This window comes from Microbispora sp. CL1-1 (genome assembly GCF_012034195.1).
Classification (GTDB): domain Bacteria; phylum Actinomycetota; class Actinomycetes; order Streptosporangiales; family Streptosporangiaceae; genus Microbispora.
Genome location: NZ_JAATEK010000009.1, coordinates 173,015 through 228,488 on the forward strand (window position 1 = coordinate 173,015; position 55,474 = coordinate 228,488).

The window sequence follows — 55,474 nt, forward strand, 5'->3', positions numbered from 1 at the left end:
CGGATGCCGGGGCTCGGTCACCAGGTCGACCAGGTCGCCCGACTCGACCACCTTGCCCGCGTACATGACGTACAGCCGCGAGCAGGTCTGGCTGACCACGGCCAGGTCGTGGCTGACCAGCAGCAGGCTGACGTTCTCCTCCTGCTTGAGCTGCCGCAGGACGCCGAGCACCTGGGCCTGGATCGTCACGTCCAGGGCCGTGGTCGGCTCGTCGGCGAGGATGAGCCGGGGCTTGGTCGACAGCGCGATCGCGATGCAGACACGCTGGCGCATCCCGCCGGACAGCTGGTGCGGATACAGCTCGTAGCGACGCTCGGGATCGGCTATCCCGACCTCTCTCATGAGGTCGACGGCGATCGCCCTGGCCTCGCCGCGCGACTTGCCGAGCCTGCGCAGGGGCGCCTCGGCGATCTGGTCGCCCACGCGCATGACCGGGTTCAGCGCCGTCAGCGAGTCCTGGAAGATCATGCTCATCGTGTCGGACAGCCGGCTCCGCAGTTGCTTGGCAGGCAGCCCGGTGACGTCCTCGCCGTCGATGAGGATGGTTCCCGAGACGATCCGCGCCGGGCGGGGCAGCAGCCCGAGCAGCGCGCGCAGGGTGAGGCTCTTGCCCGAGCCCGACTCGCCGACCAGCCCCACCGACTCGGCCGCGCCCACCGTGAGGGACACGCCGCGGACCGCGTGCAGCCGCGCGTGCGGCATGGGGATGTCGACGTGCAGGTCGTGCACTTCGAGCAGCGGAGGGGTCATTGGTTCGCCTTCTCCACGATGCCGTCCGCGATCAGCGCCAGTGCGAGTCCCGTGACGACGACGGCCAGGCCCGGGATCGTGGACATGTACCACTTGGTCAAGAGGAACTGCTGACCTTCCTGGATCATGGTTCCCCAGTCGGGGGTCGGCGGCGGCACGCCGAGGCCGAGGAAGCCGAGGGTCACGATCGCCAGCAGGGTGAGCACGATGTCGCTCATCGAGAAGATGATCGCCTGCAGGACGACGTTCGGCAGCAGGTGCCGGAGCAGAATCCGCCATGTCGGCAGGCCGCTGGCCCGCGCCGCCATGGCGTACTCCTGCTCCTTGGCGACGAGGACCTGACCGCGGACGATGCGGCAGTACGCCACCCATCCGACCAGGGTCACCGCGACGTAGATGCTGGTCGTCCCCGGCCCCATCGCGAACACCAGCGCGATGACCAGGACCAGGAACGGGAACGCGATCACCATGTCCACGATCCGGCCGATGACGGCGTCCACCCATCCGCCGAACCATCCCGCGATCAGCCCGATCAGGCTGCCGATGATCAGCGGCGAGATGACCGCCACCACGCCGACCCGCAGGTCGACCCGGGCTCCGTAGAGCAGCCGGGCCAGCACGTCGCGCCCGAGCGCGTCGGTGCCGAGCAGGTGGCCCGGCGCGCCGGGGTCGAGGAATGCGGCCTGGAGGTTCTGCTTGATCGGGTCCTGGCTCGTCAGCAGGGGCGCGCAGAGCGCGAGGGCGACGATCAGGCCGAACAGGATCAGCCCGGCGACGAGCGGCGCGTTCCACCACCCACGCCGCCGGCGGCGGCCGGAACCCGCCGGCGCGGCGGGGGCCGCGGAAGTGATCGCGCTCATGCGAGCTGAACCCGGGGATCGAGGGCGGAGTGGGCCACGTCGGTCAACAGGTTCACGACCACGACCATGATCGCGAAGACCAGAGTGATTCCCTGCACGGTGGGGAAGTCCCTTCCGAAGATGGAATTGATCATCTGCTGCCCGATGCCGGGGAGCGAGAAGACCCGTTCGACCACCAGCGTCGATCCCGTGAGATAGGCGATGTTGACGCCCAGGACGGTGACGGACGAGACGGCGGCGTTGCGCAGGGCGTGTCCGAGCACCACCCTCGCGGTGCTGATCCCCTTGCTGTGCGCCGTCACGATGTAGTCGCTGCTCAGCACCTCGATCATGCTGGCGCGCAGGCTGCGGATCACGATCGGCGCGAGCGTCAGGGCGACCGTGATGCCGGGCAGCACGATGCCGCGCACGTGTTCGGCCAGGCTCTGGCCGTATCCCCCGACCGGGAACCAGCCCAGCTTCAGCCCGAAGACCACGATGAGCGCGATGCCCAGCAGGAACGCCGGCAGCCCCAGGCCCACGACCGGCACCGCCCGGATGATGTTGTCGGCGATCCCGTTGCGCCGCGCCGCGGCCAGGACGGCCAGCGGCACGGCGATCAGCAGCGTGAAGAAGGTGCCCGAGACCAGCAGCCAGATCGTCACCGGCAGGCTGGTCGCGATCAGCCCCAGGACCGAGCTGTTGTACACGTAGGAGAATCCGAGGTTGCCCTGCAGCAGGTGGCCCAGGAACGTCAGATACTGGCTCAGCAGTGGCTTCTCGAGCCCCATCTGGTCGCGCAGTTCCTTGACCGCCTGCGGCGTGGCGTGCACCCCGAGCAGGGTCGCCGCCGGGTCTCCCGGGATCAGCCGGATCAGGAAGAAGACGATGAACGAGATCCCGAGCAGCACCGGGATCAGCGACACCACCCGTTTCAGGATGTAGACGACATATCTCATCGTTGCTCTCGCTCCAGGTTCTCAGTCCGCATCGGCCCGGCTCAGAGCGAGACGTCTTCCATGTGGTACGACCCGGTCGGCAGCACCTTGAAGCCCTGCACGCTGCTCGCCGTCGCGTACGGGAAGGGCGTGTAGAACAGGAACGCGAGGAACGCGGATTCGGCGGCCTTCTGCTGGAGCTCGCTGTACAGGGCCTGGCGCTTGGTCTTGTCGAACTCCTTCTGCGCCTTGTGGACCAGATCGATGAGCTCCGGGTCGTCGAAGCCGGTGTCGAAGGAGTGCCCGCCGGACGTGGGATCGAGTGCGAACTGCGCCAGCTCGTCGGGGTCGGCCAGGTCCATCGTCCAGTAGGAGTGCGCGATCTCGTAGTCCAGCTTGCCGGTCATGTCGTGCTGCGCGCTCGGGTCCACGTTCTGGATGTTCATCGTGATGCCCAGCTCCTTCAGCGACTCCTGCAGGACCTGCGCGATCGCCGCGTCCACCGCGTCGCCCGACATGGCGAGCCACGTCGTGGTGAAGCCGTTCGGCACGCTCGACTGGGCCATCTCCTCCTTGGCCTTGTTCATGTCGTACTGGATGCCGGGGCAGTTCTTGTCGTAGAACGGCGTGGACGGCATCAGGAACGAGTTCGCCGGGGTGCCGTTGCCGAACAGGATGGTCTTGATCAGCGCCTCCCGGTCGATGGCATACGAGATGGCGCGGCGCACATGAACGTCGTCGTACGGCTTCTTGTGCTGGTTCATCATGATGTAGTCCGTCCGGGTGGACGGGAACAGGTCGACCTTCACGTTGGGCGTGTTCTTGAGCTGGTCGAGGCTGGAGAACGGCGGGCTCTCGTTGATGTGCGCCTGCCCGCCCTGCAGCTGGATCGCGCGGGCGTTGCTGTCCGCGACCACCTTCCAGGTGACCGAGTCGAGGTACGGCTTGCCCGCCTGCCAGTAGGAGGGGTTCTTCTTCAGCGTGAGGGCACTGCCCTTCTGCCAGGTGCCCCACACGAACGGGCCGGTCCCGATCGGGCTGGCGTAGAACTCGTCCTTGCTCTTGCCCGCGTAGTCCTTGGGGATGATCCCGTTGTTCGGGCAGCTCAGGTCGGCGAGCAGCGGCGCCCACGGATACTTGGTGGTCACCACGACGGTGTAGTCGTCCGGCGTGGTCACCTCCTTGATCGCGGAGTTGATGAACTCCCAGCCGCCCTTGGTCTTGCTCGACTCGTCGATGGAGAACTTCACGTCCGCCGAGGTCATCGGCTGGCCGTTGTGGAACTTGACGTCCTTCCTGAGCTTCAGGGTGCACGACTTGTTGTCGGGCGACATCTCGTAGCTCTCCGCGAGCCAGGGCCTCACCCCCTGGCCGTCGTCCGTCATGGCCACCAGCGGCTCGTAGATCTGCGCGTAGGTCCAGATCGAGGCGTTGCTGAACACCATCGTCTTGTCCATGTTGACCGCGTCGTGGTCGCGGACGATGACCAGGTCGCCGCCCTTCTTGGCCGCGCCGGACGCGGCGCCGGACGAGGCGCCGGTGGAGGTGTCCGACGACGATCCGCAGGCTGCCAGCAACGGCGCGGACGCGAACGCCCCGAGGCCGAGCGCGCCGAGGTAGAGCATCCGGCGCCGGCTGATATCAGGTCCCCTGAGGCCGGCGAATATCTGCGAGGCCGATGGGATCGATGCGTCAGTGCTGTGGTCAGACATGCCTATCCTTCACGAGATGTCGCGGCGCTGCGCGGGGGTCGCTGTCGACCGAGAAGAGGCCTCAGCAACGGCCTTGGAGGATCCGATGGAGGATCAGATCGGTCTGCGACGAAGTATTGGAGCATGACGACGTTTCGTAAAGGTTACGGCGTCGATCAACTGTCATACGTAAGGTCGCCGTCCCGACTTCACCAGCAGATGAAGACTAGAGCATTCAAATCGGTTCAGGTAGTGTCCAACGGCAAAGCCCCCCAATCACTCCCAAACCAGGCGGCTTCTCATGCAACTGACGATCATCGGCGCGGGCGCGATCGGCGGCACGATCGGTGCGCACATGGTCCGCGCCGGCCACGACGTGCTCCTGTGCGACGCCGATCCCGCGCACGTCGAGGCGATCAATCGCGACGGCCTGACCATCGAGGGGCCCGTCGAGAACTTCACGGTGAAGGCGCGGGCGGTCACCCCCGATGGCCTGCCGGAACGCCTGCACCACGTCGCGATCGCGGTCAAAAGCCATCACACCGACCAGGCCGCGCAGCTCGTGCGCGATCGGCTCGATCCCGGCGGATGGCTGGTCAGCTTCCAGAACGGCCTGACCGCCGACCGGCTCTCCGCCGTCGTCGGCGCCCACCGGCTCATCGTGAGCTTCGTGAACTTCGGCGCGGACGTCCTCGGCCCGGGCCGGATCATGCAGGGCAACATCGGCACCTTCCGGGTCGGCGAGCCGGCCGGCGGCGAGATCACCCCGCGGGTCCGCGAGCTCGTCGAGGCCCTGCCGTACGCCGAGGCCACCGGCAACATCATGGGCTTCCTCTGGGGCAAGGAGGCCTACGGCGCGATGCTCTACGCGGGCGCCGTCTCCGACCTGTCCATCGCCGACTCCCTGGAGGCGCCCGAGTGGCGGCCCCTCATGCTCGGCATCGCCAGGGAGGTGCTCGCGCAGGCGCCGGTGAAGCCCGAGGGATTCGACGGCTTCGACCCCGACGACCTCGAAGGCTCGCTCGACCGGCTCGTCACGTTCAACCGCAACAGCGCGAAATCCCACAGCGGCATCTACCGCGACCTGATGGTCCGCAAGCGCAAGACCGAGGTCGACGACCTGCTGCACGACCTCTCCGGGCCGCTGACGACCTTCACCGGCGAGCTGATCAAGGCGATCGAGCGGGGCGAGCGCACCTGCGAGGTCGCGAACCTCCGCCTGCTCGCGGCGTACGAACGGGCCGAACGGCTCGGCCGGCCGCTCGACGCCGTGGTCACCCTGTTCCCCGCGCCTTCGCGCGCGCCCGAGGGGCCCCTGCACGGCGTGCCCGTCGCCGTCAAGGACATGATCGACATCGCCGGGCACCCGCGCGGCAACGGCAATCCCCACTCGATGCGCGCCGAGCCCGCCGCCGCCGACGCCCCCGTCGTCCAGGCGCTGCGCGCCGCAGGCGCGGACGTCTTCGCGGCGACCTCGCTGCTGGAGTACGCGGCCGGCGCGGTCCACCCGGAGGTGCCGGAGGCCATGAACCCCTACAACCCCGGGCGTACGGCAGGCGGGTCCAGCGGAGGATCGGCCGCCCTCGCCGGCGCCGGCGTGTGCCCGGTGGCACTGGGCACCGACACGGGCGGCTCCATCCGGATCCCGGCCCACTACTGCGCCGCAGTCGGATTCAAGCCCAGCTACGGCGCGCTGCCGGTCGACGGCGTCGAGCCGCTCGCCCCCACGCTCGACCACGTGGGGCTGCTCGCCGGCGACGTCGCGACCACGACCACGGTCTTCTCGGCTCTCACCGGCGACCGCCCCCTGACCCGGCCCGGTGCCGGCATCCGGGTCGGCGTGCTCCCCGGCCTGCTGGAGCGCGCCGAGGTCGAGCCCGACGTGGCCGCCGCGGTCGGGGCGGCGCTCGGCACCCTCCGCGACGCCGGCTACTCCGTCGTCGAGGTGGACGGCTCGGTCTTCGAGGAGCTCGACGCGACGTTCGCGCACATCCTGCTGTACGAGGCGTGGCAGGTGCACGGGGCGCGGGCGAGCGCGGATCCCGGCCACTACGGGCCGGAGACCCTGCGGCTGCTGCGCGCCGGCTCCGAGGTGAGCCAGGCCGACTACCGCAAGGCCCTCGCCGTACGGGAGCGGCTGCTGCCCGCCGCGACCGAGGTCTACGCGGCCGCCGACGTCCTGCTGACGCCCGCCGCGCCCTTCGTCGCGCCCGTCACGACACCTCCCGTGGACACGCCGGAAGGCGCCGCGGAGGGTCTGTTCACCGGCATCCACAACCTCACCGGAGCCCCGGCGCTGGTGCTGCCCTGCGGCTGGAGCGCCGACGGCCTCCCGATCGGGCTCCAGCTGTCGTCCGCGCCGGGCACCGACATGGAACTGCTGGCCGTGGCCGCCCACGTCGAGTCGACGCTCGCCGTGGACGTCCGCAGGCCCGCCTTCAACTGATCGAACGACACCACGAAGGAAATCCCCTTGCGCGCCGCCCTCTACATGTCCGCTGGCCACGTCGTCGTCGAGGACGTGCCCGACCCCGCGTTGTCCGAGCCGACCGATGCCGTCGTGCGTGTCCTGCGCGCCGCCGTCTGCGGCTCCGACCTGTGGTCCTACCGGGGCGTCATCACCCGTGCCGAGCGGTCCCGGCTGGGCCACGAGTTCATCGGCGTCGTGGAGGAGGTCGGCGGCGAGGTCCGCACCGTCCGCCCCGGCGACCTGGTCGTCGCGCCCTTCACCTGGTCCGACAACACCTGCCCCACCTGCCTGGACGGGATCCAGTCCTCGTGCGAGAGGGGCGGCACCTTCGCCTCGGCGGGCGCCGACGGCGGCCAGGGCCAGGCGGTGCGGGTGCCGTGGGCCGACGGAACGCTGGTGAAGGTGCCCGGCGGCCTGGCCGGTGTGGACGAGTCCGTGTATCCCGCGCTGCTGGCCGCCTCCGACGTGATGGCCACCGGCCTGCACGGAGCCGTCATGGCGGGTGTCACCGAAGGGTCCACGGTGGCCGTCATCGGCGACGGAGCCGTCGGGCTGTGCGCGGTGCTGGGGGCGAAGGCCGTCCTCGGAGCCGAGCGGATCATCCTGATGAGCCGCCACCCGGACCGCGCGGCCGTCGGCAAGGCCTTCGGAGCGACCGACGTCATCGCCGAGCGGGGTGATGAAGGCATCGCGGCCGTACGCGAGCGGACCGGCGGCCTCGGAGTGCGGCACGTGGTCGAGGCCGTCGGCACGCCGGAGTCATGGGCCATGGCGGTCGGCATGGCCCGGGACGGCGGTGCCATCGGCGCGGTGGGCGTGCCGCACACCACGCCGGCGCTGCCACTGTTCCAGCCGCTCGTCCACAATCTGAGCCTGAACCTCGGGATCGCCCCCGTGCGCCACTACCTGCCCGACCTGGTCTCACGCATCACGGCCGGGACCCTCGACCCCGGCCCGGTGTTCGACACCGTCCTGTCTTTGGAGAACGTGGCGCGGGGCTACGCCGCGATGGCCGCCCGGGAGGCGATCAAGATCATGCTCATCCCGGGCGACCCCGCGCCGGCGCTCTCATAACCGGCCTCCCGGCCGTAGCCGGCCGAGCGTGCGGCACGCGGCGGCCCACCCTCTCGACTTCTGCTTGCAGCCGCATCAAGTTCTGTTCATTCCTGGCGAAAGTCGTTAATCTCATGGCCATCGGTCCTACGGGTCCGAGCCGGATCTTCCCCGCCCAGGGGCCACACCTCGTGGAGAGCAGAAGTGACGATGGCGCGCTGGTTGGGCCGGTTGCTTCTGCTGATCGTCGCGGGCGTGCTGACGATGACCGCCCTGGCGGCGCCCGCTTCTGCCCACGGCCAGCTCGCGATGTCGACACCGGCCAAGGACGGCACGGTGCGCGAGCCGCTGGAGTCGCTCTCCCTCTACTTCACCGAGGCGCCCGCCCCGAACGCGTATTTCGCGGTCACCTCTCCCAGCGGCGCCCGGGTCGACCGGCCCTGGACGCACGGCCGGCCCAAACGCCTCGACAAGCCGGTCCAGGAGTACAACCTCGTCGACGGGTTCTGGGAACCGACCGTGTACAACACCGGATTCCCGGCCGAGGTCCCCGTCGCCTACTGGCCGGAGCGGGGCGAGTACGTCGTCCGGTATCTGTCGATCGCCTCCGACGGAGAGCCGGTGCGGGGTGAGCTGCGGTTCACCTACAAGGGCAAGACCTCGCAGCCGCCCAAGGGCTGGCAGGCCCCCGACAACGAGCCCGACCCCAGCCTGCTCGACTCGGACGGGCACGGGAGCGGCACCCAGGCCCCGGCGCCGTCGACAAACGGCAGCCCGGCGGCGTCCCAGACCGGCGGCAGCCCGGCGGCGATGGGCCCGGCGGCACCCCAGGCCGGCGGCAGCCCGGCCGCCGTTTCCGGAACCGGCGGCAGCCCGGCCGCGGTGCCCGCGACGGGCAGCGCTGCCGCGCGGGTGGCGCAGCCGGCCGACTCCGTGTTGTCGGTATGGCTGGTGCCCGCGGTCCTCGTCGCCGGAGCGGGCGCCCTGGTGGTGCAGGCGGCGCGGAGGCCCGCGCTCGCCACCCCGGCGCCAGGGCGGCCTTCCGGCCGCCCGCAGGCCAGGAAACCCGCACGCGCCCCGGCGTCACGTACTCCACAGCGCTCCAAGTCCACCAAGCGACGCTGACTCGTCCCACCCCCCTCAGGAGAAACCCCCCATGACGATCGCCCCTGCGCGCCTGCGCCCGCTGCTCGCCGTGCTCCCGCTCGGCGTGGCCCTGCTGATGGCCACCTCGGCCTGTGCCGGGTCGGATGCCGCCGCCCCCGCCCAGTCGGCCGCTTCGGTATCCGCCGAGTCCGCTGCCGCGGCTGCCGAGTCGGCTCCCGCCGCCCCCAGCGAGCCGGCCGCGGCCGCCCCCGCCGACCCGGCCGTGAAGGAGATCACCGTCACCATCGCCGGTCGGAAGGTCACCCCGCCGCCGGGCCGCATCGAGGTGGCCGAGGGCCAGACGGTGCGGATCACCGTCACCGGCGACGCCGCCGACGAGGCGCACCTGCACGGGTACGACAAGGAGGCCGAGCTGAAGCCCGGCGTTCCCGCGAGCATCGAGTTCGTCGCCGACCAGACCGGCCTGTTCGAGATGGAAACCCACGAGTCGGGGCTGCAGCTGTTCCAGCTCGTCGTGCGTTAGGCCGCCGGGATGCTGCTGGCTCACGGCGTCGGCGGCCGACAGGACCTGCCGATCCCGTTCTCGGCCGTGCTGACCGGTGCGGCCCTCGCGTTGCTCGTGTCGTTCGTGGCACTCGGCGCGCTGTGGAAACAACCGCGCCTGGACGCCGCCCTCACCGCCGCCCGCTCGGTGCCCGCCGCCCTGCAGACGGTCGTGACCGCGCCGGCCTGGCGGTGGATCTGGCGGGTCGCCGGGCTCGTCGCCGCGGCGTACTTCTGCATCGGGCTGGTCTTCGGTCCCGATCGGGCCGACAATCCCACGGCCGGGGCGTTCTACGTCCTGTTCTGGGTCGGCCTGGTGCCGCTGTCGCTGCTGTTCGGCCCGGTGTGGCGCGGCCTGAACCCGCTGCGGACGCTGCATCTGCTGGCCTGCAAGGGGCTCGGACGCGACCCCGAGCTCGGCCTGCGGCCGCTGCCGGCGGGCGTCGGATACTGGCCCGCCTGCGCCGGGCTGTTCGCCTTCGTCTGGCTCGAACTGGTCGCCCCCGAGCGGGCCACCCTGCCGGTCATCGGCGCCTGGCTCGCGGCCTACGCCGTGCTCATGCTCGCCGGGGCGGTGGTCTTCGGCTCCCGGTGGTTCGGCCACGCCGATCCGTTCGAGGTCTACAGCGACCTCGTGGGCAGGCTCGCCCCGGCGGCCAGACGCGGCGACGGCGTCGTGGTCTGGCGCAACTCCCTCGACGGCATGGCCGGGCTGCGACCGGCACCGGGACTGACGACGCTGGTGGTCGTGCTCCTGGGCTCCACCATGTACGACAGCCTGTCCAACGCCCCGGTGTGGGTGCGCTTCATGCAGGAGAGCGCGGTGCCCGCCCCGGTCACGGGCACCGCGGGCCTGCTCGCCGTCATCGCTGCGGTGCTCGCGGCGTACCGTGCCGCGACCGCGCTCGCCGGCCGATGGGGCGCGGCCCGGCCCGGCACGACGGCGGGACAGATCGCCCACTCGATCGTGCCGATCGCCGTCGGATACGTGGTGGCCCACTACTACACCTTGTTTCTCCTGGAAGGGCAGCGGACCATCGCCCTGCTGTCCGACCCGCTGGACACCGGCGCGAACTGGCTCGGCACCGCCGGGTGGACCATCCAGGCGCTCGGCACCACCCCGGCCGGAGTCGCCACCCTCCAGGTGACGGTCATCGTCATCGGCCACGTGCTGGGCACCGTCCTGGCTCATGACCGCGCACTGGCCCTGTTCCCCCGCCGGACCGCCGTGCTCGGGCAGATTCCCCTGCTCGTGCTGATGGTCGTCTACACCGTCGTGGGGCTGCTTCTCCTGTTCGCCGCCTGAGGCGCGAGGGGGGAAGCCCGTAACGAGCCACGAGCCGGAGATTCCTCATGTCCGGCTCCGGCCGCGCCATCTCTGGCAGGGCCGGCAGCGCAGCACGCCGGAGCGGCCATGGCTCCGAAGTCGAAACGATTCGACACGTGTCGAAGCCAACGTCGGTTCGCACGCGTCAACGAGAAGGGACTCCGGGACCTGCGTGCCGCGGGGTCGCATGACGGCCGAATGGCGCGGGCGTGTCACGGACGTTTCCGGCTCTTGACCCTCCCGTCACACGCGCTTATGGTCTTGTCGAATCGATTCGCCGAATCGATTCGACCCGGCCGTATCCCGACGGGAAAGGCGCATGGTCACACCCTTGTCTCGGCGGGCACGCAGGATCGTGCCGCACGCCGTTCTCGCCTCCACACTCGCGCCGACCACGATCCCGTGGCCGCGATGCGGGTCGGCCCGTCCGCGAAAGAAGGAAGAATGTCAGCTCATCCGAAACGCTTGGTCGCACTCAGACATCCCGGCGGCACGGCGGCGGCGCCCGGCCAGGGCCGCGGCCTGAAGGGCAGAAAGGGACTCTCGGTCCTCGGGACACTGGCCGCCACCGCCGCCCTCCTGGTCAGCGTCCAGCAGCCCGCCGCGGCGGACCCGAACGCCGGCTCCGCCGGCGTGAAACAGCTGAGCGTCGACCTGTCCGCGAAGACGAAGCCGTCCACAGGGGTGGGTCTCGGCATTCTCTACGGCATCACGCAGGACGGGTTACAACCGGCCGACGAATACCTCGAACCGCTGACACTCAATGCCTTCCGCAGCGGCGGCTGGTACGCGGGCGGCTGGATCAAGGACAAGTACACCTTCGGACCGGGCACCCAGGCCAACATCGACGCGGTCATCGCCGAGGCGAAGCGTTTGCAGCGCCCACCCCGGCACAAGTTCGAATACCAGGTCCTGCTCAGTGACGTGTTCGGTTCGACCGGCGGAGCTCCGGCGAACACGCTGTGGCCGTGCACCGACGGCGACTGCGGCAACTGGATCGAGTTCATCGACGCGACCGTGACCAGGCTCCAGGCTTCCGGCCAGAAGTTCACCTACGAGATCTGGAACGAGCCCGACCTCAGCATCTTCTGGAGGCCGGGCGTCAACACGGAGCAGTACTTCCAGATGTGGGACAGCGCCTACCGCGAGATCCGGCGCATCGCCCCGGCCGCGACGATCGCCGGCCCGTCCTTCGCCTACACCCCTGAGCGACGCCCCGACGAATGGCAGGCCTTCCTGGCCCACGCAAAGGCCGCCAACACCGTCCCGGACGAGATCACCAACCACGACGAGGGGACCGTCGACGACCCGGTCACCGTCGGCAGGTCCCTGTCGGACGCGCTCGACGCCAACGGGATCGCCCAACGGCCCCTGTCGGCCAACGAGTACCAGCCCGCGGATCGGCAGACCGCCGGAGACACCGCCTGGTACAACGCCCGGCTGGCGCAGTCGAACTACGCCAACGCCATGCGCGGAAACTGGAGCTGCTGCGTCATTCCGAACCTGACCGGGCTGCTCACCAAGCTCCCGAGCGGATGGGCGCCCAACGGTAACTGGTGGGTGATGCGCACGTACGCCGACATGACGGGAACACTGGTCTCCACCTCCGAACAGGTCGGATCGACCGCGATCTCCGCGTCGGCGGACCCGGCGAAGAAGCGCGCGGTGGCGCTGCTCGGTGACATCCAGGGCGCATACACCGGGCCGATGGCCGTGACGTTCACGGGGCTGTCCTCGACGCCGTGGCTGGTCCACGGCGGTCTCGCGCACGCCACCGTCTACAGGATCCCGGACCAGGCCCCCCTGTACACGCGCCAGGTCGTCTTCAGCCAGGACGTCAAGGTCGAGAACGGCGCCATCACGGTGCCGTTCGACTTCGCGTCGCAGCACGACGCCTACGCCGTCTATCTGTCCTGGACCGAACCGCAGGAGATCTCTCTCGGCGCCCCGGCCGCCGTACGGCCCGGGAGCACCTACACGGTCCCGGTGACGTTCACCAACGGCGGCGGGCAGATGGATCGCGACGTCCGGACGAGTCTCGCCGCCTACACCCCGGACGGCAAGCCGGCCCCGGGGATCACCATCACCTGCGCCGACGGTCCCGCGCCGGCGTGCCCGGGCGTGCCCAAGCTGGACGCCGGTCAGAGCACCGTCGTGCGGTACACGATGAGAACCTCTGCCGATCTCCCCAAGGACAACTACCGGTTCACGGCGGTCGCCACGGCGAAGTCCGAAGGGCAGGACATCTCCGTGAAGAACTCGGCCGACGCGTTGTTGCAATGTGAGGTGGGGGACGTCTGCGAGGCCGAGGACGGAACTCTGGCCGGCGGAGCATGCCTGGCCACGGACCATCCCGGGTACACGGGATCGGGCTTCGTCGCGTGCTTCACCTCACGGGGGCCGAGCGTGACCCAGCGGATCGTCGCCCCTGACGCGGGCACATACTCGCTGGACCTCCGCTATGCGGCCGGCCCCGACGGTCCGGCCGGCACCCGGAGCGCATCGGTGTCGGTCAACGGCGGAGCTCCCCGGCAAATCCTGCTTCCGCTCACCGGGAGCTGGAACACCTGGGCCGACGCGACCATTCCGGTGCAGCTCGCGGCGGGCGTGAACACGATCAGCGTCAGCTACGGTTCCGGTGACGCCGGGTGGTTCAACCTCGACCACCTGGTAGCCGGCAAGTAGCACATCGCATACTCGGGCGGCCCCATCCCGCAACCGGCTACGCCGGTGGCGGATGGGGCCGCTGCCTGCCGCGCCGGAACGGACGGCCCCGTCAAGGCGTGGCCGGCGATTCCGATACCCACGGTGGTGCGGGGAGCTCGCCTGAAAGGCTCGTCACTGTCTTCCCTCCGGAGTCAGCACCTGCCGGGTCCGCTCCCCGCTCCAGGCCGCTTCGAGGATCGCGGTCAGGCTGGCGGTGTCGGCCGGGCCCGGATGGTTCTGGATCAGGCGGGTGACGCCGCCGGCCATCTCGGCGAAGCGCGGGAGGTCGGCGCGTGCCACGCCGATGTCCGCCAAGGTGGGAGGGATGCCGATGTCGGCGAGGAGCCCGTCGAGCCAGGTGAGGAACATGTCCGCGGCCTCGGCGTCCGAGGCGCCGGTCACGTCGAGCCCGCACACTCCGGCGAGGACGGCCAGCCGGTCGGCGATGGCGTCCTTGGCCGCGTCCAGCGCGTACGGCAGCAGCAGCCCGACGCCCAGGCCGTGCGGCGTGTGGGTGGCCGCGCCTATGGGGTACTGGAGTGCGTGCGGAGCCGCGGTGCCCGCGTGGGCGAACGCGAGCCCCGCCAGCATGGACCCATAGGACATGTCCGCGCGGGCGTCCTTGTCGCCTCCGTCCTTGACGACGCGCGGCAGGCTGCGGGCGATCCGCTTCGCGGCCAGAAGCGCGTAGTGATCGGTGACCGCGTTGCGGCCGAGGAAGACCTGCTCCACCGGGTCGCGCGGCCCGTGGGGCCGGGGTCGCGCGGTGTAGCTCTCCACCGCGTGACAGAACGCGTCGATGCCGGAGTGGGCGCTGACGGTCGCGGGGCAACTGTAGGTGAGCTCGGGGTCGACGATGGCGAAGTCGGGCACGATGTGGACGCTGGAGACCCCCACCTTCAGCTCGCGGTCCGGGTCGGTCAGCACCGAGACGGGGGTGAGCTCGGAGCCGGTGCCGGACGTCGTCGGCACCGCGACGAGAGGGATCGTCGGACCCGGCACCTTCGACTCGCCGTAGTAGTCGCGCGGCGACCCGCCGTGACGCCGGATGACGCCGACGATCTTGGCGAGGTCGATCACCGTGCCACCCCCGATGGCGAGGATCACGTCGGCGTCCACCTCCGCGGCGGCCGAGACGGCCAGGGCGACGTCGGAGAGCGGCACGTCCGGAGTCGCGTCGGCGAACACCCCGGTGACCGCTGCCTTCTCCCGCACGGCGGCCACGATCCCGGCCACACCCGGCTGCTCCAGCAGAACCCGGTCGGTCACGATGAGGACGCGCGAGCCGCACTCGGCCACCACCCGTGGGATGTTCTCCGCGACCCCTTCGCCCACGATCAGCTGGCGTGGTCCGCGGACGGTCTCAAGCATGTAAAGGCCTCTCTGGAACGTCGGCGGTGATGTGCTGGGCGGACGTCCGGGTCTCCTGCGAGACCGGGACGGCGTCGCCGAGGGCGGTGGGAGTCAAGGTCGCGACCAGCGCCTCGGTCATGAGCCCGAGGGCGTGGCGTTCGGCAGGTCGATCGCCGCGTAGGTGACGTCGAGGTACTCGAGGATGCCCTCGTGCGACCCCTCCTTGCCGATCCCGGACTGCTTCACGCCGCCGAACGGAGCCGACGGGTCCGAGATCAGGCCGCGGTTGATGCCGATCATCCCCGTCTCCAGCCCCTCGGCGAACCTGAGCGCCCGCTGGAGGTCGCGGGTGAAGACGTATCCGACGAGGCCGTGCTCGGTGTCGTTGGCCTTCGCCATCACCTCGTCGTCGGACGTGAACGAGATGATCGGCGCCACCGGGCCGAAGATCTCCTCCCCCAGCATCCGCGCGTCCTCGGGCACGTCGGCGAGGACGGTGGGCGGGTAGAAGTGGCCAGGCCCGTCCGGACGCTCGCCGCCCACCAGGACACGGGCGCCGCGCTCGACCGCGTCGGCGACGAGCTCGTCGATCTTGGCGACCGAGGCCTCGTCGATCAGCGGCCCGACGTCCACGCCGTCGTCGAGACCATGGCCCACCGATAGCGCGCCCATCCGCTTGGCGAAGCGCGCGGTGAACTCCTCGCGCACCGGCTCCTCGACATAGATGCGGTTGGCCGCGATGCAGGACTCCCCGATGTTGCGCATCTTGGCCACCATGGCGCCGTCGACCGCGACGTCCAGGTCGGCGTCGGCGCACACGATCAGGGCCGCGTTGCCACCCAATTCCATGGAGGTGCGCAGCACGTTGTCCGCCGCCTGCCGCAGCAGCACGCGCCCGACCTCGGTCGATCCGGTGAACGAGAGCTTGCGGGTGCGGCGGTCGGCCAGCAGCGCCGAGACCACCGTGCCGGCACGCTTGGTCGTCACGACGTTGACGACACCCGGGGGAACGCCGACCTCCTCCATGATGCGGGCCAGCAGCAGCATGGTGAGAGGCGTCTGGGCGGCCGGCTTGGTGATCGTCGTGCAGCCCGCCGCGAGCGCAGGAGCGATCTTGCGGGCGCCCATGGCCAGCGGGAAGTTCCAGGGCGTCACGAAGACGCACGGCCCGACCGGCTTCGGCACGGTGAGGATGCGATATCCACCACCGGGGGCGGTGTTGTAGCGCCCCTCGATGCGCACCGCCTCCTCCGCGAACCAGCGGAAGAACTCGGCGCCGTAGGCCACCTCCGCCCGGGCCTCGGCGAGCGGCTTGCCCATCTCGAGGGTGATCAGGCGGGCGACCTCCTCGGACCGCTCGGTCAGCGCCCGGTATGTCGCGGTCAGCAGCTCCGACCGTTTCCGCGGCGGGGTCGCCGCCCACTCCGCCAGCGCCTTGGTCGCCGCGTCAAGCGCGGCGAGCCCGTCGTCGACGCCGGCGTCCGCCACCTCGGCGATGGTCGTGCCGGTGGCCGGGTCCTCGACGGCGAAGGTGGCTCCGCCGGCGGCGTCGCGCCAGGCGTCGCCGATCCGGAGCCGCCGGTGCTCGGGGGCCAGGACGTTGATGGGGTCACTCACTGCGTACGCCTCCTGTGATGTTCTTGGTGATGTCCGGCGTGACCTCGCCGCCCTGTGTGTTCATCTCCCGGCATCGGACAACGACAGCCCGGTGTCCGCGTCGAACAGGTGCGCCCGGTCCAGGTCGACCGTGACCTGCAGCCGCTCGCCCGGCACACCCGTGACTGTCGGTCGTGCCTTGACCTTGAGGATCTCCGTCCCCACGCGGACGTCGACCACCGTCCGGTCGCCGAGCGGCTCAAGCCCGTAGAGCTCCCCCGGCAGCGACGCGTCCCCGCGCTGCTCGATGGACACGTTCTCCGCGCGCAGGCCCAGCAGCAGCGGACGGCCGTCCTCGGCCATGGCCCAGCGAGGCCGCGGCAGCGTCCAGCTCTCACCGACCAGGCGGTCTCCCTCGGCGCGGCAGGCGAGCAGGCTGATATGCGGGCTCCCGACGAATCCCGCGACCCACTGGTTGGCCGGACGCTCGTACACCTCGGCCGGCGTTCCGACCTGTTGCACCTTCCCCTCTTTGAGGACCGCGACCTGGTCGGCCATCGACAGGGCCTCGACCTGGTCGTTGGTCACGTAGATGAAGGTCGCTCCGAGGCTCCGGTGGATGCGGGTGAGCTCGGTGCGCATCTCGACGCGGAGCTTGAGGTCGAGGTTCGTCAGCGGCTCGTCCATGAGGAACGCGCGCGGGCTGCGGACCAGCGCCCGCGCCAGGGCGACACGCTGCATCTCACCGCCCGACATCTGCGCGGGACGACGCTGCAGCAGCCGTTCGATGTGCAGCAGGCTCGACATCCGCTCGACGGCGGCCGCGATCTCGCTCGAAGAACAGCGGCGTGCCCGCAGCGGCGAGGCGATGTTCTCGTACGCCGTGAGTTTCGGGTAGAGGGCGTAGCTCTGGAACACCATGGCCAGGTCGCGGTCGGCCGGGGCGTCGCCGGTCGCGTCCCTCCCGTCCAGGTGCACCGAGCCGGCATCGAGCTTCTCGAGGCCGGCGATCGCCCGCAGGGTCGTCGTCTTGCCCGCCCCGGAGGGGCCGAGCACGACGAAGAACGAGCCGTCCGGCACGTCCAGCGTCACCTCGTCCAGTGCCTGGACCTTGCCGAAGGACTTGCGCAGCCCGTGCGCTGCCACGGTTCCCATCAGGCCACCAGCTCTTCCGTGCTCACGTCGTAGACCGGCGGGGGCCCGCCGGTGTGCCGCAGACCGACCGGTGCGTCGGCGGCGAAACGGACAGTCGGCGGCATCCGGACCCGCACCTCGTGCTCACCGCCGTGGTCGACCACGTAGATGATCTCGTCGCCCAGCCACTCGGCCGAGATCACGCGGGCCGGGGCCGAACCCTCCGCCCCCGGTTCCGTGACTTCCAGCGCCTCCGGCCGTACGCCTGCGACCAGGCGGCGGTCGCGCGGCAGGCCCGGCGGCGGCGTGAGGACCAGCCCGCCCTTACTGCGCAGCTTCCCGTCGGCGATCTCCACCTCGATCAGGTTCATCGGCGGTGAGCCGATGAACGCGGCGCAGAACAGGCTCGCCGGGCGGTCGTAGACCTCCAGCGGTGTGCCGATCTGCTCGACGCGGCCCTTGTTGAGGATGGCGATCCTGTGGCCGAGCGACATCGCCTCGACCTGGTCGTGGGTGACGTAGACCATCGTCGTCCCCAGCTCCCCCTGGAGGTGCTTGATCTCCGTGCGCATGTCCGCCCTCAGCTCCGCGTCCAGGTTGGTGAGGGGTTCGTCCATGAGGAACGCGCGCGGTCGCCGCACCAGGGCGCGAGCGAGCGCGACGCGCTGCTGCTCACCGCCGGACAGCCGGTGCGGTCGCCGGTCCAGGAGCGGGCCGAGCCGCATCAGCCGGGCGGCCTCGTCGACCCGCTCGCGCACCTCCGCCTTGGGCAGTCCCTCGGCCCGCAGCGGGAACGCCAGGTTGTCGCGGGTCCTCAGGTGCGGATAGAGAGCGTAGAACTGGAACACCATGGCGATGTCGCGCTCGGCGGGCGGCAGGTCGTTGACCAGCGTGTCGCCGATGCGGATGTCGCCCGTCGTCTGCCTCTCCAGGCCGGCGATGGCCCGCAGCGTCGTCGTCTTGCCGCACCCCGAAGGGCCGAGCATCACGAACAGCTCGCCGTCGCCGATGGACAGGTCCACGTGCTCGACCGCGACGGTCCCGTCCGGATACCGCTTGTGCAGGGCGGTCACCTCGATGCCCGCCATCAGCGTCGCACCGCCCCGAGCGTCACACCGGCGACGAGGTGCTTGCGCACCAGGTAGGCGAAGATGAGCACCGGCAGGGCGAACACCACGGAGGAGGCGGCCACGAGACCCCAGTCCACGGTGGTCCCGCCGATGAGGCCGGCGATGGCGGGCGGGGCCGTACGCACACTGTCGCTGGAGGTGAGGAAGATGGCGAACACGAACTCGTTCCACGAGAAGATGAGTGCGAACACCGCCGTCGCGGCGATGCCGGGCAGCAGCAGCGGAAGGGTGAACCGCCGGAACGCCTGCAGGCGGGTGTAGCCGTCGAGCATGGCGGCGTCCTCGTACTCCGCGGGCACCTCGTCGACGAACCCCTTCATCATCCAGACCGTGAACGGGACGTTGAACGCGGCGTAGATGAGGATCAGGCCCAGTTTGGAGTCGATGAGCCCGACCTGGCGGTACATGAGGAAGATCGGGATCACGACCACCACGGGCGGCATGAAGCGGGTGGACAGGATGAAGAACAGCTGGTCCTTCTTGGCCTTCACGGCGAAGCGCGAGTAGGCCCAGGCCGCCGGGACCCCCAGCACGGTGGCCAGCGCCGTGGAGACCCCGGCGACCACGACGGAGTTGAGGAACGCGACGGACAAGGTCGAACGGCCGCCGCCGGAGGCGACGAACACGTCCTTGAAATGGTCGAGGGTGACCGTGAAACCGAAGAACTTCGCCGGGATGGCGTAGACGTCCCGGTTCTCCTTGATGGACGTCTCGACCATCCACAGCACCGGAAAGAGCATCACGACGGCCAGCACGGCCAGCAGCGCGACCTCCAGCACCGAGCGGCCGCGAAGGCCGAAGCGGCGCGCGGGGGGCGTCTCATCCCGGACAGGACTCGTGGACACGGCCTCGTCGACGGACACGGCCATCAGTCCTCCTTGAGCTTGTTCAAGTAGCGCAGATAGAGCTGCGTAAGGACGATGACGACGAGGACCATGAGGATCCCGTACGCCGATGCGGTTCCGGTGTTGAAGCCCAGGAACGCGACCTTGTAGACGTGGAACGACAACGTCTCGGTGGAGACCCCCGGCCCTCCGCTGGTGAGGATGTAGACGAGGTCGAACAGCCGGAACGCCTCGATGGCCCTGAACAGCACGGCGATGAGGAGCAGCGGCCACACCAGCGGAAGAGTGATGGTGCGGAACCGGAACCACTCGGACGCCCGGTCGATCGAGGCGGCCTCGTACAGGTACTTCGGGACCGCGGTGAGGCCCGCGAGCGCGATGAGCATGATGAACGGCGTCCACTGCCAGGTGTCGACCACGATCAGCGAGAACAACGCCGTCTGCTGCCGGGTGAGCCACTCCACCTGCCCCAGGCCGAGCGAGCCGAGCATGCTGTTGATCACGCCGAACTGCGCGTCGAGCATGAACCGCCAGAACAGCCCGACCACGACCGGCGACAGCATCATCGGAACCAGGAACAGCGTGGTCAGCAGCCCTCGCCCGTGCGTACGCCGCGAGATCAGATAGGCGATGGTGAAGCCCAGCACGGTCTGCAGGGCGACGGCGCCGATCACGTAGATCAGCGTCGTCAGGGCCCTCAGGTGGACCTGCGCCGAAGCCAGGATGGCGGTGTAGTTCTCGAGCCCGACGAAATTGGCCGGCCCCCCGCGGGTGGCCGAGTAGTCGGTGAACGACAGGTACAACGCCCACAGCAACGGAAACACCGACATCGCGAGCAACAGCAGCAGCGCCGGGGAGATGAAGACCACGGCGAGCCATCGGTCGCTCAGGCGGCGGGACCGGCCCCGGGCCGGCGGCGTCGCGGACGCCGCCTGCCCGGGGTGGTCGGTCGTCAGGGAGGCGGAGTCACTCACAGCCCGCCGCCGCCCTTACGGTTGCTGGAGTCGAGCACGCTCTGCTGCTGCTTCGCGATGTCGTCGAGCGCCTCCTTCGGGCTCTTCGCGCCGTTGAGAGCCGCGTTCACGTTGGTGTTCTCGATGTCGACGAGACGCGCGTACTCGGGCACGTTCCACATGTCCCGCATCCGCGGAACCGAGTCGGCGTACACCTTGTTGAACGGCCCGGCGTTGAGGAACTCGGGCGACTCGAGGGCGTCCGTACGCGCGGGCACGCCACCGGCGGCGGCCCACTTCTTCTGGATGTCGGCCTGCTCGAACCACTTCATGAAGTTCAGCGCCTCCGCCTGCTTCTCTTCCGAGGAGTAGGCCGACACGTGCATCCCCATGCCGCCGAGAGGCACCAGGTTCGTCTTCTGGGTCGGCAGGGTGGCGAAGCCCAGCTTCTCGAGGATCTCCTCCCGCGTGCTGCCGAGCGTCGACTCCTTCGGGTCGAGCAGGGCGCCGCTCGCGGCGATCCAGTTGAACGCGATGCACGCCTTGCCCTGGGCGACCGCCGCGTTCACCTCGTCGATGAACCAGTTGCCGGAGCCCTTGGCGGTCAGCGGCTTCATCTTGTTGACCAGGACGTCCATCGCCTCCTGGCCCGCGGCGTCGTTGAGGACGCCGTCGATCTTGCGCGTCTTGGCGTCCCAGAGGTTGCCGCCGTAGACGCCGTTGACCGTGTTGTAGGTGACGGCCGCGGCGTCGGAGCCGTTGGCCTGGTGGAAGGCCAGGCCGCTGACGCCGGGGTTGTCCGCCTGGCACTTCTCGGCGACCGAGATCATCTCGTCCCAGGTCTGCGGCGGCTTGTCGCCGATCAGGTCCTTGCGATAGATCATCGTCCAGGTGTCGCCGAGCAGCGGCAGTCCGTACAGGCTGGCGTTCTCGTCGCGCTTGCCGGTCTCCGCCTGGGGGAACTGGCCGTAGGCCGCCAGGAGATACGGGTTGTAGGCGTTGACGTCGATGTTCTTCTTGACGAAGTCGGTGATGTCGAGGATGTTGCCGTTCGTCACGGCCTCGCCGATGTGCTGCGAGTCCAGGATCGGGATATCGAAGTCGGTCTTGTGCGCCGCGAACTGGGTGAACATGGCGTCGTGCCAGTTCGCGTTCGGCACGGTGTTGACCTTGATGGTCACGTTCGGCCGCACCTTGGTGTACTCCGCGTTCGCGAAGTCCTCCAGCGCGTGAGCGGGGGGCCAGTCGAACCAGATGAAGCTGAGGGTCAGCGGGTCCTTGGTGAGCTCGGGGATGGTCGCCGGCGCCTTGGGGGCGCTGCTATCCGTGCCGCCGCCGCAGGCCACCGCGGTCGTGACCATCAACATGGCCGCCGCTGCCAGCCGTGCCCTTCGACCGGGAACCGACAGTCGTCCTATTCGATGTGGATACCGCATCCTTGCCTGCTTTCTGGGTGGGGGGCTTTGGAGCCTTGCTGCGTGCTTCGCCGAGCAGTTGGGGGGTGTTGAGGCGTGTTACCGGCTGTCGCAGGGGCTGACCCGCAGACAGGGGCGTCACGAGTACGCCACGACGCAGTGGAGCTCCAGGCAGGCGCGAAGTCCTTCGGGCCGTGCGGGGCCCGGCGGCGAATCGAATAGGACGTCGAACATGCTCATGAGGAGCTCCAACTGGTCGAAGCGGAGCGATGGCGGACGATTCCGCGATTTGTGGGGGATGGCCAGCATCCGCCCCCTTTCCTATACGATCCGATTGGGGGCGTCAACATCCCGCAGCGTTGCGACCGATGTCAACAGGTTCCCGAAGAGATAAGAAAGGACCTCGTGTCACGATGGACGACGAAGCGATGATCGCGCGGCGCGGTGGGACCCTGACGGCCGGAACGCCGCCGAGAAGATCCCGCGGCCGGCTCGCCGACGAGGTGTACGACACGCTGCTCGGACAGCTGATGTCACTACGGATCGAGCCCGGTTCCCGCGTCACCATCGATGCCCTGGCACGAGAGCTGGGCGTCTCGCAGACGCCGATCCGAGACGCTCTCAACCGCATGGAGTCCGAGGGCCTGGTCGTGCGCGTTCCCCATGCCGGCTATCGCATTCCCCCCCAGATCACCCGTCACCGATTCGAGGAGATGCTCGAGCTCCGCCTGCTTCTCGAACCGGCGGCGGCGCGCAGATCCGCGGAACGGGCGTCGTTGGAGCAGGTGGACGGCCTGCGGCGGATGCTTGAGGAGATGGCGGAGCTGGAGGGGGGCAGCGGGCGCATGGCGTACGGCGCCTTCGGGCTGCGCGACGCCGCCTTCCACGATCTCGTCGCCCTGAGCGGGGAGAACCAGGCCATCCGCGAAGCGCTCGCCCGCCTGCACACCCACGTGCACCTGTTCCGGCTTCTCCACGACACCCAGGTCACCCACCTGGCCATGGCCGAGCACGAGGAGGTCGTGGCCGCGATCGCCGCGCGCGACCCCGACGCCGCCGCCTACGCGATGCGCCGGCACATCCTGCGGTCGGGCGAGCGATTCCGGCGATTGTTCGATGAGGTCAAGGACGCGGACGAATCGCGGTAAAGGCTTGACGGGCGGGCCAGGCCGAGGAATGCTGGCGAAATCGGATCGGATCGGATTGGATCCGTCTCCCCCCGCCCCAGTTTCGAGGAGAAGCAGGTGCCCAGAGCGCTGCTCCTAGCCGGCGATGCCGCCGAGGAGCTCGACACCATGTATCCCTACTACCGCGTACAGGAGGGCGGCTGGGACGTCGACGTCTCGTCACGGACGAAGCGTGACATCCAGCTGGTCATCCACGAGTTCGACCCGAACTCCGACGCCTACGTGGAGAAGAACGGCCGGAAGCTGCCGGTCGACGTGACCTGGGCCGAGGTCGACGTCGAGCGCTATGACGCCCTCATCATCCCCGGAGGACGCGCCCCCGAGTGGATCCGGGTCGACCCCGACGTCAGGCGCATCACCGAGCACTTCTTCGCACGCAACCTCCCCATCGCGCTGGTGTGCCACGGCGCGCAGGTGCCGGCCGTGTACGGGCTGCTGAAGGGCCGGAAGACGGCGTGCTTCCCACCCATCACCGGTGACATGGAGAACGCCGGCGCGACGGTCATCGACGCTCCGGACGTCGTCGACGGCAACCTCGTCTCCTGCCGCGGCTGGCCCGACATGCCGCAGTTCGGCAAGGTGATGATGGAGGTCTTCTCGAAGTCCATCGACTCCGCGTCGGCATGAGCACACGTGAGGTGCCGACTGTGACGGAACTTCGGACCGTCACAGTCGGCGGCTCCCCCGTCCACGTCATGGACACCGGCACCGGTCCCGCGGTGCTGATGCTGCACGGCTCCGGACCCGGCACGACCGGATCCGGGGCCTGGGCGGCGACGGCACAGGCGCTGGGCGCGTCCTGGCGCCTCGTGGCCCCCGACCAGGCGGGGTTCGGCCGCACACCGATGCCGCCGGGCTCCCGGGGCGGGCTCCGGCTGTGGACGGAGCAGGCCGCGGGCCTGATGGACGCTCTCGGTGTCGAGCACTACGCCGTGGTGGGCCACTCCATGGGCGGTGCCGTGGCGCTGGCGTTGGCGGCCGTGCGTCCCCGGCAGGTCACCCATGTCGTGGCGGTCTCGACGATGGGCGCCCCCGGGGCGCCGCTGTCCCCCGACCTCGACGCGCTCTGGGCCGCCCCCGCCGGCCCTGCCGGGGCGCGAGACATGCTGAGCCGTCTCTTCTTCGACCAGGCGCTCGTGACCGAGTCGGCCGTCGCCGCCCGTGCGGAAGCGATGCTGGAGGGCGCGGCCGCGTACGCGTCGCTGTTCCCTCCACCCAGGGCACGCTGGGCCGACGACCTCACCCTCTCGGCGCCAACGCTTGCAGGGATCCGCGCGCCCGTGCTGCTCGTCCACGGCGCCGAGGACCGGGTCACCCCGCTCGGAACGGCGGCCCTGCCCCTGCTCGAACACCTGGCCGACGTCCGTCTGCACGTGTTCGGCCGATGCGGGCACGTGCCCGCGATCGAGCACCCGCACGAGTTCAGGCGGCTCCTGTCGTGCTTCCTCGGCCGGGAACGAGTGCACTGATCGCTGCGCCGGGCCCGCAGCCCGTGCTCAAGCGGACCGGCATGCAGCAGGCGTGTTCCGCGCGGAAGCGATGCCCTCCCCCAGGCCCGAGCCATGACGAGGCAGTGGCCGACGTCATCGGCCGACATGGTCCTATCGGCATCCGCGTGAACCACGCCGGGCGCAGTCACGCCGGTGCCGCGGAGGAAACCGGCGGCGCCGGCACCCCGCTCGGCCGCGTCGGCACCGCCGAGGAGGCCGCGCCGCCGCGGCGCTGTTCTGCATGGCCGACAACTACGTCACCGGCCAGATCATCACCGTCGACGGCGGCGAGAGCCTGGTCTGAGCCCGCCCGTCAGTGCAGCGTGGGGCGGTAGACGAGCTCCTGGATGCGGCCGTCGAGCGTCCGGCTCTCCAGCAGCTCCAGAGCGAAGTCCGCCGCGCCCGCGAAGACCGGGGCCTCTCCGTACGCCCCGTGATCATCAGCATGCGGGTCACCCACGCGTCGTGCACGTCGGCGTCCTCGCCGGCCTCGGCCAGGATCCGTACGAACTCGCGGAACTTCCCGAGCGCCGGCGCCGCTCCGGATGTCAGTTCCGCGATGTCAGCGCTGCGGGCTCAGGCCTGCCACGGCCAGCGTGAACAGGCGCTCGGCCGCCGCCCTGGGATCGGGGTGGTGCTCGGTGGCCAGCGCGATGCCGACCACCAGCGTGACCAGGTCGGCGACGGTGACCTCGCTGGACACCGCTCCGTCTCGGACCGCCCGGCACAGCAGCGGCTCGCCTGCCTCCTCCATGCGGGCCGAGCAGGCGTTCTGGTGCGCCGCCTCGGCCTCGGCGTCGTAGGTGAGGACGTCGGCGAGCCCGCGGGCGCTCACGCAGTAGGCCAGCAGGTCGCCCAGCCACTCCAGCAGGGCGGCGCGGCCGTCGTCCGTGCCGGCCAGCTCGCCGGCGCGCTCGCACAGGGTGTCGACGCGCTGGTGGGAGACCGCCTCCAGCAGGGCGCGGCGGGTCGGGAAGTGGCGGCGCACGGTGGCCGAGCCGACCCCGGCGACGCGGGCGATCTGCTCCAGCGAGGCGTTCGCGCCATGGGCGGCGACCTCCTGCTCGGCCACGGCGAGGATGCGCGCGTAGTTGCGCCGGGCGTCCGCGCGCTGGCGCTCGGGCATGGCGTCATCACCCCATCGATAAGTGGCGGACCCCGCCGATTCGGCTTGCTAAACGGCGGGGGCCGCCATATCGTACCGCGAAGATAAGCGGCGGACCCCGCCGTTTTCGTTCGGCAGAGGAGAGTCATGCCCACATCCACCGCACCCGTCCTGGTCACCGGCGTCACCGGCAGGCAAGGCGGCGCCACCGCCCGCGCCCTGCTCGCCGCCGGGGTCCCCGTCCGCGCCCTCGTCCGCAACCCTGACTCCGAACCCGCCAGAGCCATCCAGGCGGCCGGCGCCGAACTGGTCACCGGCGACCTGCTCGACCGCGGCTCCCTGGACCGCGCCGCCGAGGGCGCCCGCGCCGTCTTCTCCGTGCAGATGGCGCCCTTCACCGGGACCGGCTTCGACTTCGACGCCGAGGTGAGAATGGGCGTCAACCTCATCGAGGCCGCCAGGGCGGCCGGCGTCCCGCAGTTCGTGCACACCTCGGTCAGCGGCGCGGGCCGGCAGGAGGAGATCCCCGGCTGGAACGAAGGTCGCTGGAGCGCCCTGGAGCCTCCGCTCACCGCCAAGACCGCCATCCAGGACCGGCTCCGCACAGCCGGCTTCCCCCGCTGGACGCTGCTCAAGCCGTCCTTCTTCATGATCAACTTCCTGCCGTCCATGCGCTTTCTGTTCCCGCGCGGCATCGAGGGCGGCCTGGCCAGCCTGATCAAGCCGGACACCCGCGTCCCGCTCATCGACACCGAGGACGTCGGCGTCGCGGCCGCGGCCGCCATCACCGACCCCGACCGCTTCCACGAGGTCGAGCTGGAGCTGGCCGGCGACTTCCTGTCCATGAAGGAGATCGCCGCAGTCCTGTCGCGCGCGCTGGGCGTCCCGCTGGAGGCGCCCGACATGACGCTCGAGCAGGCCAAGGCCGCAGGGATGCCGGACATGGGGATCGCACACGCGTACATGAACGTCCGGACCCAGCCCGCCCGGCCGGAATTCGCCCGCGATCTGGGCCTTCCCGTGACGAGCTTCCAGGAGTGGGCCGAACGCAACCTCAGCCCCACCGCCTGAACACAACCTCAGCCCCACCGCCCGGCACACCACGGCGCCGCGGCGTTCGCAACCGTTCTCATGGTCGCGCATGCCGGTTTCGTCGAAGGCGGCCGGGCCCGCTTCGGCGGACATCGCCCGCTCGGCACCGCACTCGCGGGATACCCCTAGGGGGTATTAGTTTCGGACGAGCAAACGAGGTCCACCTACATGTGTCGGAGCCGTCATGAGCGAGCACCACCACCACAACCAGATGGAGCATGAGCACGGGGAGCACCCGCCGACCATGGACCATGCGGCCCGTTCACATCACGGCGCCGGAACGAAGGCATCCTGGCGGACGGCCGCGTCCGCGACGCTGCACTGCCTGACCGGGTGCGCCATCGGCGAAGTGCTCGGCTTGGTGATTTCCACCGCGCTCGGCCGGACCACCGGCCCGTCCGTCGCCGTGGCCGTCGTGCTCGCCTTCTTCTTCGGCTATCTGCTGACCCTGCTGCCCCTCCGTAAGGCCGGAGTGGGCTGGGGCAGCGCGATCAAGCTGGCGCTGGCGGCCGATACCGTCTCCATCATCGTCATGGAGATCGTGGACAACGGCGTCATGATCGCCATCCCGGGCGCCATGGCCGCCACTTTGACGTCCGCGCTGTTCTGGGGCAGCCTGGCGCTCTCCCTGCTCGTCGCCTTCCTGGTCACCACGCCGATCAACAAGTGGATAATCGGCAGGGGCAAGGGACACGCCGTCGTCCACGCCTACCATCACTGAGCCGCGGCCGGCAGATCCTCTCGGCAAGCCGGCCGCTCGGCGACCGGGCGCGGGTCAGGGCCGCCGCTGGATTCTCGACTGTGACCACCGCGCCAGTGCCAGTGCGGCGGTGAGCAGGAAGGCCACCCCCGCGTAGACCGCCATCTCGGTGAACTGCTCCCGGCTCTCGGCCGCCGTCATCGACACGGTGAGCCGCACGACCACCGACATGATGTGCCGTACGACGGCGATGATGCCGACGATGATGAACGGCTCGAGCCGCAGCCGGCCGCCCTCCAGGTGGGTCAGGACGGTGGCGAAGATCTCCAGGACGATGAGCACGAGGAGGAGATCCTCGATGACGACGACGACCTTCTCCGTCCACCTCTCGCCGCCGCTCACCACCATGACGAACAACATGATCACTATGCCGCCCGCGATCGCCAGCAACGCCGCCGACACCACATAGAGGATCACGCGTTCGGCCGCGGCCAGCGCCTTCAGCAGCCGCACGTCCAGCTTCGTGCGCGCACCCCGGATGACCAGGGGGTGGTCCCCGTACCGCTGGTCCCGCGCGGGCGAGCCGTCGTTCACGGCTCGCCCGTGAACCGGTCGTGGTGGTCGGCGAGCGTGCCGTCCGATGGGCGGGGCTCGCAGCGCACCTCGATCTCGGGGGGCAGTCCGCTCACCTTGGTCTCGCCACTGCTCCACACCACGAGGTTGACCCGTCCACCGGCGAGCGGAAGCCCGGTGATCCTCAGCTCGCCGAACTTCTCCGGCAGCACCGGGGCCACCCACAGCCGGCCGTGCGGGATCCAGGGGTCGAAGCGCAGCAGCGCGCGCATGATCTGGACGGGGCTCGCCGCCGCCCACGCCTGGGGGGAGCACGACGTGGGATAGGGCACCGGGACGGGGAACTCCTTCCTGCCGAACCCGCAGAAGAGCTCGGGGAGCCGCCCGCCGAACGCCTCCGCAGCGTCCAGCAGGCCCATGGCCACCCGCTGCGCCTCGGCGACGAACCCGTAACGCATCAGGCCCGACACGATCAGGGCGTTGTCGTGCGGCCACACCGATCCGTTGTGGTAGCTCATCGGGTTGTAGGCGCCCATCGACGATGCGAGCGTGCGGACGCCGAACCCGGTGAACATCTCCTCCGACAGCAGGTGCCAGGCGACGTACTCCGCCTTGTCCTCGTCCACGATGCCGGTCCACAGGCAGTGGCCCATGTTGGAGGCCACGCTGTCGATGGGCCTGCCCTCGCGGTCCAGCCCGATCGCGTAACAGCCCCGCTCGGGAAGCCAGAAGAGCTCGTTGAACATGCGGCGGAGGGAGGACGCCTTGTCGAGGTAGCGGCGCTCGGTCTCGTGGTCGCCCGCCTCGTGCGCGAAGTGGCTGCGCGTGACGTAGGCGGCGTAGGCGTAGCCCTGTGCCTCCGCCAGGGCGATGGGCGCGCGGGCCAGGGTGCCGTCGGCGAAGTTCACCCCGTCGAAGGAGTCCTTCCAGCCCTGGTTGACCAGGCCCTTGTCGGTCTTGCGGCGATACCAGAGCAACCCCTCGATCGGGCCCGCGCGCTCGCCGTACTCCTCGATCCACGACAGCGCCGCGTCGGCGTGCGGCACGAGCTCCTCGACGGCCTCGCGATGGATGCCCCAGCGGTGCAGCTCGCCGAGGAGCACGACGTACAGCGGGGTGGCGTCGACCGAGCCGTAGTAGCAGGCGGCGCCGTGGGGGGAGACGCCCTGCCGCGCGCCGAACCGCAGCTCGTGCGGGATCTTCCCGGGCTCCTCCTCCGACAGCGGATCGATCTTCGTGCCCTGGAGCCGGGCCAGGCGGCGCAGCGTGCCGAGCGCCGGCGACTGGTCGAGCGGCAGCGCCATCCACGAGGTCAGCAGCGAGTCGCGGCCGAACAGCGTCATGAACCACGGCGCGCCGGCGGCTATCGTGGGCGGCTCGTCCGGGGACCCGGGCTCGTACAGCCGCAGCGACCCCAGGTCCTCCTTCGACCGCCGGAGCGTCATGGCCAGCACCGGATGGTCGGTGACCACGCACGGGCCGTGCCGCTGCCAGGCCGCCAGGCGCACGGCGGGCCTGGCGTGCTCGACGGGGTGACGCGTGGAGAACCACGCCTGCGACTCCTCGCCGTCGATGATCGGATTCACCTGGAGGGACGCCCTCCACTCCCCCCGGGCCGGTACGGCCACGCGGAAGCCGAGCAGCCCGGGAACGGCCAGCGCGTCGGCGGCCCTGATCACGGCGCCGCGTGCGCGGCTCGGCGAGTAGACCCGCAGGCTCGCCCCCTCGGGCACCAGCTCGACGTCGGGGACGTGCCGAACCCGGTTGATCTTCACCTCGAACAGGTCGGCGACGTCGGAGCCGATGTGGACGTCCACCACGCAGCCGGCCGGCTCGTCGGAGAGGTTGCGCAGCAGCAGGTCCTCCCGCAGGCCGCCCCCGACGTACCGGTCCCGCACCACCATCAGGGTGCTCTCCGCACGCCCCGGCCTCGGCTGCGTCCGGCCGAGGAACGTGGCGTGGTACGGCGCGCCCGCCAGCACCTGGAGCGGCTCGATCGGCGCGTCGTCCACCCGCAGCTCCCACCGGGACAGCAGCCGGGTGTCGGCGTGGTAGACGCCCTGCGGCCCGCCGGGCCGGATGTCGCCGTTCCAGGAGGAGACGCAGAACGAGCTCCCCTCGACAAGCGTCACGGTGCCGGCGCCCAGGGCGGCCGGCTGACCCTCGAACGTCCATGCGTCCGCCATACGATCCCTCCCCCGAACGGCGAACCTGCTGGAACCCTGCCGTCCCGGTCTCGGACCGCCACCGGGCAGGTCTCCCGGACCTCGGCGGGCGGGTGGCTCCGGCCCTCCCGCCTCGCCGGCTCGCGGGACTCGTGCTCGGCGACCTGCCGGATGGGTGCCGGGCCGGAGACAGAGCCCGCGGACGACGACATCGGGCAGCCGATACCCCCGTCCGAGTGGCGCAAACGCGCAGGCCGGTCGGCCTACCCGACGTGCACCCGGGGACGGCGTTCGGGATCGGGCTCGGCCTCCCGCAGGATCTCGCGGGTCATCGCCGGGACGTCGCCCACACCGAACACCAGATAACGGAGCATCGCGGCGACGGGGTTCTCCTCGGACCAGTGGAAGTAGATGTGCGGCAGCTTGAGGAAGCGGTTCCGGATGTAGAGCAGCAGGGCGGCCAGCGCGTTCGGGATCGAGGAGCTCTCCAGCCGGAGGATCCGGTGCCCGTGCCGCTCCTCGCCCCGGACGCTCAGCTCGGTCAGGAACTCCGACGCGTCCGGGACGGCGGCCTCCACGAACAGCACCGGCGTGGCCGGATCCAGCCGGTGGTTGCGCCACTGCTCGCGCAGCTTCTCCTCGTACTCCGCCCGGTCCCGCCGCTGCGGCTCGTTGGCGACCAGGTAGACCTCGTTGCCGGGCACCTCCCGGAGGAACCGCTCCGCCAGGGGGTCGAGGACCACGCGGGTGACCCGCAGCTCGGTGGACCGGGTCGCCCGGGAGATCAGCGAGGTGACCACGATGGCCGCGATGAAGAACGACGCGATCTTCACACCGTCCGGCCGCTCGATCACGTTCGCCACCAGCGTGTAGATCAGGACGAGGGTGATGGCCGCGTACGCCGCCGCCGCGCGCCTGCGGCGCCGGTGGGCCGAGACCGTGACCGCGACGGCCGCCGAGAGGATCAGCACGAGGACTCCGGTGGCGTACGCCCCGCCCTGCGCCGTCACGCTCGCCTGGAAGATCACGGTGATGGCGAACGCGACCGCCGTGAAGACCAGGACGAGCGGCCGGACCGCCCGCGTCCAGTCCGGGGCCATGCCATACCGGGGAAGGTAGCGGGGAACGAGGTTGAGCAGGCCCGCCATCGCGGAGGCGCCGGCGAACCACAGGATCGCGATCGTGCTCACGTCGTACAGCGTGCCGAACCCGTTCCCGAGGTAGGCGTGAGCCAGGTACGCCAGGGCCCGGCCGTCGGCCCTGCCGCCCTCCCGGAACTCCCGCGACGGGATCAGCACGCTCGTGACGAAGCTGCTGGCGATCAGGAAGACGCTCATGACCAGGGCCACCGTCGTCAGCAGCCTCTTGGCTCCCCTGATCCGTCCCGGCAGATCCCCCTTGATCAGCGGCATGACGGCCACCCCGGTCTCGAACCCGGACAGGCCGAGGGCGAGCTTGGGCATGACGAGCAGGGACAGCAGCACCATCGACGCCGGCCCGCCGTGCGAGGACAGCAGAGCCTGCTTCCAGCCGGCGAACAGGACGGGCCGGTCGGCGAGATGGAGCACGGCTGCCGTCACCACCACGACGTTGAGCGACAGGTAGACGCCCACGAGGACGACGGCGAGGCCGATCGCCTCGCTGAAGCCCATCAGGAACACGCCGCCGAGCAGCGCCAGCAGGCCGAGCGTCACGGCCATCTGGTGCCCTTGGAGGGCACGCGGCACGAAGGGGTTCTCCAGGATGTGCGCTGCCGCGTCGGCCGCCGACAGCGTCATCGTGATCACGAAATCGGTGGCCGCGAACCCGAGCAGCACCAGGACGAACAGCTTGCCCCACCACCTCGGAGCGAGCCGTTCGAGCATGGCGACCGAGCCCTGGCCGTACGGGCTCTCCACCGCCACCCGCCGGTAGACCGGCAGCGCGCCGAACAGCGTCAGCGCGACGAGGAACAACGTCGCGACGGGCGACAGCAGGCCCACCGCCAGCGCGGCGATCCCCGGCTGGTAGCCGAGGGTGGAGAAGTAGTCGAGACCGGTGAGGCACATGACCCGCCACCAGGCATGCCGCCTGTGCGGCGCCTCCATCACGTGGGGCCCGGCGGGCATCACGTCCTCGTGCTGAAGCCCCTCCAGGAGCCAGGAACGGACCCTGTCCCTGGTCCTGGTCGCCATGCCGCCCACGCTCGCCCTACCCCACTCCTAGATCTCCCTCCAACCGGCGCTGGAGTTCGCGCACACGAGCGCGTCGACGCGGTCGGCCAGGTACGCGTCGCGCTGGCCCGCGCTCATCTTGTCCCAGTCGGCCCGTGGAACCCGGATCTCCTCGCTGACGACGTCGTGCCTGCACTGGAAGAACAGCTCGACCGTCACCGTGTCGCCCATGTCGTCTGCCGGCATCGCTCACCCCTCCGCCCACCGCTCACGCGACGGCGGCCGCTCGTCGAAGACGAGGCGCCCGCCGAGCTGGCTGTAAAGCTCCAGCTGGTCGAAGTAGATGCGGTGACTGATGATCCTGTCGTTGCCCACCGAACAGGTGCTGGTGCCCCGGATGGCGACATGGCGGCCGGTTCGTTCCAGCACCTGGCCCCCGGGCAGCAGGAAGGGCCCGGCGTGGGTGCCGGTGAGCAGCCATTCGGTCACCGCCGGATCGGCGCACAGGACGGTGTGCCAGACCGTAATGCGCATGTCGGGGAAGCCCCTGAACAGATCTTCGTAGTAAGAGGCGATCTGCTCGTGTCCCTCCGCGACGCCCGCCGGGGTCACCAGGACCGCGTCCCGACTGTGACACTGGATCACCTCGTCCAGATCGTGCCTGTTGAAGGCGTCGTGCAGCCTTTGCTTGAGCCAGCGGGCGTCCGGCATGCGCATGGCGCGTCCCCCCTCACCGCCATGGCGGACCGCGAGGCCCGCGGCCGCGACGGGAGGGTCAGCCGATGCCGGCGGGATGCAGGACGACCTTGGTCCAGCCGGGATCCCTCCGGTCGAAGTGCTCGTAGCCGCCGGGCGCGTCGTCCAGATTCAGCTCGTGTGAGACGACCCACGACGGCCGGGCCTTCCCCTGGTGGATGAGGGTGCAGAGCTGCCGGTTGTAGTTCTTGACGTTGCACTGACCGTTGCCCATGGTCTGGCCCTTGAACCAGAACATCCCGTAGTCGAAGGCGATCTCGCCCTGCTTGTAGAGGTCGTCGGGGCTGCCGGGATCCGTGGGGATGTACACGCCCACGACCCCGATCGTCCCGGCGAACCTCACCGACTTGACGAGGTTGTTCAGCGTCATGTTGGGATGCTCGTGCCCCTGGGGGTCGTGCGCCTGGTAGCCCACGCACTCGCAGCCCCGGTCGGCGCCCCTGTCGTGCGTGAGCTCCATGACCTGGTCGACCGGCGATGCCTTGGAGTCGTCGATCGGGATCGCCCCGATCTCCTCGGCCTTGGCCAGCCGGTCCGGGTGGCGGTCCACGACCATCACCATGCCCGCGCTCTTGAACATCGCGGAGTAGGCGGCCATCAGGCCGACCGGCCCCGACCCGTAGATCACGACCGAGTCGCCGGCCTGCACACAGGCGAGCTGGGTCGCGTGCCAGCCGGTGGGCCAGATATCGGCCAGCATGACGTAGTCGGTCTGCCTCTCCCGCGCGTCGTCCGGCAGGACAAGGCAGTTGAAGTCGCCGAACGGCACGCGCAGCAGCTCGGCCTGGCCGCCGTTGTACGGGCCCATGTCCGCGAAGCCGTAAGCGGCCCCGTCAACCCCCGGCTCCGGGTTGGTGGTGAGGCAGAAGGCGGTCAGGCCGCTCTCGCAGTTGGCGCAGAAGCCGCACGCGACGTTGAACGGCACGCAGACCATGTCGCCGACGCGGACGCGTACCACTCCCGGCCCCACCTCGACCACCTCGCCGAGGTTCTCGTGGCCGAGGACACGGCCCGGCTCCAGGTCGGTCCGGCCTTCGTACATGTGCAGGTCCGACCCGCAGATGTTGCTCGTGGTGACGCGGACCAGAACATCGGTGGGCATCTCTATCCGCGCGTCCGGCACGTTCTTGACACCGACCTGCCGGGGTCCTTCGTATACGACTGCCTTCATGATGTCCTCGCTTCTAGAGAAGCAGCTCGAAAACGCGGATCACGCGTTCCCACTGCTCGGTCCTCGGATTCTTCAGGCCGGGATCGAGGATGGTGAACGTGCGCGCCAGCGCCAGCGACAGCCCGCCGGCGATCTCGGGCAGCCTTTTCGTCACCTCCTCGCCGATGGACAGGTCGAGCGGGGGCAACGCCGCGAGCTGCTCCAGGATCGGTTTCAGCTCGATGTCCTCGTCGAGGTCGCGGAACCGGTGGATGCTCTCCTGGAGGCCCTTGGTGATGGGCAGGTCCCAGGTCTCGATGATGTCCCGGACGTTCGCCTTCGCGTGGGCCTCGCCGATCACCAGCAGGTCGTACAGCTTCTGGTTCACGAAGTCGCTGTAGCGCCGGAGATCCTCCTTGTCGACGTCGAGGCCCGCCGCCTTCCTGAAGAACCGCTCGAACCTCGGCACCGCCATCACTTCTGCCATCGCCAGTCCCCTTCCTCCCCGCGTGGGCCTCAGCCCCTCAGCTGAAGGTGTTCGTGCACGAGGCGCACGGCCATCGCGCCCTCGCCGACGGCCGACGCGACCCGTTTGATCGACCCGTTCCGCACGTCGCCGGCCGCGAACACACCCGCTCTGCTGGTCTCCAGCGGGAACGGCCGGCCGGCGGAGTCGGGTACGCCCTTCCTGCCGGAGCGAGCGGCGTCCAGCCCGGTCAGGATGTATCCCCGGGAGTCGAGCGCGACCTCGTCGGCCAGCCACCGGCTGTACGGCTCCGCACCGATGAAGACGAACATCGCGCGGGCCTCGAGGGTGAACCGCTCCCCGGTCACGTTGTCCTCGGCGACGACCGCCTCGAGCGTCTGCTCCCCGACCAGCCGCCGGACCTGGGTGTTCAGCATCACCTGAATGCCGGGGTGTTGTTCGATCTCGACCGCCAGATAGCGGGACATGTTCCTGGTCAGCGCGTCGTCGCGTACGAGCAGGCGGACGGAGGCGACGTGCTGGGCGAGGAACAGTGCCGCCTGGCCGGCCGAGTTGCCCCCGCCCACGACGACGACCGGGTCCCGGCTGCACATCTGTGCCTCGAACGCGGTGGCCGCGTAGTAGACGCTGGTCGCCTCGAACCTCTCCAGGTCGGGCACGTCGAGTTTCCGGTACCGGACGCCCGTCGCTATGAGCAGCGCCCGCGTCTGGATCACCGCCCCTTCCTTCACGGTGACCACGTGATGGCCTTCCTGCTCTTGGAGCGTGCACGCCTCGGCCGGAATGGAGAACTGCGCGCCGAACTTGCGGGCCTGGATCTCCGCCCGCTCGGCCAGCTCGCCGCCGGAGAGCCCGGCGGGGAAGCCGAGGTAGTTCTCGATCCGCGACGAGGTGCCCGCCTGACCGCCCGTCGCCACGCTGTCGAGGACGATCGTCGTGAGGCCCTCCGAGGCGCCGTACACCGCCGCGGCCAGCCCCGCCGGACCGGCTCCGACGACGAGCAGGTCCCAGCCGCTCTCCCGCGGCGCGGGCGCCGGCAGGCCGATCAACTTGGCCAGCTCCGCGTTCGTCGGATTGCGCAGCACCTTCTCACCGCGCCAGATCACGAACGGGGTCTCCTGCGGAGTGAGACCCATCCGCTGCAGGAGGCTCTCGACGTCGGTGTCCTCTTCCAGGTCGATCCACCGGTGCGGCAGCCGGTTGCGGGCCGCGAACTCACGCAGCCGCCGGCAGTCCGGCGAGTAGCGGGAGCCGATGATGCGGAAGCCGGCCCCGAGCCCGATGAGCATCGAGCGGCGAATCAGGTAGGCGCGCAGGACGAGATCGCCCAGCGTCTCGTCCTCGGTGACCAACCGGCGGAGCTCCTCGGCGGGCACGGCGAGCGCCTCACCGTCCTCCGCCACCACGGCCGTGATGAAGCTGGCCTGGCCGGTGAGCACGTTGAGATCGCCCAGGAACCGGCCGGCCCCGTGGATGCCGATCACCTGATCGTCGAATCCGTATCCCTTGACCTCCGCGACCTTGCCTGCCAGGACGACCAAGAAGGCGACGCACGGGTCGCCCTCCGCGAACAGAACGTCCTCCCGGCGGGCCGACCGCCGCTCGCCGCAGGCGGACAGCGCCTGGATCTGCGCCTCGCTCAGCCGAGGGTAGGCCCCCTGCAGGTCGGGGGTCTCGACCAGCTCATCCGGCCAGCGCATCGCCGACCCACTCCCGCAACACGGGTGCCGGCGCCGCCCCGGCCCGCCGGGCCACGACCTTCCCCTGCTTCATCACAACGAGCGTCGGGACGGCCTGCACGCCGAAGCGCCGCGAGGTTTCCGGTGCCTCGTCGATGTTCACCTTCACCAGCTTGATCCGCCCGGCCAGCTCGGTGGCGACCTGGTGGAGCGCCGGGCTCACCATGCGGCATGGTCCGCACCAGGACGCCCAGAAGTCGACGACGACCGGAATCGGCGCCGCCTCGGCGACCTCGGCGAAGTCCTCGTCCCCCGCGTCAACCACCCAGGGCAGCGATTCGCGGCACTCGCCGCAGCGCGGGACTCCGGCACCCGCCCGCGGCACGCGGTTGTTGCGGCCGCAGTGCGGGCACCGGACGACGCTCGATTCCGCGACCTTCGGCGGCATCGGTCAGCCCTCCGGGTTCTCGTAGGTGACGATGAGCTCGCCGCCGGACATGGCCACCCGGATGGTCGCGCCGTCCCTGACGTCGCCGGCGACCAGCGCCCGCGCGACCCGGGTCTCGACCTCCCGGGCGATGAAGCGGCGCAGCGGACGGGCTCCGTAGACGGGGTCGAACCCGCGCTCGGCGATGTGGCGGACCGCCTCCGGGCTGATCTCGAGCGTCATCCTGCGCTCGGCGAGCCGCGCCCTGATGTCGTTGAACATCAGCGTGACGATCTGCTCGATCTCGGCCTCGGTGAGCGGCTTGAACAGCACGATGTCGTCGATGCGGTTGAGGAACTCGGGACGGAAGCGGGCACGCAGCTCCGCCATGACCATCTCGCGCACCTCCGGGTCGATCTCGCCCGACGGCGCCGCCTTCTCACTGAGGTAGTGCGAGCCGATGTTCGACGTCATGATGATCACGGTGTTGCGGAAGTCGACCGTACGCCCCTGGGCATCGGTGAGCCGCCCGTCGTCCAGCACCTGCAGCAGGGTGTTGAACACGTCCGTGTGCGCCTTCTCGATCTCGTCGAAGAGCACCACGGAATAGGGCTTGCGCCGCACGGCCTCGGTGAGCTGGCCGCCCTCCTCGTAGCCGACGTACCCGGGCGGGGCGCCGACGAGGCGGCTGACGGTGTGCCGCTCCTGGTATTCGCTCATGTCGACGCGGACCATGTTCTCCTCGGTGTCGAACAACGCCTCGGCCAGCGTCTTGGCCAGCTCCGTCTTGCCGACTCCGGTCGGCCCGAGGAAGATGAACGACCCGATCGGGCGGCGGGGGTCCTTGATCCCCGAGCGCGCCCTGATGATGGCGTCGGCGACCGCCCGCACGGCCTCGTCCTGGCCGATCACCCGCTCGTGGAGGATCTCGTCGAGCCGCAGCAGCTTCTCCCGCTCGCTCTCCTGCAGGCGGCTGATCGGGATGCCGGTCCATCGCGACACGATGCCGGCGATCTCCTCCTCGGTCACCACCTCGCGCAGCAGCCGGTGCCCGCCCTGCTTGCTCTCCAGCTGTTCCTCCGCGGCATGCAGCCTGCGCTCCAGTTCGGGGAGCCTGCCGTGCCGCAGCTCCGCCGCGCGGTTCAGGTCGTACATGCGCTCGGCCTGCTCGGCCTCCCGCCGTACGCTCTCGATCTCCTCGCGCAGCTGCTGCACCTTGCGCAGGGCGTGCCGCTCGGCCTCCCACTGGGCCCGCATGGCGTCGGCCTCCGCCCGCAGGTCGGCCAGCTCCTTGCGCAGCGTCTCCAGGCGCTCCCGGCTCGCCGGGTCGTCCTCCTTGGCGAGCGCCGCCTCCTCGATCTCCAGCCGCGTCACCCGGCGGGTCAGCTCGTCCAGCTCGGCGGGCATCGAGTCGATCTCCGTACGGAGCATGGCGCACGCCTCGTCGACCAGGTCGATCGCCTTGTCGGGGAGGAAGCGGTCGGAGATGTAGCGATGGCTCAGCACGACCGCGGCGACGATCGCGCCGTCCTGGATCTTCACGCCGTGGAAGACCTCGAGCCGCTCGCGCAGCCCGCGCAGGATGGAGATGGAGTCCTCGACCGACGGCTCGTCGACGAAGACCGGCTGGAAGCGGCGCTCCAGCGCCGCGTCCTTCTCGATGTGCTTGCGATACTCCCCCACGGTCGTCGCGCCGATCATGTGCAGCTCACCGCGGGCCAGCATCGGTTTCAGCATGTTGCCGGCGTCCATCGCCCCCTCGGCGGCGCCCGCGCCGACCACCGTGTGCACCTCGTCGACGAACAGCAGGATGCGCCCCTCGGACGCCTTCACCTCCGTGAGCACGGCCTTCAGGCGCTCCTCGAACTCGCCGCGGTATTTCGCCCCGGCGACCAGCGCGCCCATGTCCAGGCTGAAGATCGTCTTGTCCTTCAGGCCCTCCGGCACGTCGCCGCGTGCGATGCGCTGCGCGAGGCCCTCCACGATCGCCGTCTTGCCCACGCCCGGGTCGCCGATCAGGACCGGGTTGTTCTTGCTCTTGCGGGACAGGATCTGGACGACCCGGCGGATCTCGCCGTCCCGCCCGATGACCGGGTCGAGCTTGTCCGCCCGCGCCTCCGCCACCAGGTCGCGCCCGTACTTCTCCAGCGCCTCGTACGCGACCTCCGGGTTGGCGGAGGTCACCCGCTGGTTCCCGCGCACCTGCGTCAGCACCTGCAGGAAGCGCTCGCGGGTGAGCCCGTGTCCCTTGAGCAGGCGGCCGGCCGCACTGTCGACGCCCTCGTCCAGCAGCGCCAGCAGCAGGTGCTCGACCGACACGTACTCGTCCTTCAGCCGGCCGGCCTCCCGCTCGGCGGCGTCGAGCAGCCGCGACACCCGCTGGGTGACGTAGACCTGGCCGGGAGCGGCGCCGGGGCCGGTGACGCGGGGCCGCCGCTCCAGTTCGTGCTCCAGTTCGAGCAGGAGCTTGTCCGGGTCGGCGCCGGCGGCGGACAGCAGGCGCGGGACGAGCCCGTCGGGCTGCCGGATCAGCGCCAGCAGCAGGTGCTCCCCGTCGACCTCGGTGTGTCCGAAGCGGATCGCCGCGGTCTGGGCGTCGTGCAGTGCCTCCTGCGACTTCTGCGTCAGGCGGTTCAGGTCCACGATCTGTCTCCGGTCCATCTCGTACGGGTACGCAGAGCCGCCTCCAGCTCCGCGATTCGGTCCAGAAGGTCGGTCACGAGGCCGAGGGAGGCGTAGTTGACGGCGAGTCCGGCGCGCAGGCGCTGAAGGCGCCCGGCCGCGGCGACCTGGGCGGGCGGGAAGCACAGGCCGCCCGGCAGGCCGGGGCAGGTGTCGATCAGCCCGAGCGCCACCAGGCGGCGCACCAGTTCCGGGTGCAGTCCCGTGGCCCGGGAGAACGACTCCAGGTCCAGGTGACCGACGTGGACCCGGGCGAGCCGGACGAGCGGATAGGTCATGACCGGCTCCTCGGGTTGAACGTCGAGACCCTGGCCAGCTGCTCGTACAGGCGGCGCTCCTCGTCGCTGAGCTTGGGCGGCACCATGATCCGGGCCTCGGCCAGCAGGTCTCCGGGCCGGCCCCGCGGGTTCGGCATGCCCTGCCCGCGCAGCCGCAGGCGGCGCCCGGACGAGGTGCCCGGCGGCACCTTGACCTTCGCCTCCCCACCCGGCGTGTCCACCGCGACGGTCGCCCCCAGCGCGGCCTCCGACGGCGTCAGCGGCAGGCGGACATGGATGTCGCGCCCCTCCACGCGGTAGCGCGGGTGGTCGGCGATCCGCGCGATCAGGTAGAGGTCGCCGGCCTTGGCGCCGCCGCTGCCCGCGCCGCCCTGGCCCGCGAGCCGGATCCGCTGGCCGTCGGTCACCCCGGGCGGGATGTCCACCTGGAGGGTCCGCCCGCCGCCCGGGCCGGGGATCGTGATGGTCCGCCGGCCGCCGCGGTAGGCCTCCTCGACCGTGAGCGGCAGCTCGGCCTCCTGGTCGGCGCCGGGCACCGGGCCCCAGCCGCGGCCGGTCGCGCCACGCCTGCGCCCGCCGAAGACGCCGCCGAACAGGTCGTCGAGGTCGATGCCCTCGAAGCCCTCGCCGACGGTGAAGTGGATCTCCTCCCCGCCTGGTCCGCGCGCCCAGCCCGGTCTCGCGCCGGCTCCCGCCCGGGCACGGGCGTACGCCGCAGGGTCCACGTCCTCGGGCACCCGGCGGAAGTCCGGCCCGAACGCGTCGTATCGCCGCCGCGTCTCGGGGTCCGACAGCACCGCGTACGCCTCAGAGATCTCCTTGAAGCGCTCCTCGGCGTCGGGAGACTTGTTGACGTCGGGATGGTAGGTGCGGGCCAGCTTCCGGTAGGCGCGCTGGATCTCGTCCTGGCTCGCCGTTCTCGGCACGCCCAGGATCTCGTAGAAGTCGCGCTCCGCCATCATTCGCCGGCTTTCGTGGAGACGACGACGGCGGCCGGGCGCAGTTGCAGCTCGCCCTCGCCGTAGCCGGGCCGTACGACCTCGACCACGGTGCCGGGGTCGGCGTCCGGGACGGCGACGGTGCCGACCGCCTCGTGCCTGGCGGGGTCGAACCGCGCGCCCACGTCGTCCCTGCGCGGGAAGCCGAGGCGCGCGAGCACGCCGACCGCCTGGTCGCGGACGGCCCGGACCCCCTCGATCACCGCGCCGGCGTCGGCACCCGCGTGCTTGAGCGCGAGTTCGAGGTTGTCGACCACGGGCAGCCACTCCGCCGCCACGCGCATGCGCTCGTCGATCCGCTGCCGCTCCATGTCGCGTGCGACCCGCTTGCGGAGGTTGTCGAGCTCGGCGACGGCGCGCAGCCACCGGTCCTCCAGCTCGGCGAGCTGCTCCGCGACGGGCTCCTCGATGGGCTCCTCGACGGGTTCCTCGACGGCCTGCCGGGGCTCCGGAGGTGCTTTCTCGTTCCGCTCGGTCATGTCGGATCACGGGCTGTTGGGGCTGGTGAACTCGGCGTCGATGACGTCCTCGTCCGACCCGCCCGAGGCGGACTGCGCCTGTCCCTGCGCCTGGCCCTGGGGCTGTCCCTGGGTCTGGCCGGAGGCGGCGGACGCCGTCATACCGAGGCCGTGGTAAACCTGCTGCAGCTCCGCTGTCAGGCTCCGCAGCCGGTCTATGGGCGCCTCCTCCTTGATCGCCTGACGTGCGTCCATGATCAGCTGCTCGGCCCGCGCCTTCTCGTGCACCTGGACGGCGTCGCCCAGCTCCGACAGCCGGCGCTCGACCTGGTAGGCGGCGGAGTCCAGCTCGTTGCGGGCGTCGATCGCGGCACGAAGCTGCGCGTCCTCGGTGCGGTGCCGCTCCGCCTCGGCGATCATCCGGTCGATCTCGCTCTTGTCCAGGTTGGAGCTCTCGCTGATCGTGATGCGCTGCTCGGCGCCGGTGTCCTTGTCCTTGGCGGAGACGTTCAATATGCCGTTGGCGTCGATGTCGAAGGTGACCTCGATCTGCGGCACCCCGCGCGGGGCGGGCCGGATGTTCTCCAGCCGGAAGCGGCCGAGCACCCGGTTGTCCGCGGCGCGCTCGCGCTCGCCCTGCAGGATGACGATGTCCACGGCCGACTGGTTGTCCTCCGCGGTGCTGAACGTCTCCGTACGGCGGGCCGGGATCGTGGTGTTCCGCTCGATGATCTTCGTCATCACGCCGCCGAGCGTCTCGACGCCGAGCGACAGCGGCGTGACGTCCAGCAGCACGACGTCCTTCAGCTCGCCCTTGATGATGGCCGCCTGGACGGCCGCGCCGACGGCCACGACCTCGTCCGGGTTGACCGTCATGTTCGGGTCCTTGCCCGTCAGCCGCCGCACGAGCTGCTGCACGGCCGGCATGCGGGTGGAGCCGCCGACGAGGATCACCTCGTCGATGTCGTTCGTCGTCAGCTTCGCGTCGGCCATGGCCTGCTCCACCGGGCCCCGGCAGCGTTCGAGCAGGTCGTGCGTGATCTGCTCGAAGGTCGAGCGCATGAGCGTGGTGTTCAGGTGCTTGGGGCCGGTCGCGTCGGCCGTGATGAACGGCAGGCTGACCTGCGTCTGGGTGACCGCCGACAGCTCCACCTTGGCCTTCTCCGCGGCCTCGAACAACCGCTGGAGTGCCTGCGGGTCGCGGCGCAGGTCGATGCCCTGCTCCTTGTGGAACTCGTCGGCCAGGTGATCCACGATGCGCCGGTCGAAGTCGTCGCCGCCCAGGTGGGTGTCGCCCGAGGTGGCGCGGACCTCGATGACGCCCTCGCCGATGTCGAGGATGCTGACGTCGAAGGTGCCCCCGCCCAGGTCGAACACGAGAACGGTCTCGCTGCCCTTCTTGTCCAGGCCGTACGCCAGGGCCGCCGCGGTCGGCTCGTTGATGATGCGCAGGACCTCCAGGCCGGCGATCTTGCCGGCGTCCTTGGTGGCCTGCCGCTGCGCGTCGTTGAAGTACGCCGGCACCGTGATGACGGCCTCGGTGACCTTCTCCCCCAGGAACTTCCCGGCGTCCGAGGCCAGTTTGCGCAGCACGAAGGCGGAGATCTCCTCCGGCGCGTACGGCTTGTCGCGCACCTTGAACCGCACGGCGCCTTCCGGGCCCGGCACGACGTCGAACGAGACCGCCTTGATCTCGCTCTGCACCTCGTCGAACTTGCGCCCGATGAAGCGCTTGGCCGAATAGATCGTGCCTTTCGGGTTGAGGATCGCCTGGCGTCTGGCCATCTGGCCCACCAGCACCTCCCCCTGGTCCGTGAAGGCCACCACCGAGGGAGTCGTACGCGACCCCTCGGCGTTCGGGACGACCGTCGGATGCGTGTCCTCGGTGGTCGCGATGACCGAGTTGGTCGTGCCGAGGTCGATTCCCACCGCCTTGGCCATGTCCTCATCCCCCTCCTCTTGGCGCTCGCCCGAGCGCAGCGGCCTCACGAGCGCCCGTGAGCACTCCCCTGCGCGACGTCGGCGAATTCGATGATCGGAAAGTCGTGGCGGTCCAGGACGCCCTCCGCGTGCCGGGCCGCGTCGCACCCGCTGCAGGTGGCCGGCGCCACCTTGCGGGGCCCTGTTGTTCTCGGGGCGCTCACGGGACCAGTCCCCCGGCTGTTCCAGATCGTGAAGTCAGCTCGCCACGCCGCTGAAACGCATCAGCCCGAGCCGGAAGAACCGGGATCCACACCACCTTCGGACCGGTGGTGTCAGGGCTCTGCCGGCGAGCGTGTCCCCGTCGGCTTGCGGAACACCGCGACGGGATTGTCGTCTCCTCCCGCCTCTCGTTCCCCCGCACCACCCTTCCCGCACCTCATCTGCCTCCGATGAGCCGTGGCAGGCCGCCCAGTGGAACGCCAGAGGAGAAGCAAGCGACCGGGAGGAGGCGCTTCCGGGGACCCGCCAGGGTGCGTGGAACACGTGGAGCGGCGAGCCCGCCCGCCTCCCGCTCACGGATGGGGAATCAGGGCCCAGTACTCGTCCGGCAACTGGACGGTGACGTCGAAGAACTCGTCGACCGTGACGGCCTCGCGCAACGTGGCGAACACCGCGGCGGCATGTTCCCGCGCCTGGTCAAGGGACACGCCCTCTCGCTCGGCCACCCGGCGCAGAAACTCCTCCAGCCCCATCCGCGTGGCCGTGCCGGAGCTGTTGGCGATGCCCCGTCTCAGCGGTGGATGCAGCCGGACCGGCAGCTCGCGGATGAGATCCCTGACCTCGCCCGCGGCGATGCGCTCCGCGAGCGTCTCCAGCACGGCCGCGGTGGCGCGTTCGGCGCCCTCGGCGTCGAGGCCGGTCCGCCTGGCGACCCTGGTGAGGAACTCCGAGGACCGCATGACCTCCACGTGCCTCCGCTGGGCCTCGGCCACCAGGGGATCGAAATCCTCCGGCAGGTCCGCCCCCAGGTCGGCCACCTCCTTGGCGTCCAGGGCACCGCCCAGCGCCCAGAAGACGGCTCGCGCGCGCCGTTCGGCCTCCTCGACGTCCACCTGCTCCCGCTCGGCCACGCGCCGGAGGAACTCGTCGACGTCGAAGGCCTCGGAGCCCTCGTCCGTGTAGACGTACGACTTCAGCTCGGCGGGCAGTTGCCGGAGCAGGTCGCGGCTTTCCCCCTTCGACAGACGCCGCGCGAGCGTCTCAAGCGTCGCCTGTATGGCGCGCTCGGCGGCCTCGGCGTCCAGGCCGGTCTGACGGCTCACGGTTTCGAGGAACTCTTCGTAGTCCACGGCCGCGCTCCTCGCTCGACACAGCATGCATGGGTTTCTCGTGGTCAGCTACCCGCCGGCCACGGGGAGGCTCATCCAGCTCAAAGCGGCGTTTCCGGAAAATGACGCTTCCATGGCCTGGGGTTACCCGGGACGCATCCCCCGCAGTCTCCCGAGCCCGTCCCGGGAAGAGCGCATAACGCATGACCATGCGCAGGGCATCGCCGCCACGACACCTCGCGTCGTGTACCGGGAGCCCGGCATCCATGAGGCCCAGGCGCGGTCTCACCTGCGCGGAAGCATAGGCTGATTCGTAGCCGGCTTGGGGAGGCCGCCATGCGTACGACCACATTGCCGTCCGGCGAGCAGGTCGTGGTCCTTGGGCAGGGCACCTGGCACATGGCCGAGAACCCGTCGCGGTGGGACATCGAGATCAAGGCGCTGCGGCTCGGCCTCGAGCTTGGCATGGCCCTGATCGACACCGCCGAGATGTACGCGGACGGCAGGGCGGAACGCCTGGTCGGCGAGGCGATCGCCGGCCATCGCGACGAGGTGTTCCTGGTCGGCAAGGTCCTGCCGCAGAACGCGACCCGCACGGGCACCGTCGCCGCCTGTGAGGGAAGCCTGCGCCGCCTGGGCACCGACCGGCTGGACCTCTACCTGCTCCACTGGCGGGGACAGGTGCCTCTGGAGGAGACGCTCGCCGCCTTCGAGCAGCTTGTGGCCTCGGGGCGCATCAGGTGGTGGGGCGTCAGCAACTTCGACGTCTCCGACATGGAGGATCTCGTCGCGATCACCGGCGGCTCGGCCGTGCAGAGCGACCAGATCCTCTACAACCTCGCCAGACGCGGTCCCGAGTTCGAGCTGATCCCCTGGTGCCACAACCGAGGCATTCCGATCATGGCGTACTCGCCGATAGAACAGGGCCGGTTGCTCGGCCGTCAGGCGCTTCTCGACGTCGCGGTCCGCCATGAGGTGACCACGGCGCAGGTGGCCCTCGCATGGGTGCTCCGGAACGACGGCGTGATCGCCATACCGAAGTCGGGCGTGCCCGCCCACGTGGAGCACAACGCGGCGGCCGCGGCCATCCACCTCACCGACGACGACCTCCTGCTGCTGGACGCGGCGTTCCCGCCGCCGCTCTCACGGCGTCCGCTCGAACGGCTCTGAGCCTCCCGTCGCCGACCGAGCAGAAGCCGGAGATCAGGTCACGGGCGTTCCCGTCAGACGCGAGTCCAGGAGCCTGGTTCCCGGCCTGTCCGATCTGCTGGAGGCGCCGTTCGCGGCGCTTCCTCCGCCCCGGCACTGGGGACAAGGCTGGACAGACCCGCCGATGTCCCGCGAGAGCTACCACGTGAACCGCCTGGAACGGGCGGTCGCGTCGACGTCCATACCGGCCGCCCGCAGTTCCGCCTGCGCGCGTTCATCTCTGTCAGTCGATGCCTTCGACGATCCGGAAGTCGCGCTCGACGCCGTCGGAGAGGGCGGTCAGCGCCTCCTGGTAGGCCGCACTCTCGTACGCCGCGACGGCCTGCTCGAAGCTGTCGAACTCGACCAGGACAGTGCGCTCGGCTAGTCCGGCGTCGTGCGCCACGACCCGGCCGCCACGGACGAGAGTCCGACCGCCCCCGGCCTTGACGGCCGGACCGGCCAGCTTGTTGTAAGCAGCCAGCTTCTCGGGGTCGGAAATGGTGCGGTAGGCGCTGACCCAGTAGCCCTTGGGCATGGAACCTCCAGTGTCGGGATGAGTGCATCGGACTTACGGGTTGGTCTCGGGCCGGCGTCGGCGGGCGAGCGCGAGGCTTGTCAGCGTCGTGATCGCCATGGCGCCGATGCCGGCCGGCGCCGCGGTGGTGTAGGCGCTGTCGTCGGGGAAGAGGTGGCCGGGGCCGGGGCCGGCGGCGTCAGCTTGCCGGCGACGAACCCCAGCACCGAGAACGGGATGAGGACCAGCCCGGCGACGAAGGTCGTCAGCCCGAAGCCGTAGCCGGCGCCGTGCGGCGTCCGAGATCAGGGCGATCACGGCCGCGCCGCGCTCCTCGGGGAGGTGGTCCCGGGCCACGCCCGTCATCAGCGCCGTCAGCCCGAGCCCGATGCCCTGGGCCGCCCTGCCGGCCAGCAGCCACGCGAACGGCAGCGGCAGCACGGTGAGCGCGCTGCCGGCGACGACGACCGCCGGCGTGGCGAGGATCGTGGCCCGCCGGTGCGGGCCGGCTCCGAGCCGGCCCAGGACCGGCGTGGCGACGGCGCCGCTGAGCAGCGCGACGGTCAGCGTCCACTGCGCGCTGCCGAGCGAGACGTGGAACAAGGTCGCCACGCTGGTGATGAGCGGCGTCCCGAGGCTGCCGACCGCCGCCACGACCAGAGCGATGAACATCAGGGCGGGGACCAGCAGCCGCGCCTCGGAACGCGCCACCGGGAACGCCGTCGCCTCGGCCCCGCCGACCGGCCGCCCGGTCACTGCTTCGGCCGTTCGCGGTCCCGGCTTTCGAGCTCTGCCAGATGCTGCAGCGCCGGAAGGGCCGCCACCAGCGCCTCGACCTCGTCGCCGGTGAGCTCGCCGATCAGCCGCTCGAACGCGTGGACGCCCTGCTGGCGCCGCGTCCGGACATAGGAGGCGCCGGCCTCGGTCAGGCACACCAGCGTGACCCGCTTGTCGGACGCGTCGCCGCGCCGCTCGACCAGGCCGGACTCCTCCATCACCCGGACCAGGGTGGTCATCGCGGGCTGGGTGACGCCCTCGACCGCGGCCAGGTCGGTGATGCGCCGCGGGCCGGTCCGCTCCAGGGTGGCCAGGGTGGCGGCGGACGTCAGGCTCATGTCCCGCGGCAGGCGTCTCACGGCCCTGATGGCCAGAGCGTAGAGGGCTGCCCCGATGGCGGCGGAAGCGCCAGGATCGGGGTCGTGACGACTCACGCTCGAAGCATAACACTTTTATATTCATAGTTTATATAAGTGCTCCACCGGCGCGGGCGGCCTCGACCGCTGGGAGCCGGTGACGTCGCGGTGCGCTGCCGCATCGACTTCAAGTACGCCCTCGGCCTGGAGCTGGAAGACCCCGGCTTCCACCACAGCGTCCTGTCCGACTTCCGCGACCGGCTCGCGAGGGCGACCGCACCGACCGACCGCTGGGCCTCGCGCTCACCCTGAAACCGGCGGGCCGACTTGCCCCCGGTGACGCGGCGCAGGCGGTCAGCGAGTCCCGGCCGTGCGGCTCGTCCTGATCGGCGCGGTGGGGCTCGACCTCGATGCGGGTGACGGCTTCCTCTTTCGCGCTGCGGATGGTGATGACGTCCTCGCGCCGGGTGCCGGGGGTAAAGGGTTCAGGGGGTGGCCAGCACCGCGTTGGCCCTGGCCAGGACGGTGTTCAGGACGCGGCCTGCGGTGGCCAGGTCCTCGGGCGACAGGTCGCCCCACAGTCGCCGGGTGATCGGATCGATCGCGGCGCGGACCTGCGTCCAACGCTCGCGTCCTTCGTCGGTGACCTGGACGTGGCCCTCACCGCCGTCGCACAGGAGCCCTGCGGCGGTCAGTTCGGCGATGCGTTCGGCCACCGACGCCCGGGTGGACTGGGTGGCGCTGCCGACACGGTGGATGAGCTCGGCCCGGGCGACGGTCCCGCCGCTGACCACGGTCAGCGTGAGGGTCACCCACTGGGGTTCGGTGATGCCGGTCCCGGCGAGCTGCCGGTCCAGGATCGCGTTCAGCGCCTTCTCGGTCTGGCCGATGAGCGCGGTGCCGAAGGTCTGGGTTGCGGTCGTCACGATGACCTACCAATCCGTTTCAGTAACTAACGTTTATATCGCTAACGTTTGTGTTGTGAACGAACCTACATCGTTAGTCCGACTAACGCAATAGGGTAGGATCAGCGTCATGAGCAGCGGCGGGCCTGGCGCAGCGCCAGGTGCGAGAGCATCGTGCCTGCGGTCGCGGCCACATCGGACGCGACCGCAGGCGAGAGCCGGACGACCAACTTGCCGGTGACGAGCGGAGAGCGACGTGCCGGTCAGATCGACGGCGACCCTGGCTCCGGCACTGCGCCCGACTTCCTGGCCAAGAGCCGCCACCAGGACCTGGCCGGTCTCGGCCCGCTACGTCCGCCTCGGCGCTGAGACCTCCGCCCGCATCACCGCCGAAGCCGACCCCATCCAGCGGCGCCGCCTCCGCTGACCGCACCACACCATGGCGGCCGACTGCTCATCAGGTCGGCCACACCCGCAGGATCTGCTCGTCATCGGAATCGGGCTCGGCCCGCATTCCGACCGGCCTGCACCTTCCCCAAGCTCTCCTTCCAGCGGGCCCGCAATGTCCGCGACGTCGCCCGCTTCACCCTCGACCTGATCGAACGGCAGGCCACGGGGGTCTACAACGTGGCCGCGCCGATCGGCAGGGAGACCGACGGCGGCATGCTCCAAACATGCAAGCAGGCCACCGGTCCGACTGCCGAGCTCGTGTGGATGGAAGAGTCCCGGCTGGCCGAGCGCGGCGTACTGGAGTGGACCGAGATCCCCATCTGGCCGGTACGGCCAAGGCCTCCCGCTCTGCGGTACTCGGGCTGCTGGGTGCCGTGCCGTGTGCCGACTGCCGCCGTTCCAACGCCTCGGGCACGTCGCGATACTCCAGCAGGTGCCGGCCGGCCGGCTCAGCCCCGGCTGCTGGGCGGCCCTGGTGACGCTGCGCTGGTCGAGCAGCGCGTCGAGAGACACCAGCAGGTTGAGGTCCAGGTTCGAGAGCCCCATGACCAACAGCTTGGCCATCGCACTGGTGAGCGACATCACCCATTGCCTCTTCCCTGATGACCATCCCTCCCGCACCATGGTCAACGTCCCCGGCCCGAGAGAGGACCTTCGTGCCCCGCATCCCCGCCACGGCGCCCGTGCACCCTGCGGATCCCGAGGGAGCCATCGCCGCCGCCGAACGGAACTCCAATTGGGGTCGCTGGGGCGTGACCGGCGCCGTGGGCGGACCGGTCAATCCGATCGCAGTCAAGTGATCAAGGAGTCCTGACATGCCCGCCGTGAAGAACGTCCTCATCGTCGGCAGCGGCCTGGCCGGAGCCGGAGCAGCCGTACACCTGGCCTCCGCCGGGGTGGCGGTGGACCTGGTGGAGATCGAGCCGCAGGTCACCGCGCTCGGCTCGGGGATCACCCTGCAGGGCAACGCACTCCGCGAGCTTGACAGACTGGGCGTCTGGGAACGCGCGAGCGAGCGCGGCTACCCTTTCGACGTCACCGGCATCCGGGCGCCCGACCCGTACGGGACGGTGCTCTTCGAGGTCCCGGATGCCAAGACCGGCGGCCCGGACTATCCCGCCGCGATGGGGATGTCCCGCCCCGAACTGGCCCGCATCCTGCACGACCGCGCCAGGGAGGTGGGCGTCAAGATCCGGTACGGGATGACATTCACCGAACTGCGCCAGGACGACCCCGAGGTCGCCGTCACCTTCTCCGACGAGTCCGCCGGGCGGTACGACCTCGTGATCGGTGCGGACGGCATCCGCTCCTCGACCCGCCGTGCGCTGGGCATCGACCTGGAGACCAAGTCGGTCGGCATGGGCATCTGGCGGAGCTTCGGCCCGCGGCCGGCCGGTGTGACACGCACCGACCTCTACTACGGCGGCCCCTCTTATATCGCCGGCTACTGCCCTACGAGTGAGGATTCGCTTTACGCGTACATCGTGGAGGACGCGCAGGACCGCTCCACCCTCACGCCGGAGCAGCAGCTGGCCGTCATGAGGGACCTCTCCCAGGCCTACCACGGACCGTGGGACGAGATCCGGGAGACGCTCACCGATCCCTCCCGGGTCCACTACACGTGGTTCGAGACCCACGTGCTCGCGCCGCCATGGAACCGCGGGCGAGTCGTGCTCATCGGCGACGCCGCGCACACCTGCCCGCCGACCATCGCCCAGGGCGGCGCCCAGGCCCTTGAGGACGCCGCCGTCCTCACGGAGCTCCTGATCACTCATGACGCCGTCGATCAGGATCTCTGGGACGAGTTCCACGCTCGCCGTGTGGGCCGTGCGAAGACCGTCGTCGACGCCTCCAACCAGCTCGCCGCCTGGCAGCTCGCGCGCGAACAGGGCGACATTCCCGGCCTCATGCGAACCATCACGATGCTCGTCAGCCGCCCCGCCTGATCTACCCCTGACCGATCCGTCACCGGAGAAACCGCCCGAACGTCTGATCACCCATCTACGGCACGTCGACCTCGCCGTGCCGACCACGCCAAGCAGCTCGAGTTCTACACTCTGGGGGCTCAAGGCCGAGCACGGCGACACCCGTCTGACCTTCCCGTCCGCCGAGGGGTCGTCCGAGCAGTAGGTCGTCCGGCTGCGCGAGTCGGCCCACAAGCGCATCGACCTCATCGCGTTCGGCGCGGCCAGCCGTGCCGGTCATGCGGCAGCCGTGTTCACACCGCACGAGGGAAACATCACTCCTGTCATACGCTGTGCCCCGTGCAGGTGGACGTACTGGGGGCGATCAGGGCATCCCACAACGGCTACCTGGTCGATCTCGGTGGTCGCAAGCAGCGGCAGGTGCTCGCGGCGCTCGCGTTGTACGGCGGGCGGCCGGTGTCCGTGGACGCTCTCATCGATCTGTTGTGGGGGGGACGCGCCGCCGCCGAACGCGGTGCCGACGCTGCACGTCTACGTCGCCGGCCTGCGCCGGGCGCTCGAGCCCGACCGGCCCGCCCGCATGCCCGCGAAGGTCCTCGTCACGGTCACGCCCGGGTACGCCCTGCGGCTGTCCGCCGAGGCCGTCGACGCGGCCCGGTTCGACGCCGCCGTGACCACCGCGCACGGCCGTCTCGGCGCGTGGCCCGCCGCCACGGCCGGTTCCGTGGTCAACCGGCCCGATCTCACCGCCGCGGAACTGGCCGAGGTGCTCGGAGAACTCGATGCCGCGCTCGCGTTGTGGCAGGGGACCCCGTACGTCGACCTGGGTGAGGTGCCCGCGGCCGTCGCGGAGCGGGCGCGGCTGGAAGAGCTGCGCATGGTCGCGATCGAGGACCACGCGGCCGCCCTGCTCGCCCTCGGGCGGCACGCGACGCTCGCGGCGGAGCCGGAGGCGCTGACGGCGGAGCATCCGCTGCGTGAGCGACTGTGGATGCTGCGCGTCCTGGCCTTGGCCGGCGCGGACCGGCAGGCGGACGCCCTGGAGGCGTTACGGCAGGTACGCCGGATCCTCGCCGACGAGCTGGGCCTGGATCCGGGGGCCGCGCTGCGCGAACTGGAGGGCGCGATCCTGCGTCAGGACTCCGCCATCTTCTGGCGGCCCGCCCCCGCTCCGGTCACCGTCCCCGCCTCCCCTCCCCCTGCCCTTTCCGCCCCGTCCCGTCCCCGCCCGCACCCGCACCCGCGCCCGCGCCCATCGCCGTCCCGGCCGAGGACCCCGCCGCCGGCACCGACCCGCGGCCCTGGCCGCTCGTCGGCCGCACCGCGGAACTCGCCACGCTGGAGGACCTGCTCGCCGCGGCGGCGCGTGGGATTCCGCAGTTCGCGATGCTGGTGGGCGAGCCGGGCATCGGGAAAACGCGGTTGAGTCAGGAACTGGCGGCCCGGGCGCGGGAGCGGGGTTTCGCGGTGCTCGTGGGCCGGTGCTCGGAGGACGAGAGCGCGCCGCCGCGCGGTACGGCTCGGCGACCCGGTGCTGACCGTGCGTAACACCGACGGCTGGCCGTTTCCGATCAGATCCCTCGGCGCCGAGCCGACGGATGACGGTTTCCTGATCCGGACCGGCCTCGGCTGCGACATCGCCGCCGGTCCGGCCTGCCTGACCTTCCCCAGCCATCCCGAGGACTTCAACGGCCAGGAGAACGTCGTGTTCATCGGCTCCGCCACCCCCGTGCCCGGCGGCGCGCACGTCACCGTGGACCGGGCGCTGGCGGACTCCAGCCTCGCCGGCGGCAGGCTCCGGCGGTTGCGCACCCTCCTGGCCAACGGCCGCGCCCTCGCTCCACGGCTCGCCCACGAGGCCGCCCGCCGCGCCCAGCCGGTTCCCCTCGTCCGGCGTCCACGTTGAATCCGCCCCTCGGACACGGCCGCGCCACGTCCACACCCGCCACAGACTCAGGCCCCGCCGGGGTACGGTGCCGGCGAGGCCCGAGGCGTGCCCGGACCAGGGCGCGATCACGGGCCACACGCTCGATGCGGTCGGCGGCCTCGGTGACGTTCCTGACGAGGGCGATCCGTTCGGGCCGGGGGAACCAGAAGCTCCACTCCCCCTCCGCATCCGGCGCGACCATGATGTGCTCCGTGAGGACCGGAGCCTCAGGGTTCATCACGAAGAGGTGGAGCGAAAACCCCTCACCGCTGCGGAGCCACACGGCGAAGCCCCGGCCTTCGAGTGCGGCGGCGAGCGACTGGAGCGCGTCGCGGACCACCGCCGGATCGGCAAGCTGCGTACTCATGGCGCGACCGTACGGCCGCCTCACACGCGCGAACCCAACCAGCGGTTGGGGGGTGACATTCAGGCGATGACGCGGGCTTTTGCCGCGAGCTGCAGCAACACATCCGGAGGACGACGCTTCGCCACGATCATCTCGCCGATGGTCTGCCGTGCGAGCGGGTTGAAGACCACGGTCTCCGCCGACTGTGTCTCCGACATCCGGAGACAGGCGATCAGTTGGTCAATGCCGACTCGTCCTGTACGAAATTGATCAAACTGGATAAGGCGAATCGGCCGGGCGTATAGCTGTCACCGAGAATCACTGTGTGCCGATGCGTGTCGCTGGCGCCTCCGGACGATTGCGCGCGCGATCAAAGCGGAGCCGATAAGGGCTGGGAGCAGCCAGTAGGCAACGGTCGGGAGCCTCTCCCACAACGGCAGGCGGGGGCCGTTGTCGACATAGAAGCCGATCAACAGGAGCACGTAGGACGCGCCCATTGCGAGGATGTGAGGGTCGGGCCGGCGCCCCCGGTTGACGTAGCCCGTCAGCGCGGCGGTAAGGCCAAGGGTGCCGATGACGAACAGGTGGACGTTCTCCCGCCAGCGGATCACCGACATGACGGTCAGGGTGAGGTAGACCACGGCCCACGCCCACAGGTAGACGCGGCCGAACCGCCGGTGCCGTGGGCTTCCCTTCCATGTCAGCGCGGCGATCGCACCGCAGCACACGCAGGTGATCCCTGCAGTGATGTGGATGGCGAGTGCGACGAAGAAGACCGGTCCGGCGTTGGGGATCGGAGTGCCCAGGATGTCGATGTGGTCCATCGCATCTCCAATACGTAGCGTCCCTACATGTAGGGACGCTACTCCGGGTCTTGGCGTACAGGAAGAGCAGATATAGCGTTACTACCTATGAGGGCAGAAGCACTGAAAGGGCACCTGGACGGCCTCCTGCTCGCCACACTGGAGGACGGGCCGCAGCACGGCTACGCCGTGAAGGAAGCCCTGCGCGACGCCACAGGCGGCAAGCTCGATCTACCCACCGGCACCGTCTATCCGGCGCTGCACCGGCTGGAGCGCGCGGGACTGATCAAGGGGAGCTGGTCGGTGGTGGGCGGTCGCAGACGGCGCACTTATGAGCTGACCGAGCAGGGGCGGCGCTCTTTGGCGGGGGCACGCGACCAATGGCAGGAGTTCGCCGCGGTGATATCCGCGGCGCTGGGTGGTGGACCGTGGCCGGCCACGAACTGATCGAACGCCACCTGCGGACGCTCGCCGAACGTCTGCCCGGCTCCGTGGTCGACGAGCTCGCCGACGGACTGCTCGCCTCGTACGACGACCAGATGGAGCGGCTCGGGGACCCGGATGCGGCAGCCCGGGCCGCCCTTGCGGACTTCGGCGACGCCGACGCCGTCACCGCCGCCTTCGTTCGCGCCTCACCGGCTCGGCACGCCGCGTTCACGCTGCTCGTGGCCGGGCCGATCGTCGGCCTGTGCTGGGGCACCGCTCTTATCACCGCCGACGGCTGGGCCGCGGCGATCCCACTGGCCGCACGCCTGGCCTTCGGCCTCCTGCTCGGCTCGGCCGTGCTCATGCTCGTGACCGCCGTCCGGGAACAGCGGCACTATCACACCGTACGGCTGGCCGCCCTGGGCGGCGCGGGAACCGTCGCCGTCCTGGACACGGTCATAATGGGCACGGTCGTCACGCTTGTGCCACCGCCGTCCTTGCTGCTGCTCGTGGCGCTGACCGGCAGCGTCGCGAGGATCATGCTGGCGATACGAGCCATCCCAACACTGATCACACGCCTATGACCATGCTGCGGCATCGTCTCGCGGGGATGCCGGCCCGCCGGCAGGAGGAACGCGACGGGGCGCTGCCGCCGACCGGAGTACGCCCGCGCGAGGACACCCGGGGGTGGCGGCAAGAGCGGCGAGATCAGCTTTCTTGCTGCGCATCGATCTCGGCGATCAAAGCCTGGACGCGGGTGTTGATCTCGTCGCGGATCGGCCGGACGGCCTCGACGCCCTTGCCTGCGGGGTCGTCCAGTGCCCAGTCGAGGTACTTCTTACCAGGAAAGATCGGGCAGGCATCCCCGCAGCCCATGGTGATGACGTAGTCGGAGGCCTGCACCACCTCGGGGGTTAGCACCTTGGGGGTCTGGCCGGAGATGTCGATGCCGACCTCCTTCATCGCCGCCACGACGGCCGGGTTCACCTGCTCGGCGGGCAGCGACCCGGCGGAGCGGACCTCGATGCGGTCGCCGGCAAGCTGGGAGAGGAATCCGGCGGCCATCTGGGAGCGGCCGGCGTTGTGCACACAGACGAACAGAACCGACGTGGTTGTAGCGGTCGTGAGCATCTTCCTTTTCTTTCTCGCCAATAGTGGTGGCGGGCAGGCGCGGGGCAGGGTGGCGAGCAGGTCGGTGACTCGCCCGTCGATCGCGTCGCGAATGGCGTGCCGAAGGTGGGCCGGGGCGTCAGGTTCGCATCAGCGCCGGCTGATGTGAAAGTATCAGTACATGCTGATGTCAGTCGACACTGATCTGTTGCGGGTGCTGGCCGATCCCCTGCGGCTGCAGATCGTGACCCTGCTCGCCCGGG

General features: G+C 70.2%; 55 protein-coding genes and 1 pseudogene (2 of these 56 cut by a window edge). 21 read left to right on the top strand and 35 right to left on the bottom strand.

Annotated features, from left to right (window positions below; translation table 11 throughout):
- The 4 genes in view from HCK04_RS14095 to HCK04_RS14110 are tightly spaced (at most 41 nt apart) and all read right to left on the bottom strand, a layout consistent with a single transcriptional unit that may run on beyond the window.
- A protein-coding gene (locus tag HCK04_RS14095; RefSeq protein WP_168065927.1) for an ABC transporter ATP-binding protein crosses the window boundary here: on the bottom strand, positions 1-750 show its 5' portion. The gene continues 267 nt to the left of window position 1, outside the view; the window shows 750 of its 1,017 coding nt (coding positions 1-750); its start codon is at positions 748-750; the stop codon falls past the left edge of the window.
- On the bottom strand, positions 747-1,610 hold the full coding sequence (locus HCK04_RS14100; RefSeq protein ID WP_142647703.1) for an ABC transporter permease: 864 nt from the start codon (positions 1,608-1,610) through the stop codon (positions 747-749). The genes HCK04_RS14095 and HCK04_RS14100 overlap by 4 nt, the downstream gene beginning before the upstream one ends.
- Positions 1,607-2,548, bottom strand: a complete 942-nt coding sequence (locus HCK04_RS14105; RefSeq protein WP_142621458.1) for an ABC transporter permease — start codon at positions 2,546-2,548, stop codon at positions 1,607-1,609. Before HCK04_RS14105 ends, HCK04_RS14100 begins: the two co-directional genes overlap by 4 nt.
- A 41-nt stretch (positions 2,549-2,589) precedes the next feature.
- Entirely contained in the window at positions 2,590-4,152 is a 1,563-nt protein-coding gene (locus HCK04_RS14110; RefSeq protein WP_167530548.1) for an ABC transporter substrate-binding protein, read from the bottom strand.
- A gap of 367 nt (positions 4,153-4,519) precedes the next feature.
- Here HCK04_RS14110 and HCK04_RS14115 point away from each other — a divergent pair, with 367 nt between their 5' ends.
- The 6 genes from HCK04_RS14115 (at position 4,520) to HCK04_RS14140 (ending at position 13,403) form a co-directional block, all read left to right on the top strand.
- Positions 4,520-6,664 carry an amidase family protein gene (locus HCK04_RS14115; protein ID WP_142647705.1) on the top strand — a complete coding sequence of 715 codons (2,145 nt, stop codon included), beginning with the start codon at positions 4,520-4,522 and terminating at the stop codon, positions 6,662-6,664.
- 27 nt (positions 6,665-6,691) lie between these two features.
- Positions 6,692-7,762, top strand: a complete 1,071-nt coding sequence (locus tag HCK04_RS14120) for an alcohol dehydrogenase catalytic domain-containing protein (protein WP_205830221.1) — start codon at positions 6,692-6,694, stop codon at positions 7,760-7,762.
- A gap of 189 nt (positions 7,763-7,951) precedes the next feature.
- Positions 7,952-8,866, top strand: a complete 915-nt coding sequence (locus tag HCK04_RS14125) for a copper resistance protein CopC (RefSeq protein ID WP_142647707.1) — start codon at positions 7,952-7,954, stop codon at positions 8,864-8,866.
- Between the two features lie 31 nt (positions 8,867-8,897).
- Complete coding sequence (locus HCK04_RS14130; RefSeq protein ID WP_142647709.1) at positions 8,898-9,371, top strand: hypothetical protein; 474 nt, start codon at positions 8,898-8,900, stop codon at positions 9,369-9,371.
- A gap of 9 nt (positions 9,372-9,380) precedes the next feature.
- Positions 9,381-10,697: a hypothetical protein gene (locus tag HCK04_RS14135; RefSeq protein WP_142647711.1), complete on the top strand. Its 1,317-nt coding sequence runs from the start codon at positions 9,381-9,383 to the stop codon at positions 10,695-10,697.
- A 486-nt stretch (positions 10,698-11,183) separates the two neighbouring features.
- Positions 11,184-13,403, top strand: coding sequence for a CBM35 domain-containing protein (locus tag HCK04_RS14140; protein ID WP_205830222.1), 2,220 nt, complete (start codon positions 11,184-11,186; stop codon positions 13,401-13,403).
- 153 nt (positions 13,404-13,556) lie between these two features.
- Here the strand turns inward: HCK04_RS14140 and HCK04_RS14145 are convergent, their stop codons facing one another.
- The 7 genes from HCK04_RS14145 to HCK04_RS14175 form a co-directional block, all read right to left on the bottom strand.
- Positions 13,557-14,795, bottom strand: a complete 1,239-nt coding sequence (locus HCK04_RS14145) for an iron-containing alcohol dehydrogenase (RefSeq protein ID WP_142647714.1) — start codon at positions 14,793-14,795, stop codon at positions 13,557-13,559.
- Positions 14,796-14,912: 117 nt separating this feature from the next.
- On the bottom strand, positions 14,913-16,394 hold the full coding sequence (locus HCK04_RS14150; protein ID WP_142647716.1) for an NAD-dependent succinate-semialdehyde dehydrogenase: 1,482 nt from the start codon (positions 16,392-16,394) through the stop codon (positions 14,913-14,915).
- A 60-nt stretch (positions 16,395-16,454) separates the two neighbouring features.
- Positions 16,455-17,528 carry an ABC transporter ATP-binding protein gene (locus HCK04_RS14155; RefSeq protein WP_142647718.1) on the bottom strand — a complete coding sequence of 358 codons (1,074 nt, stop codon included), beginning with the start codon at positions 17,526-17,528 and terminating at the stop codon, positions 16,455-16,457.
- Positions 17,528-18,595 carry an ATP-binding cassette domain-containing protein gene (locus HCK04_RS14160; protein ID WP_142647720.1) on the bottom strand — a complete coding sequence of 356 codons (1,068 nt, stop codon included), beginning with the start codon at positions 18,593-18,595 and terminating at the stop codon, positions 17,528-17,530. Before HCK04_RS14160 ends, HCK04_RS14155 begins: the two co-directional genes overlap by 1 nt.
- The gene (locus HCK04_RS14165; protein ID WP_142647722.1) at positions 18,595-19,506 is read right to left on the bottom strand and encodes a carbohydrate ABC transporter permease; all 912 of its coding nucleotides are present in this window, start codon (positions 19,504-19,506) and stop codon (positions 18,595-18,597) included. The genes HCK04_RS14160 and HCK04_RS14165 overlap by 1 nt, the downstream gene beginning before the upstream one ends.
- Positions 19,506-20,456 carry a sugar ABC transporter permease gene (locus tag HCK04_RS14170; protein ID WP_142647724.1) on the bottom strand — a complete coding sequence of 317 codons (951 nt, stop codon included), beginning with the start codon at positions 20,454-20,456 and terminating at the stop codon, positions 19,506-19,508. The genes HCK04_RS14165 and HCK04_RS14170 overlap by 1 nt, the downstream gene beginning before the upstream one ends.
- Positions 20,453-21,802, bottom strand: coding sequence for an extracellular solute-binding protein (locus HCK04_RS14175; protein WP_205830223.1), 1,350 nt, complete (start codon positions 21,800-21,802; stop codon positions 20,453-20,455). Before HCK04_RS14175 ends, HCK04_RS14170 begins: the two co-directional genes overlap by 4 nt.
- 461 nt (positions 21,803-22,263) lie before the next feature.
- Between HCK04_RS14175 and HCK04_RS14180 the strand changes: the two genes are divergently transcribed.
- From HCK04_RS14180 to HCK04_RS14190, 3 genes are all read left to right on the top strand, one after another.
- Positions 22,264-22,998, top strand: a complete 735-nt coding sequence (locus HCK04_RS14180) for a GntR family transcriptional regulator (RefSeq protein WP_142647728.1) — start codon at positions 22,264-22,266, stop codon at positions 22,996-22,998.
- Positions 22,999-23,094: 96 nt separating this feature from the next.
- On the top strand, positions 23,095-23,664 hold the full coding sequence (locus HCK04_RS14185) for a DJ-1/PfpI family protein (protein WP_142647730.1): 570 nt from the start codon (positions 23,095-23,097) through the stop codon (positions 23,662-23,664).
- Between the two features lie 20 nt (positions 23,665-23,684).
- Positions 23,685-24,506, top strand: a complete 822-nt coding sequence (locus HCK04_RS14190) for an alpha/beta fold hydrolase (RefSeq protein ID WP_142647732.1) — start codon at positions 23,685-23,687, stop codon at positions 24,504-24,506.
- 334 nt (positions 24,507-24,840) lie between these two features.
- Here the strand turns inward: HCK04_RS14190 and HCK04_RS14195 are convergent, their stop codons facing one another.
- Positions 24,841-24,987, bottom strand: coding sequence for a hypothetical protein (locus HCK04_RS14195; RefSeq protein ID WP_240971394.1), 147 nt, complete (start codon positions 24,985-24,987; stop codon positions 24,841-24,843).
- A gap of 102 nt (positions 24,988-25,089) precedes the next feature.
- Entirely contained in the window at positions 25,090-25,653 is a 564-nt protein-coding gene (locus HCK04_RS14200) for a TetR/AcrR family transcriptional regulator (RefSeq protein WP_142647734.1), read from the bottom strand.
- A 126-nt stretch (positions 25,654-25,779) separates the two neighbouring features.
- On the opposite strand from HCK04_RS14200, the gene HCK04_RS14205 reads away from it, so the two are divergent.
- Together HCK04_RS14205 and HCK04_RS14210 are read left to right on the top strand one after the other, a co-directional pair.
- Complete coding sequence (locus HCK04_RS14205; protein WP_142647736.1) at positions 25,780-26,703, top strand: NmrA/HSCARG family protein; 924 nt, start codon at positions 25,780-25,782, stop codon at positions 26,701-26,703.
- Between the two features lie 205 nt (positions 26,704-26,908).
- Positions 26,909-27,445 carry a DUF4396 domain-containing protein gene (locus HCK04_RS14210; protein WP_142647738.1) on the top strand — a complete coding sequence of 179 codons (537 nt, stop codon included), beginning with the start codon at positions 26,909-26,911 and terminating at the stop codon, positions 27,443-27,445.
- 54 nt (positions 27,446-27,499) lie between these two features.
- Here the strand turns inward: HCK04_RS14210 and HCK04_RS43580 are convergent, their stop codons facing one another.
- The 15 genes from HCK04_RS43580 to HCK04_RS14285 form a co-directional block, all read right to left on the bottom strand.
- Positions 27,500-28,018, bottom strand: coding sequence for a phosphate-starvation-inducible PsiE family protein (locus tag HCK04_RS43580; RefSeq protein WP_142647740.1), 519 nt, complete (start codon positions 28,016-28,018; stop codon positions 27,500-27,502).
- Entirely contained in the window at positions 28,015-30,183 is a 2,169-nt protein-coding gene (locus HCK04_RS14220) for a glycogen debranching N-terminal domain-containing protein (protein WP_142647741.1), read from the bottom strand. The genes HCK04_RS43580 and HCK04_RS14220 overlap by 4 nt, the downstream gene beginning before the upstream one ends.
- 242 nt (positions 30,184-30,425) lie before the next feature.
- The gene (locus HCK04_RS14225; RefSeq protein WP_142647743.1) at positions 30,426-32,336 is read right to left on the bottom strand and encodes an amino acid transporter; all 1,911 of its coding nucleotides are present in this window, start codon (positions 32,334-32,336) and stop codon (positions 30,426-30,428) included.
- Between the two features lie 27 nt (positions 32,337-32,363).
- The gene (locus HCK04_RS14230) at positions 32,364-32,561 is read right to left on the bottom strand and encodes a hypothetical protein (protein ID WP_142621515.1); all 198 of its coding nucleotides are present in this window, start codon (positions 32,559-32,561) and stop codon (positions 32,364-32,366) included.
- Between the two features lie 3 nt (positions 32,562-32,564).
- On the bottom strand, positions 32,565-33,032 hold the full coding sequence (locus HCK04_RS14235; protein WP_205830224.1) for an ester cyclase: 468 nt from the start codon (positions 33,030-33,032) through the stop codon (positions 32,565-32,567).
- Positions 33,033-33,090: 58 nt separating this feature from the next.
- The gene (locus HCK04_RS14240) at positions 33,091-34,242 is read right to left on the bottom strand and encodes a glutathione-independent formaldehyde dehydrogenase (RefSeq protein WP_142647745.1); all 1,152 of its coding nucleotides are present in this window, start codon (positions 34,240-34,242) and stop codon (positions 33,091-33,093) included.
- Positions 34,243-34,255: 13 nt separating this feature from the next.
- Complete coding sequence (locus HCK04_RS14245) at positions 34,256-34,708, bottom strand: DUF1931 family protein (RefSeq protein ID WP_142647747.1); 453 nt, start codon at positions 34,706-34,708, stop codon at positions 34,256-34,258.
- A gap of 29 nt (positions 34,709-34,737) precedes the next feature.
- On the bottom strand, positions 34,738-36,408 hold the full coding sequence (locus HCK04_RS14250; protein ID WP_142647749.1) for a cyclic nucleotide-binding domain-containing thioredoxin-disulfide reductase: 1,671 nt from the start codon (positions 36,406-36,408) through the stop codon (positions 34,738-34,740).
- Positions 36,392-36,835: a thioredoxin gene (trxA, locus tag HCK04_RS14255; RefSeq protein ID WP_142647750.1), complete on the bottom strand. Its 444-nt coding sequence runs from the start codon at positions 36,833-36,835 to the stop codon at positions 36,392-36,394. The genes HCK04_RS14250 and trxA overlap by 17 nt, the downstream gene beginning before the upstream one ends.
- A 3-nt stretch (positions 36,836-36,838) precedes the next feature.
- Entirely contained in the window at positions 36,839-39,475 is a 2,637-nt protein-coding gene (gene clpB / locus HCK04_RS14260; RefSeq protein WP_205830225.1) for an ATP-dependent chaperone ClpB, read from the bottom strand.
- Positions 39,448-39,774: a chaperone modulator CbpM gene (locus HCK04_RS14265; RefSeq protein WP_142647752.1), complete on the bottom strand. Its 327-nt coding sequence runs from the start codon at positions 39,772-39,774 to the stop codon at positions 39,448-39,450. Before HCK04_RS14265 ends, clpB begins: the two co-directional genes overlap by 28 nt.
- Positions 39,771-40,736, bottom strand: a complete 966-nt coding sequence (locus tag HCK04_RS14270; RefSeq protein ID WP_205830226.1) for a J domain-containing protein — start codon at positions 40,734-40,736, stop codon at positions 39,771-39,773. The genes HCK04_RS14265 and HCK04_RS14270 overlap by 4 nt, the downstream gene beginning before the upstream one ends.
- A complete protein-coding gene (locus HCK04_RS14275; RefSeq protein WP_142647754.1) occupies positions 40,733-41,251 on the bottom strand; it encodes a nucleotide exchange factor GrpE in 519 nt (172 codons plus the stop codon). Before HCK04_RS14275 ends, HCK04_RS14270 begins: the two co-directional genes overlap by 4 nt.
- A 6-nt stretch (positions 41,252-41,257) precedes the next feature.
- Positions 41,258-43,171, bottom strand: a complete 1,914-nt coding sequence (gene dnaK / locus HCK04_RS14280; RefSeq protein ID WP_142647755.1) for a molecular chaperone DnaK — start codon at positions 43,169-43,171, stop codon at positions 41,258-41,260.
- A gap of 554 nt (positions 43,172-43,725) precedes the next feature.
- Positions 43,726-44,502: a DUF2267 domain-containing protein gene (locus tag HCK04_RS14285; RefSeq protein ID WP_168065929.1), complete on the bottom strand. Its 777-nt coding sequence runs from the start codon at positions 44,500-44,502 to the stop codon at positions 43,726-43,728.
- Between the two features lie 315 nt (positions 44,503-44,817).
- Here HCK04_RS14285 and HCK04_RS14290 point away from each other — a divergent pair, with 315 nt between their 5' ends.
- Positions 44,818-45,651 (top strand): aldo/keto reductase, encoded by an 834-nt coding sequence (locus HCK04_RS14290; protein ID WP_142647759.1) that lies wholly within the window; start codon positions 44,818-44,820, stop codon positions 45,649-45,651.
- Positions 45,652-45,913: 262 nt separating this feature from the next.
- On the opposite strand, the gene HCK04_RS14295 is transcribed toward HCK04_RS14290, so the two are convergent.
- From HCK04_RS14295 to HCK04_RS14305, 3 genes are read right to left on the bottom strand one after another with little or no spacing between them, the layout of a single operon-like run.
- Positions 45,914-46,207 carry a DUF1330 domain-containing protein gene (locus HCK04_RS14295; RefSeq protein ID WP_142647761.1) on the bottom strand — a complete coding sequence of 98 codons (294 nt, stop codon included), beginning with the start codon at positions 46,205-46,207 and terminating at the stop codon, positions 45,914-45,916.
- A gap of 33 nt (positions 46,208-46,240) precedes the next feature.
- On the bottom strand, positions 46,241-46,942 hold the full coding sequence (locus tag HCK04_RS14300; protein ID WP_205830227.1) for an MFS transporter: 702 nt from the start codon (positions 46,940-46,942) through the stop codon (positions 46,241-46,243).
- Positions 46,939-47,397: a MarR family transcriptional regulator gene (locus tag HCK04_RS14305; protein ID WP_260617254.1), complete on the bottom strand. Its 459-nt coding sequence runs from the start codon at positions 47,395-47,397 to the stop codon at positions 46,939-46,941. Before HCK04_RS14305 ends, HCK04_RS14300 begins: the two co-directional genes overlap by 4 nt.
- 75 nt (positions 47,398-47,472) lie before the next feature.
- Here HCK04_RS14305 and HCK04_RS14310 point away from each other — a divergent pair.
- Positions 47,473-47,589, top strand: a pseudogene (locus HCK04_RS14310) (transposase); the annotation flags it as partial.
- A gap of 215 nt (positions 47,590-47,804) precedes the next feature.
- Here HCK04_RS14310 and HCK04_RS14315 read toward each other — a convergent pair.
- Complete coding sequence (locus HCK04_RS14315; RefSeq protein ID WP_142647763.1) at positions 47,805-48,245, bottom strand: winged helix DNA-binding protein; 441 nt, start codon at positions 48,243-48,245, stop codon at positions 47,805-47,807.
- Positions 48,246-48,480: 235 nt separating this feature from the next.
- On the opposite strand from HCK04_RS14315, the gene HCK04_RS14320 reads away from it, so the two are divergent.
- The 5 genes from HCK04_RS14320 to HCK04_RS14335 all read left to right on the top strand — a co-directional run bounded on the left by HCK04_RS14320 (position 48,481) and on the right by HCK04_RS14335 (position 52,505).
- Positions 48,481-48,651 carry a hypothetical protein gene (locus HCK04_RS14320; RefSeq protein ID WP_168065931.1) on the top strand — a complete coding sequence of 57 codons (171 nt, stop codon included), beginning with the start codon at positions 48,481-48,483 and terminating at the stop codon, positions 48,649-48,651.
- A gap of 838 nt (positions 48,652-49,489) precedes the next feature.
- Complete coding sequence (locus HCK04_RS14325) at positions 49,490-50,620, top strand: FAD-dependent monooxygenase (RefSeq protein WP_142647765.1); 1,131 nt, start codon at positions 49,490-49,492, stop codon at positions 50,618-50,620.
- Between the two features lie 493 nt (positions 50,621-51,113).
- Positions 51,114-52,025 carry an AfsR/SARP family transcriptional regulator gene (locus HCK04_RS41110; RefSeq protein WP_142647767.1) on the top strand — a complete coding sequence of 304 codons (912 nt, stop codon included), beginning with the start codon at positions 51,114-51,116 and terminating at the stop codon, positions 52,023-52,025.
- Positions 51,947-52,147, top strand: coding sequence for an ATP-binding protein (locus HCK04_RS14330; RefSeq protein WP_240971424.1), 201 nt, complete (start codon positions 51,947-51,949; stop codon positions 52,145-52,147). Before HCK04_RS41110 ends, HCK04_RS14330 begins: the two co-directional genes overlap by 79 nt.
- Positions 52,140-52,505 carry a hypothetical protein gene (locus tag HCK04_RS14335; protein WP_142647769.1) on the top strand — a complete coding sequence of 122 codons (366 nt, stop codon included), beginning with the start codon at positions 52,140-52,142 and terminating at the stop codon, positions 52,503-52,505. The genes HCK04_RS14330 and HCK04_RS14335 overlap by 8 nt, the downstream gene beginning before the upstream one ends.
- Before the next feature lie 447 nt (positions 52,506-52,952).
- Here the strand turns inward: HCK04_RS14335 and HCK04_RS14340 are convergent, their stop codons facing one another.
- Together HCK04_RS14340 and HCK04_RS14345 are read right to left on the bottom strand one after the other, a co-directional pair.
- Entirely contained in the window at positions 52,953-53,090 is a 138-nt protein-coding gene (locus HCK04_RS14340) for a hypothetical protein (RefSeq protein WP_168065933.1), read from the bottom strand.
- 90 nt (positions 53,091-53,180) lie between these two features.
- Positions 53,181-53,696 (bottom strand): DUF2306 domain-containing protein, encoded by a 516-nt coding sequence (locus HCK04_RS14345; RefSeq protein ID WP_142647771.1) that lies wholly within the window; start codon positions 53,694-53,696, stop codon positions 53,181-53,183.
- An 87-nt stretch (positions 53,697-53,783) separates the two neighbouring features.
- On the opposite strand from HCK04_RS14345, the gene HCK04_RS14350 reads away from it, so the two are divergent.
- Positions 53,784-54,122 carry a helix-turn-helix transcriptional regulator gene (locus HCK04_RS14350; protein ID WP_142647773.1) on the top strand — a complete coding sequence of 113 codons (339 nt, stop codon included), beginning with the start codon at positions 53,784-53,786 and terminating at the stop codon, positions 54,120-54,122.
- Entirely contained in the window at positions 54,104-54,685 is a 582-nt protein-coding gene (locus HCK04_RS14355; protein WP_142647775.1) for a hypothetical protein, read from the top strand. Before HCK04_RS14350 ends, HCK04_RS14355 begins: the two co-directional genes overlap by 19 nt.
- 124 nt (positions 54,686-54,809) lie before the next feature.
- Here the strand turns inward: HCK04_RS14355 and HCK04_RS14360 are convergent, their stop codons facing one another.
- Positions 54,810-55,232: an arsenate reductase ArsC gene (locus tag HCK04_RS14360; protein WP_142647777.1), complete on the bottom strand. Its 423-nt coding sequence runs from the start codon at positions 55,230-55,232 to the stop codon at positions 54,810-54,812.
- Positions 55,233-55,392: 160 nt separating this feature from the next.
- On the opposite strand from HCK04_RS14360, the gene HCK04_RS14365 reads away from it, so the two are divergent.
- Positions 55,393-55,474: the 5' portion of a metalloregulator ArsR/SmtB family transcription factor gene (locus HCK04_RS14365; RefSeq protein WP_142647779.1), read on the top strand. Its footprint extends 233 nt past the window's final position; only the first 82 of its 315 coding nucleotides appear in the window; the start codon lies at positions 55,393-55,395; the stop codon falls past the right edge of the window.

What these genes read in the sequence shown, in the direction of transcription:
- HCK04_RS14100 (WP_142647703.1), bottom strand. Translation starts at nt 1,610, where the DNA reads ATGAGCGCGATCACTTCCGCGGCCCCCGCCGCGCCGGCGGGTTCCGGC.
- HCK04_RS14105 (WP_142621458.1), bottom strand. Translation starts at nt 2,548, where the DNA reads ATGAGATATGTCGTCTACATCCTGAAACGGGTGGTGTCGCTGATCCCG.
- HCK04_RS14110 (WP_167530548.1), bottom strand. Translation starts at nt 4,152, where the DNA reads ATGCTCTACCTCGGCGCGCTCGGCCTCGGGGCGTTCGCGTCCGCGCCG.
- HCK04_RS14115 (WP_142647705.1), top strand. Translation starts at nt 4,520, where the DNA reads ATGCAACTGACGATCATCGGCGCGGGCGCGATCGGCGGCACGATCGGT.
- HCK04_RS14125 (WP_142647707.1), top strand. Translation starts at nt 7,952, where the DNA reads ATGGCGCGCTGGTTGGGCCGGTTGCTTCTGCTGATCGTCGCGGGCGTG.
- HCK04_RS14130 (WP_142647709.1), top strand. Translation starts at nt 8,898, where the DNA reads ATGACGATCGCCCCTGCGCGCCTGCGCCCGCTGCTCGCCGTGCTCCCG.
- HCK04_RS14135 (WP_142647711.1), top strand. Translation starts at nt 9,381, where the DNA reads ATGCTGCTGGCTCACGGCGTCGGCGGCCGACAGGACCTGCCGATCCCG.
- HCK04_RS14145 (WP_142647714.1), bottom strand. Translation starts at nt 14,795, where the DNA reads ATGCTTGAGACCGTCCGCGGACCACGCCAGCTGATCGTGGGCGAAGGG.
- HCK04_RS14155 (WP_142647718.1), bottom strand. Translation starts at nt 17,528, where the DNA reads ATGGGAACCGTGGCAGCGCACGGGCTGCGCAAGTCCTTCGGCAAGGTC.
- HCK04_RS14160 (WP_142647720.1), bottom strand. Translation starts at nt 18,595, where the DNA reads ATGGCGGGCATCGAGGTGACCGCCCTGCACAAGCGGTATCCGGACGGG.
- HCK04_RS14165 (WP_142647722.1), bottom strand. Translation starts at nt 19,506, where the DNA reads ATGGCCGTGTCCGTCGACGAGGCCGTGTCCACGAGTCCTGTCCGGGAT.
- HCK04_RS14175 (WP_205830223.1), bottom strand. Translation starts at nt 21,802, where the DNA reads ATGTTGATGGTCACGACCGCGGTGGCCTGCGGCGGCGGCACGGATAGC.
- HCK04_RS14180 (WP_142647728.1), top strand. Translation starts at nt 22,264, where the DNA reads ATGGACGACGAAGCGATGATCGCGCGGCGCGGTGGGACCCTGACGGCC.
- HCK04_RS14200 (WP_142647734.1), bottom strand. Translation starts at nt 25,653, where the DNA reads ATGCCCGAGCGCCAGCGCGCGGACGCCCGGCGCAACTACGCGCGCATC.
- HCK04_RS14205 (WP_142647736.1), top strand. Translation starts at nt 25,780, where the DNA reads ATGCCCACATCCACCGCACCCGTCCTGGTCACCGGCGTCACCGGCAGG.
- HCK04_RS14210 (WP_142647738.1), top strand. Translation starts at nt 26,909, where the DNA reads ATGAGCGAGCACCACCACCACAACCAGATGGAGCATGAGCACGGGGAG.
- HCK04_RS14220 (WP_142647741.1), bottom strand. Translation starts at nt 30,183, where the DNA reads ATGGCGGACGCATGGACGTTCGAGGGTCAGCCGGCCGCCCTGGGCGCC.
- HCK04_RS14225 (WP_142647743.1), bottom strand. Translation starts at nt 32,336, where the DNA reads ATGGCGACCAGGACCAGGGACAGGGTCCGTTCCTGGCTCCTGGAGGGG.
- HCK04_RS14230 (WP_142621515.1), bottom strand. Translation starts at nt 32,561, where the DNA reads ATGCCGGCAGACGACATGGGCGACACGGTGACGGTCGAGCTGTTCTTC.
- HCK04_RS14235 (WP_205830224.1), bottom strand. Translation starts at nt 33,032, where the DNA reads ATGCGCATGCCGGACGCCCGCTGGCTCAAGCAAAGGCTGCACGACGCC.
- HCK04_RS14240 (WP_142647745.1), bottom strand. Translation starts at nt 34,242, where the DNA reads ATGAAGGCAGTCGTATACGAAGGACCCCGGCAGGTCGGTGTCAAGAAC.
- HCK04_RS14245 (WP_142647747.1), bottom strand. Translation starts at nt 34,708, where the DNA reads ATGGCAGAAGTGATGGCGGTGCCGAGGTTCGAGCGGTTCTTCAGGAAG.
- HCK04_RS14250 (WP_142647749.1), bottom strand. Translation starts at nt 36,408, where the DNA reads ATGCGCTGGCCGGATGAGCTGGTCGAGACCCCCGACCTGCAGGGGGCC.
- trxA (WP_142647750.1), bottom strand. Translation starts at nt 36,835, where the DNA reads ATGCCGCCGAAGGTCGCGGAATCGAGCGTCGTCCGGTGCCCGCACTGC.
- clpB (WP_205830225.1), bottom strand. Translation starts at nt 39,475, where the DNA reads ATGGACCGGAGACAGATCGTGGACCTGAACCGCCTGACGCAGAAGTCG.
- HCK04_RS14265 (WP_142647752.1), bottom strand. Translation starts at nt 39,774, where the DNA reads ATGACCTATCCGCTCGTCCGGCTCGCCCGGGTCCACGTCGGTCACCTG.
- HCK04_RS14270 (WP_205830226.1), bottom strand. Translation starts at nt 40,736, where the DNA reads ATGATGGCGGAGCGCGACTTCTACGAGATCCTGGGCGTGCCGAGAACG.
- HCK04_RS14275 (WP_142647754.1), bottom strand. Translation starts at nt 41,251, where the DNA reads ATGACCGAGCGGAACGAGAAAGCACCTCCGGAGCCCCGGCAGGCCGTC.
- dnaK (WP_142647755.1), bottom strand. Translation starts at nt 43,171, where the DNA reads ATGGCCAAGGCGGTGGGAATCGACCTCGGCACGACCAACTCGGTCATC.
- HCK04_RS14290 (WP_142647759.1), top strand. Translation starts at nt 44,818, where the DNA reads ATGCGTACGACCACATTGCCGTCCGGCGAGCAGGTCGTGGTCCTTGGG.
- HCK04_RS14295 (WP_142647761.1), bottom strand. Translation starts at nt 46,207, where the DNA reads ATGCCCAAGGGCTACTGGGTCAGCGCCTACCGCACCATTTCCGACCCC.
- HCK04_RS14325 (WP_142647765.1), top strand. Translation starts at nt 49,490, where the DNA reads ATGCCCGCCGTGAAGAACGTCCTCATCGTCGGCAGCGGCCTGGCCGGA.
- HCK04_RS14340 (WP_168065933.1), bottom strand. Translation starts at nt 53,090, where the DNA reads ATGTCGGAGACACAGTCGGCGGAGACCGTGGTCTTCAACCCGCTCGCA.
- HCK04_RS14345 (WP_142647771.1), bottom strand. Translation starts at nt 53,696, where the DNA reads ATGGACCACATCGACATCCTGGGCACTCCGATCCCCAACGCCGGACCG.
- HCK04_RS14350 (WP_142647773.1), top strand. Translation starts at nt 53,784, where the DNA reads ATGAGGGCAGAAGCACTGAAAGGGCACCTGGACGGCCTCCTGCTCGCC.
- HCK04_RS14360 (WP_142647777.1), bottom strand. Translation starts at nt 55,232, where the DNA reads ATGCTCACGACCGCTACAACCACGTCGGTTCTGTTCGTCTGTGTGCAC.